We start from the raw sequence: 57,292 nt of genomic DNA on the forward strand, positions 1-57,292 counted from the left end.
GTGATGATGGTCGCCAGCTTCCACCACAGGGTGCCATCGCCGATGGCCGGGATGAGCAGGTACGACGCGGCGTAGGTGATGACCACCGAGACGATCGAGGTGAGCCACACCAGGCGCGTGAGGGGCGCCTCGAAGTTCATTTTGTGCGCTTCGGCGTACTGCGCCTTGGCGACGGCCTCATTGATGAAGTATGACAACCCCGACGCCACGATCATCATGACACGCATCATGAAGATCCAGACGAGGAGTTGCACCTGCACGGCCGGTTCGGTGACCGCCAGCAGGATGAACGAGATGAGGGCCACGCCGGTGACGCCGTAGGTCTCGAAGCCGTCGGCCGACGGTCCCACCGAGTCGCCGGCATTGTCACCCGTGCAGTCGGCGATCACGCCCGGGTTGCGAGCGTCGTCTTCCTTGATCTTGAAGACGATCTTCATCAGGTCCGAGCCGATGTCGGCGATCTTCGTGAAGATACCGCCGGCGATGCGGAGCACCGAGGCGCCCAGCGACTCGCCGATGGCGAAGCCGATGAAGCAGGGGCCGGCGAAGTCGGCGGGGACGAACAGGAGGATGATGAGCATCAGCAGGAGCTCGGTGGAGATGAGCACCATGCCGATGGACATACCGGCCTGCAGGGGGATGGCGTAGGTGGGGTAGGGCTTGCCGCGCAGCGACGCGAAGGCGGTGCGGCTGTTGGCGAAGGTGTTCACCCGGATGCCGAACCAGGCCACGCCGTAGCTGCCGGCGATGCCGATGAGGCTGAACACCAGGATGGCGGCGACCTTGACGAACTCCATGTGCCGCAGGAAGCCGAAGTACACCACCATCACGGCGCCGATGAGCACCTCGAGGATGAGGATGAACTTGCCCTGGGTGATGAGGTACGTCTTGCAGGTCTCGTAGATGAGCTCGGAGATCTCGAGCATCGACTTGTGGACCGGCAGGTTGCGCAGGGCCGTGTACTGCATGAAGCCGAAGGCGAGGCCGAAGATGGAGACGGCGATGCCGGCCATCAGCAGGGCGCGGCCGTTGAGCCCGCCGAGGAAGGAGACGCTGCTGAAGTCCGGGAGGACGAGGTCCGCCTCGCTGGCGCGGGCGGTGCCGGAGGCCAGCACGGCCAGCAGTCCGAGGACCCTGACGGCGGTGCCGGTGACGCTCGCGCGGAGAGCGTCCATCCGTGAAGTGGGATTCATGGGGTTCAACTCCTCAAAAGCTCATCATCTGTGGCGGGCGGCGCTCTCGGCCTCCGCTCGCCGGGAAGAAGAGGGGGTGTCGAGGGGTTGGCCGCCTGCGGGCGGGGGTCCGCACGCCGACGCTTCAGCACAGCCTCGCCCTTCAGGGCCGGAGAGCACGCCTGAAGGCGGCCCGCGTGTACCACGGCCCCGGTGGGGAAGTCGAATTCCCGTGAGAGTGATTGTCGCGGGAAGCCCCCCCTCCGGGAGCGGGACGGGGGGCGGGTATCGGGATCAACGGGGTTCAGCCCTCTCCCTCTGGGAGAGGGGAGGCGCCTTATCCCACAGGTAAGGTGGGCTTCTCGGGAAGACCCTCACCCCCACCCTCTCCCAGAGGGACAGGGAGTGCGGCTCAGAGCACCTTCACCTTGATGCTCTTGAGCTCCTGCTCGCCGCGCATGATGGTGACGGTCCAGTCACCGGCCTTGTTCAGGCGCACGCCGGTCCACTGGCGGGAGCGCCAGCCCTCGCCCTTGATCTTCACGTCCTTGGTCTCGCGGACCACGTTGCCCTGCTTCACCTGGACCATGAGGTCCTCGATGCTGTCGCCCTGGGGAACCAGGTAGGACTGCCACAGCATGACGTTGGTGCCGGCCTTGACGCCATCCGGGCTGGCCTCGACGGTGCACTCGAACTTGTTGGGGCCGTCCTTGGCCACCTCGGTGCAGAGCTTGGCGTCCACGAGCACGGGGCCCTGGCCCTGGCCCTTGTAGAAGTACTCCCAGGTGGTCTTCACCGCGTCGGCGGACGGGACCTTCACGGGCTCGTGGGCCGGGGCGCTCTCCACCGCGTCCTGGGCCATCGCCACGCCGCCAAACGCCACCACCGCGCACATCGCCAGCTTCTTCAGATTGCCTGCCATGGTGTCTCCCCCTCGATTCGGGCTGATGTGGGGCCAGCGCTCGCCGCCGGCCCGCTGGGGGCGAGTGTCTACCACAGGAAGAAGGCGAGGGTGACGAGCGGCAGGTACACGAAGAAGGCCACCAGCAGGAAGCCGAGGATGTCCTTGAAGTCGAGCCGCGCCACCGCCAGCAGGGGCAGGGCCCAGAAGGGCTGGATGAGGTCGGTGGCCATGTCTCCCCAGGCGTACGCGAGCACCACCTTCTCCGGCGCCACCCCGAGTGTCCGGGCCGCCTCCAGCAGGTAGGGCGCTTCAATGGCCCACTTGGAGCCGCCCGAGGGCACGAAGTAGTTCACCACGCCGCTGTACAGGTAGACGATGGCGGGGAACGTCTGCGGGGTGGAGAGCGAGACGAAGAGGTGGCCGATGCGCTCGGTGAGGCCGGTGGCCTTGAAGATGCCGTAGATGCCGGCGTAGAGCGGGAACTGCAGGACGATGCCGTGCAGCACGCTGGCGGCCTCCTCGCTGGCCTTGAGCAGCCGCGCGGGCGTGCCGTGCAGCAGCACCGCCAGCGTGAGGAAGAGGAAGTTCACCACGTTGAGGTTGATGGCCTTCCAGCCGCCGTTGAGCCACAGGTGGCGTCCGAACCAGAGCAGGCCCAGTGCGCCGAAGACGACGTTGAGCAGCGGGGAGAAGTCCATCCACACCGCGAGGCTCTTCTCGCGCGGGCGCACGGGCGGCTCGAAGTCCTCGAGCTGCTCCAGGATGGCCGGGTCCACGCGCACCGCCGCCCCGGGCCGCGGGTGCAGCGCCCAGGCCAGCAGCGTGAGGCCGCCCACCACCGCCACGGTGAGCCCGAGGTTGAAGGGGGAGAAGAGCGTGCGGTCGATGGGGATGAGGCCGAGCTGCTTCTCCAGGAAGTGGCCGGGGGTGGCCACCAGCAGCGGCGCCGAGGCGGACAGGCCCGCGTGCCAGGTGGCGCCCAGGCCGAAGTACGCGCAGGCCACCAGCAGCCGGTAGTCCACGTCCGGTTGCCGCCGCACCACGAAGCGCACCAGCATGGCGCTCGCCACCAGGGACAGGCCCCAGTTGATGTAGGCCAGCCCCATGGACACCGAGGCCATGAGCACCACCGCGCCCCGGGGGCTTCGCGCCAGCCCCGCCAGGTGCTCCAGCACCGCCCTCACCGGCCGCGTGAGCGCCAGCAGGTACCCGGTGAACATCACCAGCGCCATCTGCATGGAGAAGGTGAGCAGCTCCCAGAAGCCCCCTCCCCACGCGTCCACCACCTTCCCCGGCGGCGCGTCCGCCCACCCCATGGCCAGCCCCATGGTGAGCAGCGACAGCAGCACCGCGATGGCGAACGAGCTGGGCACGAAGCGCGCGGAGAAACGCCCGAGGGCCTCCGCGATGCGTACGAGTGTTTCCACGGCGCGCATCTGAACACGGAGCAGCACGCCTTCCGAGAAATCCGGCACGGGCTCGGGTTTCCACCGCGGCCTTCCGCGTGACCGGTGGCGCACACTTCGGGCGCTCCAGGTGTCGTGAATCCAGCGGAATGGACCCGTGGGACAGCCCCACGTGTCAGGGAATGCGCAGCCCCCCACTTGTCGGTCGCAAGTGCAATGGCCATCTGGCTCCCCATGGCCTACCGCGTCCATATCCCCGTGGAGCTGTGGAGCACCTTGAAAGCGCTTCCACCCGCACTCGTCGAACGGGTCCACCGCCGCATCGAGGACATCGCCCAGCTGGCCGAGGTGGCTCCTCCCCTCAACCCGCTCTGGTTCAAGCTCGGCGCCACGGACAGGCCCCTGCTGCGCTGCATCGTGGATGGCTACGCGCTCCTCTACGAGGTCGACGAGTCCTGCCGCACCGTCTCCGTGCTCGACGTCGAGCGCGAGGACACCGAGCTGGCTTCCCTCTCCTCGGACCTCCTGGCCGCCAACGGCCGTCACTGACGCGGCTTTCCCCCGTCGCCCGTTGCACCCTCGCCCCCACGGGAGAGGGGATGTGGATTCACCTGGTGCGCAGGACGCCGTACGCCGTCATCGCCCCCCTCGGCGATGATGCCCCGCACCCAGACGGCCCCCCCCGCCATCCCCAGTGCTCGCCGCGCGTCCCTCCCGGACGTAGCCACCGCTTCGCGCTCCTCGCGCCGGGGCGGGAGGACCCTCCGGTGCCGGGCTCGCGCAACGGGTCCGATTGTCGGACCAGTTGAGGACGTGCGCGTCCGGAGCGGGCCGCGCGCAGCGGCAGTGGATCATTCAGAGGTGGACTGGAAAGAGGCGGCGGAGCGGTAGAAGTTTCAGCCCGTCCGTGGTGCTTTTTACAGGCCTCCGAACGGTTGTCTGCACCTGGGAATGAGGGGATGCGCGCCGATAGTGTCCTACAGGCAGGGCACTTCAACCACTTCGCGACGTAGCAGGTGTGCGGACCCTGGTGGAAGGCGACGGCACGAAGCTGGCATGGCTTGGGGGGGCCGTGGAACCCGACTCCCGCCCGAACTGCGCCTGCCACCCTCCGCACCCGGAGCTGGCGGAGTGCCCCACCGTCGTGCGGCCTCCCGAGGCCCGCGTCTCGGCTCAGGTGACCCTGCCGCCCTCGGGCGAGCGGGGCGAGCGGTTCGTGGGCCAGCGCTTCGGCAGCTTCATGGCCCTGCGCGAGCTGGGCCGCGGGGGCATGGGCACGGTGCTGCTCGCCGAGCACGTCCTCATCCCCAAGCGCGTGGCGGTGAAGGTGCTCCACCGCCACCTCGCCGATGAGCCGGAGCTCGTCTCCCGCTTCCTCGCCGAGGCGCGGGCCATGAGCCTCGTGCAGCACGAGAACGTCGTCACCGTGTACGACCTCGACACGCGCGAGGGCCGCCCCTACTTCGTCATGGAGTACCTGGAGGGCCAGAGCCTCGCCGCCTTCGCGCGCGGGCCGCTCGAGCCGGCGCTGGCCGTGGAGCTGCTCGCCCAGGTGTGCGACGCGCTCGGGGCCGCCCATGCCCGCGGCATCGTCCACCGCGACCTCAAGCCCGCCAACGTCTTCCTCGTGCCGGGCCACCACGGGCGCCACCGGGTGAAGCTGCTCGACTTCGGCATCGCCAAGCGGCTCGTCCGGCTGGAGGGGGAGACGCCCACCCGCACCGGCGTGCTCATGGGCACGCCCGAGTTCATGGCCCCCGAGCAGTGTGGCGGCAATGACGTGGACGCGCGCACGGACCTCTACGCGGTGGGGGTGCTCGGCTACCTGCTGCTCACCGGCACCACGCCCTTCAGCGGCAGCAACGCCGCCGAGATTCTGGTGGCCCACCTGCAGCAGGCCCCGCGCCCGCCGCACGAGGTGCGCCCGGGGATTCCGCCCTCGCTGTCCGCGGTGCTGCTGCGCGCGCTGGCCAAGCGGCCCGAGGCGCGTTACGCCACCGCCGCCGAGCTGCGCTCCGCCCTGGAGGCCTCCATCACCCCGGCGCGCACGCCCGCGCCGCTGCCCGCGGCCGGCTTCTTCGCGCGCGTGCCGGTGCATGGCTCGCTGGGCATGCGCGAGTACCCGTGTGAGCGTGTGGGCCGCACCGGCCTCTTCGTGCGCACCGGAGACGAGCCACCTCCCGTCCTCTCGGACGTGTCGCTGTTGCTGCGGCTGCCCGGGGGCGAGCTGCCCTGCACCGGCAAGGTGGTGGGCCACGTGACGGCCGAGCAGGCCCGGGCGTGGAACATGGTGCCGGGCTTCGGCGTGGAGCTGCGCGACGCCACCGCCGCCTTCCAGCAGACCTTCGCCCGGCTGCTCGCGGGGGAGAAGACCCCGGAGCCCACGCCGCCCACCGCGCCCCAGGACGACGCCCGCGCCGAGCCCGTGCTGCGCGAGTTCCGCCAGCGCCTCGCCGGGGACCACTACTCGGTGCTGAACGTGCCCCGGACCGCCGATGCCGACAGCGTGCGCGCCAGCGCCCGTGACTCGCGCAACCGGTTGGAGCCCCTGCTTTCTCTTCCGCTCTCTCCCGGCCAGCGGGCCCTCGTCCAGCGGGCGCTCGGCAAGGTGGCCGAGGCGCTCCTCGTGCTCGGCCACCTGGAGCGGCGCGTGGAGTACGACGCGGAGCTGCGCAACCTGGAGGGGGTGGTGCGCTGCCTGGCCGCCGGCCTCACCGTCACCGCCCTGGAGGCGTGCCGCCGGCGCTTCCTCGCCCGCCACCCGCGGACCGAGGGCCACTCGGTGCTGCACCTGGCTTCCGGGGATGCCTTCCGCTCCGCTGGCCGCCTGCCCGAGGCCCTCGCCGCCTACGAGGCCGCCCTCCGGGTGGATCCGCTCCACCTGGAGGCCCTCAAACGCTGGCACGCCCTCCGGGTGAGGATGCGTGACCATGCGTCCTCCGCGCCCCCCCGTTAGTATGGGCGCGCCCATGGCCTCCGACCCCTCCGACTCCGATGACAAGCTTCCCCTGCAGGGGCGGTTCAACCGCTTCCGCAAGCTGGCCGGCCTCTCGGCGCAGATCAGCGCGGATGTGCTCAAGAATGGAGCGAAGCGGCTCGCGGGGCAGGATCCGGAGTTCCTGACCAAGGCGACGGCCGAGAAGCTCGTCTCCACCCTGGGAGAGCTCAAGGGCGCGGCCATGAAGCTGGGCCAGGCGGTGTCCATGGACACGGAGCTGCTCAGCCCCGAGGTGCGCCAGGTCATCGCCCGCCTGCAGAACGAGGCCCCGCCCATGCCGTGGGAGGTGGTGTCCCGTGTCCTCCGCGAGGAGCTCGGGGACGCCCCGGAGGCGCTCTTCCGCGAGTTCGAACAGAAGCCGCTCGCCGCCGCCTCGCTGGGCCAGGTGCACCGCGCGGTGCTGCACGATGGCCGCAAGGTGGCGGTGAAGGTGCAGTACCCCGGCATCGCCGAGACGCTCACCGGCGACATGGACAACCTGGGCCTGGTGGTGAAGACCGTGTCGAAGGCCTCGCGCCTCACGGACGGCACCGCCTACTTCCAGGAGCTGCGCGAGGAGATGTTGCTGGAGACGGACTACCTGCGCGAGGCCGAGCTGTGCACCGCTTTCGGCCGGGGCGCGGCGCGGCTGCCGGACCTGAAGGTGCCCGAGGTCATCCCCGAGCGCACCACCCGGCGCGTGCTCACGCTGGAGCTGCTCCAGGGCCGTCCGCTCAAGGACTGGGTGGTGTCCGGGCCGTCGGCCGAGGAGCGCTTCCGCGTGGCGCGCCAGCTCATCCTCGCCATCTACGGGCCTTTCTTCCTCAGTGGGGAGCTGCAGGCGGATCCACACCCGGGCAACTTCATGGTGCTGGAGGACGGGCGGCTGGGGGTGCTGGACTTCGGCTCCATCAAGCGCTTCACCCCGCGCTTCGTGGACGCCAACCGGCGCATGTTCCAGCACGCGGTGCGGCTCGAGTCCATGGACGTGATGGGGCTGAGCCGCGAGGTGGGCTTCACCTCGGAGCTGCCGGACGCGGAGGCGGCGCCGCTCATCCAGGAGGTGCTGCACATCGCCGGGCGGCCCATGCGCATCACGCCGTACGACTACGCCACGTGCCAGATTCCGCGGGACATGAAGCTGCACTTCGCACGCAACGCCCCGCGCTTCCTGAAGATCCGCCCGCCCGCCGAGGCGGTGATGTTCTTCCGTTCCACGGGGGGACTGGCGCAGAACCTGAAGCTCATCGGAGCACGGGGCGACTTCCGCGGCGTCTTCCTGGAGGTTGCCTCGTTGCTGTGAGCGGATGCCCCCTCTCCCTTTGGGAGAGGGTCGGGGTGAGGGTCTTCCCGCCCTGGAGTGACTTGACCTCCCCCATGACCGCCCTCTGAACTTCAGGGGGTCACCTGTCAGCCCATGCGGCTGGGGGAGGTGGGGCGTGTCCACGCGTCGTGTTGGTGCGTTCCCTCCGGGGGCGCGGCTGTTTCTGGCCCTGGTCCTGGCCGTGCTCCTCGGCGGGTGCGCCACGGGCCATCCGCGCGCGAGCCTGACGAGCGGCTTCGGGCTCCAATCGAGGCCCGCTTCGCGACTCGCTGTCACCGCCGTGCTTGGAGAGCTGGAGGGTGCCGCGGGCGGCTTCCCCGAGCAGACGGAGGACTTCTTCCAGGTGGTGCAGGAGGCCAGTGGCCTCGGGGAAGAGGCGCGTCACCCGGCGGGTGCGGCGCTCTACGTGGAGCAGGCGCGCCACCTGCTGAGGCAGCTGGCGAAGACGCCGGTGACACAGCGCAGCTTCGCTCCACGCCGGGCGCTGAGCTGGCTGCTGCGCGAGGTGCTCGAGGGGGGCGAGCGCGTGGAGTACGCGGACTTGAAGTGGCGCGCCGAGCGCTTCGTGTGGCTGGTGATGGTGCGTCCGGACGGCTACCTGGTGGCCGCGCTCGATGGCACGCCTCTTCAGCGCCGGGGACCCCTGAAACTGGTGGAAGGAGAGTGGACGGTGGGCCGCCTCGTGGTGGGTGGCTTCTACTTCTCACATGGGGGCGTCTTCTACCCGGTGACCGAGGCCCTGCGGCGCGAGGACAGCGAGCCCCTGGCCGAATTGGGCCTGGGGAGGGACCCGCTCAACGCCGCGCTGGATGGGGCCCAGGAGGCCCTGGCGGAGATGACGCTGGCGCTGGCGCACTCCGTCCTCAACCCCATCCGCACGCTGGAGGACCTGGGGCAGTTGCCCACGACGGTGGCGTACCTGATCGCCACCTCGCCCGAGTACTTCGCGCACTACGGGGCCATGTCGCGGGAAGACCAGATACGCGAGGCGGCGCGCCTGTCCACGCACCTGCTCCTGTTGCTCGGAGGCGCGAGGGCCATGGTGGGGCGCATGGGCGGGCTGGGGGCGGAAGTGTCAGGGTTGTCGCTCACGGCCAGGGGAGAGTTGGTGCTGGGGGAAGCCGTGGTGGCGGGCGCGGCGGGCACGGCGGGCGTGGACCTGAGTGCCTTCTCCATCCTCCACATGGCGGGGAAGGGCCGGGGCGGCAACACCGGGGGCGCGAGCGGCAAGGCGGGGAAGGCGTCCCAGACGGCTCCAGCGCGGAATCCCGGCAGGTGGACGTACAAGAAGCCCACCAATGAGTCCAAGCGCTCCCAGGACTACCAGGAGCAGGTGACGGGGCGGCCCGCGTGGTGGGTGTACATGATTGGGAAGGTGGAGTTCGACGGCATCAAGCTGGGAGAACTGCTGGAGGCCAAGGGCCCCGGCTACTGCTCCTTCTTCGAGGCGGATGGCTCGCCCAAGACCTGGTTCAGGAGGTCTGGCAAGTTCGATCAGATGATGGAGCAAGCCGAGAATCAGTCGAGGATGGCCCAACAGTTGGGAATGCCGCTGAGCTGGCATGTCGCCGATGCCAAGGTGGCGAAGTACCTTCGCAAGGTCTTCAAGGAAAACAACTGGACGAACATCACCGTCCACCACACGCGACCCGTGCAGTAGAAAGGGGCACGCATGCAAGAGGACTACTACGTCGGGGCGTACTGGGGACCGCGACAGGAGACGGCGCTGGAGTGTGCGCGGCGCGCGGAGCTCTTCTTCCACATGCTGGCGCGGTGTGACCCGGCGTTCGCTCAGTGGTACCGGGCGGGCCGTGGTTCACCGCGCGAGCTGCCAGGCTGGCCCGTCCGCCCGGAGATGAAGGAATTGGAGACCCTCCTCCTCAAGGGCAGGCTCCGCACGGACGTTGGCAGGGAGGTCATGGAGGACATGGGCTTTCGTCAGATGGCGTGGAACGCCAAGAAGGAGGCCATCATGCTCCGCTTTATTTGTGGCAAATACTCACCGTGGGGAGGGCCCAATTCGTGTGTGCTCAGCCCTCTTGGGAAGAGCGCCGTCTGGGAGCGATTGGTCCGCTCGCCCGTGCCGGCCGAGGTGCTCACCAGTGTGGCCACGGCGTGGGACCCCGACTACGCCATGGCCAGCTCCTCGCAGATGGTGGATCTCATCGAGAAGCGGAAAGGGGAGGTACGGGTGGGCTGGCTCACGTACCTGTCGCGCCGCCTGGGCCACCTGCCGCCGCTGCCCGCGCCCGTGCGCATCGAACCGGTGGGAACGCTGGGCTGGCTCCTCGTGCTCTCCCCCGAGCCCATGTCGGCGAGCAACCCCGAGCACGTGGCCTTCACCGCCCGCATCCGCGAGCTGCTCGACCGGGCGGGGCTCATCCAACGGCCCCAGCCCGGTCCGCCCGCCTAACGCGCTCCCGCCGCCGGCAGCCGGCTCTTCTTGTAGATGCTGATCAACTTCCTCGCCAACGCCTCGCCCTGGATGCTCTTGCTGATGTAGCCGTCCGCTCCCGAGGCCAGTGCCAGCGAGCGCAGCTTCGACTCGTCCGACGCCGAGTACAGGATGAAGCGCGTGGTGGCCGGCGCCTGGTTGCGCGCCAGTGCCAGCACCTTGTCCCCGCTCAGCGCCGGAATGTTCACATCCAGCAGCACCAGGTCCGGCATCGCGTGGCGCACCAGGTTGGACACCCCCAGCGAGGAACGGTGCGTCCGCACCTCGAAGCCGTAGGCGTGCAACGACCTCTCCAGCAACATCAGCTGATCCACATCATCGTCCACCACGAGGACACGAATCTTGTTCTCGCTCTCGGACATGGGCTCCCCTTGGAGGCTTGGCAAGATGATCTCCAGGATACCGCCTCGGGCTGCCCCTGGGAGGCCCACCCCCCCTCCCGGACGCCACCGAGGCCACAATTCCCCCCTCCTCAGCCCCGCGAGATGTGCAAAGCCGGTAAGTGTTCATGGACTCGAGTCCAGTGACCCGGGCAAAGCCCGGAAGACGGCTCACGCGCGCCGGGACGCCACCCGCGGCAGCCGGACGGTGAACACCGTGCCCTCCTCGCGCGTCGAGCGCACCTCGACGCCTCCCCCGTGCGCGGTGGCGATCTGCTGGACGATGTAGAGCCCCAGCCCCAGGCCCGCCGTGGAGCCGCCGCCGCGCGCCTGCCCCCGGCGGAACGGCTCGAAGAGGCCGGGCAGCACCTCCGCGGGAATGGGCTCGCCCTGGTTGCGCACCTCGAGCCGCACCCGCGCTCCCTCCCCGTGCAGGGCCAGCGTGATGGGCGTGCCCCCGGGGCTGTAGTCCACGGCGTTGCGCAGCAGGTTGCCGAGCAGCTGCGCCAGCCGGTCCTGATCCCACTCGCCCTGCAGGTCTCCCCGGGCCTCCAGCCGCAGCTCGCGCGCCGGGTGCGCCACCTCCAGCTCGCTCACCACCCGGCGGCCCAGCGTGCCCAGGTCGCACGGCGCCGGGGAGATGGGGATGCCGCCGCCCAGCCGCCCGCGCGTCAGGTCCAACAGGTCTCCTATCATCCGCGTCATCTGCTCGGCGTTGAGGGAGATGCGCTGGGCCAGCCGCAGCGCCCGCTCCGGCAGCGTCTCCTGGCGCAGCAGCAGCGTGGCCGACAGGGTGATGATGCTCAGCGGGTTGCGCAGATCATGGCTGACGATGCCGAGGAAGCGCTCGCGGAACTCGGCCGTCTGGCGCAGCTGCTCCTCGAAGCGCTTGATGTCGGTGATGTCCACCACCGCCGCGGCCACCATGCTGGGGGGGCCCTCCCTGTCCTTCACCGGGGCGTAGCTCACCAGGTAGTGGCGGGGGGCTCCTCCCGGGTGGGGGGAGGGAAGGGTGAGCTCCCCGTTGAGCTCCGGCTCGCCGGTCTCCAGGATTCGCCGGTAGATGGGCTCGATGTGGGGGGCGATGTGCGGGATGACCTCCCAGACGGTGCGCCCGAGCGTCTGTTCCACGGGGACGCCGTTGATGGCGGCCAGGGTGGGGTTGATGCGGACGTAACGCATGTCCCTGTCCAGGAAGGACAGGCCCACCGGCGCGGTGGCCAGCAGCGTGTCCAACAACGCCACGGCCTCCTCGCGCTCCTGCGCCAGGGCCCGGCGCAGCGCGATGTCCCGCGCGGAGAACACCGCTCCCGCTGGATTGCCATCGGGCCCACGCAGCGGCCGGGCCGTGACGGAGACGGGCAGCCGCGTGCCATCCGGCCGGTTCAGCCACAGCAGCTCGTCGCGCACCTGCTCGCCCTGGAGCGCGCGGTAGAGCGGCACCCGCTCCAGCGGCAGCGGGCGGCCCTCCTCGTCCGACAGCCCGTACGTCTCCACCCACTCCTCCGGGCCCACCTCCTTCAAGGGCACGCCGTGCTGGCGCTCGGCCTCCGCGTTGAAGAGGCGCAGCACGCCCTGGGCATCCGCCACGATGATGGCATCCCCACTCTGGGTGATGACGCCCTCCAGCAGGGCCCGCTGGCGCTCGGCCTCGGCGTGGGCGGCGCGCTCGCGCTCCAGCAGCGCCGTGCGCTCCTCCTCCGCCTCGCGGCGCTCCTCTTCCCGGCCGAGCTCGGAGTCGGCGACGGCATCCCCCATGGCGAGGTCCAGGCCGCGGTGCAGGACCCGCTGCTCGGAGAGGACGATCACCCCGCCGCTCTCCTCCAGCAACCCGAGGATGCAGTCGCGCACGATGCCGTACTCGCGGACGATCTGCGTGACGTCGTAGCCGAGCGCACGCCGCTGGGCCCGGTGCTCGCGTGCCGTCTGGCGCATCTGGTCGCGAATCGCGGACGGGGACTCGCCGCTGGCGAGGGCGCTCAGCAGCTCGCCCAGCTCGTCGAGCAGCTGCGGGAGTGTATCGCGGATGACGGAGCGCGGCTGATCGTCCACGGGGAAACGGGCGCGCACCTCGCGCTCGAACCGCTGGAGGATGTCCTCCCGCCGCTTGGCGAGGAGGTCGGCCAGTGCACCCATGGCCGTACAGCTAGACACGGTGGCGGCTCGCATGCCAGTGCGGCCACCGTCTTCCTGACGGGCATTGAGCAGGGGTCCGGGGCGCGCGGGGTTGGGCACATGGCGCACCTTCTCGAGGATGGCTTCGCGCTCGCTGTCCCGGGTCTGACGTGAGGCCATGACGTGTGGCGTAGCCCAGCCCAGGGGGGCGGGCAAGGACGCGAGGGGCCGGGACAAGCGCGGCCTCGTTCATGGGTACAATTCACTTTCCCCGCACTCCTGAGGACAGTGAATGGCAAATGTCCTTCTCCATTCACATCGACCAGCCCCTGGCTCCCCTGCTGGAGGAGTTGCCCCCGCCAGTCCGCGTCTCCCTCGAGGCCCACCTCCAGCGCATCGCCGAAACCGCTGAGTTCCTGCTTCCGGAGGACCCTCGCTGGGAAGACATGGTCCAGCCGGACGGAGACGGCCTGCGCACCTACGTGGCGGGCTGCTGCGTCCGCCTCCACCTGCTCCCGCGCCGCCGCGAGCTGGTGGTGGAGCAGATCGGCCGCGTCCGCATCCGCCTTCCCGACTCCCTGGCGCTCGCCCGGTAGGTCCACCTCCCCGCGAGCGGGCGGGTCGTATCCGGTTCCCTGCGCCCATCTGACGCCTGGAAGACAGAGTGGCGGGACAGGCTCACTCCAAAGCTGCACGCCCGGTCCTAGAATCCCCTGCGAGCGCAGCGGGTTCAGTAAGGGGTCGGGACGTGAGGAGTCACCTATGACTGGACGGATTCGAATCGGCATCCTGGAGGACCAGCAGGTCTTCCGCGAGAGTCTGATCGCGCTCTTCCAAGGCGCTGGCATGGACGTGGTGGCCCAGAGCCGGGAGGCCGAGGGCTTCCTCGCCCAGGTGCGGGAGGCGAAGCCGGACGTGGTGGTGGTGGACATCCGGCTCGAGCGCCCGGACAGCCATGAGGTCGGCGACGGCGTGAAGGTGGTGGAGGCGCTGCGCGAGCAGCTGCCGCGGACGCGCGCGCTGGTGCTGTCCTCCTACCGGGAGCTGCCGGTGATGGAGCGCTGCTTCCAGGCCGGGGCCGCCGGCTTCCTGTGCAAGCTCACCGTGACGAGCGCCGAGCTGGTGGCCGCCGTGGAGCAGGTCTCCCGGGGCGAGTGGGTGGTGCCCGCGGACTTCATGAGCCCGGTGCAGTCCGCCGCGAGCACCGAGCGCGCCGCCACGCCGTTGGACAGGCTCACGCTGCGGGAGCGCGAGGTGCTGAGCCTGGTGGCTTCCGGCGCGGACAACCTGCAGATCTCCGCCCGGCTGGGCATCACCGAGCGCACGGTGAAGGCGCACGTGTCCAACCTCTACCGAAAGTTGGGCGTGCAGAACCGGGTGGAGATGGCGATGATGGCCTACCAGACGGGCCTGTCCACGCCGGCGGACGCGCAGCACCACCCGTAGCGCGGCGGGACTCCCTGTACGCAAGTCCCCTGTACCGCGGCACACTTTCCGCCAGGGCCCCGCGGACGCATGCTCGAGGGTGGCACGGTACCTCCCTCTGTCCGTGCCACGGGTTGTCCAAGGTCCCCCAGGCCGGGGCAGGGCCGTCCCACTCTGCCCCGGCCGTTTTTTCTCAGGCGGGGACGGTCTGGTCCTTGTCGCGGAACGCGGTGAGCCGTTGGATGAGCTCCGCGCCCTGGACGCTCTTGGACAGGTAGCCATCCGCCCCGGAAGCGCGCGCGAGCGAGCGCAGCCTGGACTCGTCCGAAGCCGAGTAGAGGATGAACTTGGTGGTGCGGGGCGCGTAGCGGCGCGCCAGGCTCACCACCTGGTCGCCCTTGAGCGCGGGGAAGTTCACGTCCAGCAGCACCAGGTCCGGCTCGCTGTTGCGCACGAGGTTGGACACGCCCAGCGCCGAGTGGTGCGTCTGCACCTCGAAGTGCGGCGACAGGGTGCGGCGGACGAGCTCCAGCAGGTCCGGGTCATCGTCCACGACGAGGACGCGGACCTTGGGGGGGACGGCTCCATCAACCATGACTTCTCCCGAGATGCTTGCGAATGGTCTCGAGCAGCTGGTCGCGATCGAGAGGCTTGGTGAGGTACCCGTTGCAACCGGCGGCCGAGGCCTTCTCCTGGTACTCGCGCCCGGCGTGGGCGGTGACGGCGATGACGGGGATGGAGGCCACGTTGGGCAGCTGGCGCAGGCGGCGGGTGGCCTCCCACCCGTCCAGCCGGGGCAGGGACAGGTCCATGAGGACGAGGTCCGGCGTCTCCTTGGCGGCGCGCTCCACGCCCAGCTCCCCGTCCTCGGCCTCCAGCACCTCGAAGAGGCCGCCGAGGTAGCGCCGGACGATGTCGCGGTTCTGCGGGTTGTCCTCGACGTAGAGGATGCGCGGCAGGCGGCCGGCGCGCTGGGCGCTGTGCTTGAGGAGCAGGCCCTTGGCCTGGCCGATGACCTCCTCCAGCGCATGGCCGCCCTTCTGGACGAAGCCGGCGAAGCCGTCGCGCAGCACGGCCTGCTCCTCGCTGGAGAGCGTCTTGCCGGTGAGCACCACCACCGGGACGTGGAGCTTCTCGGCGCGCAGGCGGTGCAGCACCTCGAAGCCGTCCAGGTTGGGCATCATCAAGTCGAGCACCACCAGGGTGGGCGGGGAGACGCGGGCCTTGAGCAGGGCGTCCTCGCCGTTGTGGGCCTCGTTGGTGGAGAAGCCCGCGCGGCGCAGGGAGCGGCTGACGAGCTCACGGGTGGAGGCATCGTCGTCCACCACCAGCACCTCGCCCGCGCTGGTGGCCCCGCCGATGTTGCGGCGCACCACGTCCACCAGGTGCTCGGGCTCCACGGGCTTGATGAGGTACTCGCACGCGCCCAGGGAGAAGCCGCGCGCGCGCTGCTCCTCCACGGAGATGATGATGACGGGGATGCGCGCCAGGTCCTGCTCGCCCTTGAGGGTGGACAGCACGCTCCAGCCGTCCAGGCGCGGCAGGTAGATGTCCAGCACGATGGCGTGCGGGCGCAGCTCCCGCGCCTTCTTGAGCGCCTCCAGCCCGTCCGACGCCGTCACCACGGTGAAGCCCGCGGGCCCGAGCTGGCCGGCCACCAGGTGCTGCACGAGCGGATCATCATCCACCACCAGCACGGTGCCACCCTGCACCCGGTGCGCGTGCTCGCCCCCCACGTCCCGCGGGGCCACCGGCTTGTCCAGCTCGCGCGAGGTGCCCAGCGCATCCCCCTCGAGGATGCCGGTGAGCCGCACCGTGAAGGTGGTGCCGCGGCCCAGGGTGCTCGTCACCTCCACGCCGCCGCCGAGCACCTTGCTCAGCTCCTTGACGATGGCCAGCCCCAGCCCGGTGCCGCCCACCGTGCGCGTGGTGGAGCCGTCCACCTGGCGGAACTTCTCGAAGATGAAGGGCAGCTGGTCCCCGGGGATGCCGATGCCCGTGTCCTCGACGATGAAGACGGCCTCGTTGCCCTCCGCGCGCGCGGTGAGCGACACCTCGCCGGACTCGGTGAACTTGGCCGCGTTGGACAGCAGGTTGAGCAGGATTTGACGCAGCTTCAGCGCGTCCGTGCGCACGTACGCCACGCGCTCGTCGATGTCCGTGCGCAGCTCCACGTCCTTGCCCTTGAGGTACTCCTTCACCGTGGCCGTGCACTCCTCGGCCAGCTCCTGCATGTCCACCCGCTCCACCACGACTTCCACCCGGCCCGCCTCGATTTTCGACAGGTCGAGGATGTCGTTGATGAGCGCCAGCAGCGTCTGCGCGTTCTTCTTCACCACGTTGAGGTCGCGCCGGCCGTGGGGCGTGAGCCGGCTGCCCTCCTCGCGCATGAGCAGGTCGCAGTAGCCGATGATGCCGTTGAGCGGCGTGCGGATCTCGTGGCTGAAGTTGGCGAGGAACTCGCTCTTGAGGCGGGCGGCGGCCTCGGCCTCGCGGGCGCGCTCCTCCTCGTTGCGCTTGGCCAGGGACAGCTCCGTGGCCAGCCGGTCCAGGTCCTCGTTCTGCTGACGGATGATCTCCATCTGCAGGGCGCGCTGCTGGTAGCTGGCCAGCGTGCGCGCGGACACGGCGCGGCTCTTCTTGAGCTCCTCCAGGTTCTCCGCCAGGCGCTTGTTGGACTCCTCCAGCTCGGCCTTGGAGCGGCGCAGATCCTCCTCGGAGGCCTTGCGCTCGGTGACGTCCTCGGTGATGCCCAGCACGTAGCGGGCCTCGCCGTTGTCATCCAGCAGCGGCAGCTTGCGCGTGGCGTAGATGCGGTCCACCCCGTTGGTGCGCGCCACCTCCTCGAAGGCCTTGAGCCGCTTCGTCTCGAGGATTTCCGTGTCGATGGCCACGAAGGAGTCGGCCTGCTCCCGCGGGAAGTAGTCGTGGTCCAGCTTGCCGAGCAGCCACTGCTTGGTGACGCCGAAGGCATCGGCGAACGTCTTGTTGACCACCTGGAGCCGGCGCTCCTCGGCGTCCTTCACGAAGAGGACGAAGGGGAGGCTGTCCACAATCCGCTCCAGCAGCCAGCGCGAGCGCTCCTGCTTCGTCTCGGCCTCCTGGTGCTGGCGGCGCTCGACGGCGCGCCGGAGCTCGCGGCGGATGATGGGCACGAGCACCGCCATGTGCTCCGGGTCGATGTAGCTGCTGGCGCCGGCCGCCTCCATGGCCTCGCTCATCTCCGCGTCGTCCCACTTGGAGGGGATGACGAGGAAGGGCAGCTGGGGTGCCTTCTGGCGCAGCAGGGGCGCGGCCTCGCGGAAGTCCAGCCCCGGCAGCTCCGCGCCGCACACGGCCAGCTCCCAGGGCGAGTCCAGGGCCCTGGCCAGCTCCTCGCGCGAGGACACGCGCCGCGCGGTCACCTTCAGCTCCGCGCGCCGCAGCCGCTCCAGCACGCGGGCGCACTCCCCCTCACCGCCCACCAGGAGCAGCCGGGGCGTCTCACTTCCGGGCACCGCCGGAGCTGGAGCGCTCATGTGTCAGTTTCCCCCGAACGCCAGGACCGTCAGCGTCGTGTTGATGTGGAACCCCGAGTAGATCTCGAAGTGCACATTCATTCCAGCCGCCGCCGGTGCGTGGCGCAAGGTCTCGGCCAACTGGGGGACAGTGCCGGTCGCGCCAGCGTACCACATGCGCCCACTGCAATGGAAAAGCAGGGAGGCCTGGGGGTTGGAGACGCGGCGGGGGAGCTCCTCCTGGAAGAAGGCACGGGTGAGGCCGGCCATGTCTCCCATCTTCATCAGCTCCAGCTCGGTGCCCTCCTCCAGGAGGTTGGCGAAGAGGATGGAGCCGTCGGGCAGGGGCTTCCACGGGGAGCGGATGAAGTACTCGCGGCCCACCTTGAGGGCGGTGGGGTGGACGGCGAAGCCCCGGGGCTTGCCGAACTCCAGCTCGTCCACGGGGACACCCAGGAGGTCCGCGTAGCGCTCGGCCGCCGGCTTGCCGTCGATCTCCAGGGCGCGGGTGGCGCTGTCATCCACGCGGGTGATGGTGAGGCGCTCACCGGTGGGCAGGTACCAGTGCGAGCGCAGGGCGGCCCAGGGCGCGCTCGTCTTGAAGAGGGCCACTAGCACGGCGTCCGTGGCCACCTCGCCGTCCACGTGGAGCAGGGCGGACTGCTTCGTGGGGTCCTGCTCATGGTCCGCGGCGCCTCCACCCACCAGCACCAGCGTCTGGTTCTTCTCGAGGATGCCGAGCAGCAGCTCCTCTTTCTTGTAGCGGAAGCCGTCGTCGATCACGAGGCCCACGTACTGGCGCGGGTCGATGTCCTGCTGGCGCACGCCCAGGTCCTGCGCGGCGCGTTTGATGGCGGTGGCGCCCGCGCCCACGGCGTCCACGGACAGGCCGGTGCCCAGGCCCAGGCCCACCTCGAAGTCACCGGAGAGCGCGCCCAGCACCACGCTGCCCGAGTGGATGCCCTGGTTGTCCAGCTCGCCCGCGGTGGTGGCGCCCACCAGCCGCGTGCCCTGGGGCAGCCGCTCGCGCACGGCGCGGTTGAGGGCCAACTGGTCTCTCTCCCGCGAGGCGAACAGGGTGACGAGCTTCGGGGTGTCTCCCTGCAATTGCCTGAGCAGGTCCTCCGCGGCGGCGACGGGCTCGGACCGCGTGGTACGGGCCGTCTGCATCTTCACTCGAGCCAAGGAGGACCTCCGGAGGTGGGGGGGCCGCGGCGTTAGAAGCCGCTCCCCGGGTGGGTTTTATGGCAGGCGCCGGTGCACTGCTGGAAGGACTCGCGTCCGCCGCCGACGTACATGCTCTCGATGGGGCCGAACTTCTCCACGTGCGAGTCGGGGTAGCTCTTGTGGCACGAGAGGCAGGCGGCCTTGCTGGTGCGCTGCGTGCTCTCCGGCGTCAGGTGGCAGGTGGCGCACTGCTGCTTGGGTGCGTCGAAGCGGTCCGAGCGCGAGTGGAGGAAGTGGGTGCGCACCACGATGGGGCCCTCCAGCTCGAAGCCCAGCGGGGCGTGGCAGGCGGCGCACGCGGCGCGGTTCTCGTTGCCGTGCAGCACCTGGGAGAACTCACCGCCCTCGGCGTGGCACGTCTTGCAGGAGCCCGTGGTCAGCTTCGCCTGGGTGCGCTCGGGGCTGCCCACCTGGATTTCGATGGTGCGGCTGGCGGGCACGTCCTCGCCCAGGTAGACGCGGCGGCCCTTCACCGTCACCAGGTAGGTGCCGGGCTCGGCGTTGGCCGGAATCTGGTACGTCCACGAGGTGCTCACCGCCGCGTCCCAGCCGTGCGTCTCCGGGAAGAAGGCCCCGCCGAAGAGCTTGTTGGACGGCGGGAAGGTCTGGAACTGGGCGTAGACGCCGTCGCGCTCGAAGGTGGCGATGGTCTGCACGTCATCCGGGCCGAGGAACGCGTCCAGCTCCACGATGCTGCGGATGGGCTGGATGCGCTGGGCGGGCCCGATGATCTGCGTCATCAGCATGCGCTCCCGGTGCTTGCGGCGGTAGTACGTCGTGGAGGGATCGATGAAGGCGAAGGCCCGGTAGTACTGGATGCCCGGCTCATTCTGCCCGAAAGTCACCTCGTTGTAGGAGGGCAGGTGGCCCTCCGGGTGGAGGCGCTTGCCGGCGCCGTCGCGCAGCGCCAGCTGGAAGGTGATGGCCGAGCCGGGCGCATACGTGCCATCCGCGCGCGCCGGGGTGACGGCCTTCACGTCGATGGAGAAGCCATAGGAGTACGTGGGCTGGGCCACCTGCTCCACGGGGATGGTGTACGGGGAGCCGGGGCGCAGCGACCAGCCCAGCCGCAGGGCCCGGGTGTCCGGCGAGAGCGTGAAGGTGGCGGCGCCGCTGCGGGCGTTGCGCACCTCGACGAGCGCCTCCTCGGAGAAGCTCTTCGCGCCGGTGCAGTCCGTACCGGTGCGGCAGTCGTACGCCCACTGGATGGCGCGCAGCCGGCGGATGAAGAAGTCGTCGTTGCTCTTGAACCGGTCATCCTTGCCGATGTTCAGGCGGATGGCCTTGCCGGTGGGGCGGCCCGCCGCGTCCACGGGCTGCACGGTGAAGACGCTCGGCTGCTCCATCCACTGCGCGTCCCGATAGAAGCGGCGGCGGGTGAAGGTGCCGTCCGGGTTGGGCAGGGGGATGGGCTCCTCGTCCGCCAGCCGCACGCCCTGCCAGGGCAGCTGCGCGAAGTCCCCCGCGCGCCGCAGGCCGTCCACGCCCTCGTCCCGCGAGGCGGTGATGGCGGCGCGCAGATCGATCTGGTTGATGAAGAAGCTCTGCCCGGCCTTCACCTTGAGCGGGATGCCCGTGCCTCCATCCACCTCGAGCGCCAGTCCGACGGGCGCGGCGGCCGGAGCCGGGCGCGCCTCCGCGGCCTCGGTGAGCGCCTGGTTCAGGCTCATGGGCGCCGCCGTGGGGGTCTCCTGCTCCGCGCAGCCTCCGGCGAGCAGCGCGAGCGCCATGAACCACAGCCCCTTGCCACGGCCCTGACTGCGGACACACGACTGCGACGGCACGTAGAGTGCTCCCATTCCGCTCATGGCGGCCCCTCCTCTTGGCGCTTGGGCTTCGGGCGATGGCACACCCGGCCCGGGTTCTCGACACCGGCCTCCGCTCCCTACCTGTGAGGTGGGCGGCCGGTGCTGTCTCGGCTGCTCCCCGTTGGCCAGGGAACAACTCGATTTGAGCCTCGACAGAATAAAGTGATTCGGCCTGGAATTTCAACTTCTATGGGAATTATTCAGTTTCCCACGAAGTCCGTTTTTGGGGGTTTCTGTGAGGTGTTGTGGGTGACGTGTGTGGTTGGGTGAGAGGATGCGTCGCGTCACCCATGGCCATCAGGACGGGGAGTGGGAGGAGGGCAGCTCGACGGTGAAGGTGGCGCCGCTGCCCGGGAGGCTGGAGACGTGGATGGTGCCGCCGTGGGCCTCGACGAGCTGGTGGACGATGTAGAGGCCGAGTCCGGTGCCGGGCCGTCCGGTGGCGCCCAGGCGCTCGAAGCGGCCGAAGAGGCGGCCCTGGGCGTCCGCGGGCAGGCCCACGCCATGGTCCTTCACGGCGAGCCGGACGCGGTCTCCGTCGGCGCGCACGTGCACCTCGACGGGTTGGCCCTGGCCGAACTTGAGGGCGTTGCTGAGCAGGTTGGTGGCCACGCGGTCCAGGCGTTGGCGGTCCCACCGGCCTCGCACGGGGCCGGGCGCGTGCACCACCAGGGTGCTGCCCGCGGCGGTGGCCTGGTCGGAGAAACGCTCGGCCACCTCCCGGGCGAGGGCGGCCAGGTCCAGCTCCTCGAGCTCCAGGGTGAGCCGGCCGGCGGACAGGCGCGAGAGGTCCAGCAGATCATGCACCATCAGGCCCATGCGGCGCGCCTCGCGCTCGACGAGGGCGAGCCCCTCCTGGGCGCGGGGATTCTCGCGCGTCTGGGTGCGCAGCCGCTGCAGGCGCAGCTGGAGCGCGAGCAGGGGATTGCCCAGGTCATGCGCGGCCACGCCCACCAGCTCGAGCGCCGCCTGCACCTCGGCGCGCAGGCGCGCGTTCTCCCGGGCCAGCGCGTCCAACGCGGACTCCGGCCCGGAGGCGTCCGGTTCCTCGGGGTGGAACGTCTGGCGCAGCGTCCAGCCGAGGGCACACCCCACGGCCAGCCCCACGAAGCCCGTGGCCATCACCAGCACGCGCAGGCCGCCCGCCTCCCCGCCTCGGAGGGGCAGGGGCCCCGGGGCCAGGAGCAGGTAGCCCACCAGGAGCAGGGCGAAGGCGAACAGGTTCACGCCCGCGCGCAGCGCGGCCGTTGGATGATGCGGCGGCATGTGGCTCTCCCCCCCAGCGGCCCTGGACTCCAGGCGCGCAGGTCCGCGGCACCTTGCCTGGAGTGGGGGGGTGGAGGAATCGCCCGGATGGGCAGGGTGCTGTCGAATGGATGACAGCGGCATCGCCCCGGGGTACGAGGCCGGTCCTGAATTCGAGGGGTTCGCGGGATGGCCGAGGGGGCGGGCCGGGGTTATGAGCGAACCCCCTTTCCACGTTGAGGGTCCGTTTCCGACCATGTCCTTCGTTCCTGGCAACAAGGTCCGCTATCTCCCCCAGCCCGAGTGGGGCGTGGGGCATCTCCTGGAGCTTCAGGATGAGGGCGCCAAGGCGCTCGTCCTCTTTCCCGCCCGGACGGGGGAGCCGGTGCTGGTGTCCACCAAGGGCGGGGCGCTGGTGCACCACCCGCTGACGAAGGGCGAGCCCGTGCAGACGGCCAAGGGCCGGCGCGCCACGGTGCTGGGCGAGGAGGAGGGCGGACGGGGCCTGCGCCGGTACGTCCTGCGCTACACGGACACGGGCGAGGAGGACGAGCTGCCCGAGTCCGAGGTGCACGCGCTCGCGCCGCGCTCGGATCTGCTGTCCACGCTGCGCGAGGGGCGGGTGGGGGACTCGCGCGCCTTCACGCTGCGCAAGCAGGCGCTGGTGATGGATGACGAGCGGCGGTGTGACGCGCTGGGCGCGCTGCTGGCCAGCCGGGTGATGGTGAAGCCGCACCAGGTGGGCGTGGTGCAGCGCGTGCTGAGCGCACGCCGGCCGCGCTTCGTGCTCGCCGACGAGGTGGGCCTCGGCAAGACGATTGAAGCGGGCATGGTGTTCAGCGCGCTGCGGCTGTCGGGCCTGGCGCGTCGCGTGCTGGTGGTGGCGCCGAGCCACCTGACGGTGCAGTGGCTGGTGGAGCTCTTCCACAAGTTCAACCAGCTCTTCACGCTGATGGACTCGGAGCGCTACGCGCAGTCGCTGAAGGAGATGCCGGGGGTGTCGCCGTGGGCGCGCTTCCCGCTGGTGGTGACGAGCCTGGAGATGCTGGCGCGCGGCGAGGAGCACCGTCGGTCGGTGGCGGGCGAGGACGCCTTCTGGGACCTGGTCATCATCGACGAGGCGCACCACTTGAAGGGCGAGAAGGCCTTCGAGGCGGCCGAGGCGCTGGCGGGCAACAGCTGGGGCCTGCTGCTGCTGACGGCCACGCCCATGCAGTTGGACCCGGCCGAGTACCACGGGCTGCTGACGCTCATCGACGCGAGCACGGCGCCCACGGTGGAGGGCTTCGAGCAGCGGCTGGCGCGGCAGGAGGAGCTGAGCGCGGCGGTGCGCGGGCTGCTGGAGGGCAAGGACGCGGCGGGGGCGGTGAAGGCCCTGGCGGCGCGCTTCCCGGACGACGCGAAGCTGAAGTCGCTGAAGGAGCGGGACGCGCTCCTGCAGCACCTGGCGGAGACGTACAGCCTGTCGGACCGGCTGGTGCGCAACCGGCGCGCGGTGGTGGGCGGCTTCTCCACGCGGCGCCTGCACCGGCACCCGGTGAAGCTGTCGGCCGAGGAGCTGAAGACGCGGGACGCGGCGCTGGCGGCGCTGGCGGAGAGCAACCTGCGGGGGGCGCCGCTGGGCAACCTGCTGCGCCGGCTGGAGTCGAGCCCCGCTGCGTTCGGCGAGGCCCTGCGCACGAACAAGGCGCTGGCGGGCGTGGCGGGGAGCCTGAAGCTGCCCACGCGCGACGCGAAGTTCGGCGCCTTCCTGGAGGTGCTGCGCGGCCGCATCTGGGGCGCGGAGCCGAACGCGAAGGTACTGGTGTTCACGGAGAGCCGGGACACGCTGGAGGCGTTGCGCACGGAGCTGGGGCGCGAGGGCGTGGAGGCGCTGGCCTACCATGGAGACCTTCCCATGGTGGAGCGGGACCGGCAGGTGGCGCGCTTCCGCGACCCCGAGGGCCCCAAGGTGCTCTTGTGCACGGAGGTGGGCGGCGAGGGCCGCAACTTCCAGTTCGCGCACCACCTGGTGCACTACGATTTGCCGTGGAGCCCGTCCACGGTGGAGCAGCGCATTGGGCGCCTGGACCGTATCGGGCAGAACCACCCGGTGGAGATCCACGTGTTCGATCCGGCGGGGACGCTGGCGTCGGACGTGCTGATGCTGCTGGCGGACGCGGTGGGCGTGTTCGGCGAGACGGTGGGAGGCCTGGACGCGGTGCTGGAGGAGGTGGAGGAGCGGCTGACGGAGATGGCGCTGCTGCCGCGCGAGTCGCGGGTGGCGTACGCCTCGGAGCTGAAGGAGCGGGTGGAGAAGGCGCGGGCGCAGGTGAAGCGCGCGTATGACCCGCTGCTGGACATCCGCTCGTTCGACAAGGACGCGGTGGCGCGGCTGGTGACGCGGGCGCAGGAGCGCATCGGGGTGGAGGCCGACGAGGAGGAGGAGCAGAGCCTCGAGGAGGGCCTGTGGAGCGTGGCGAGAGACCTCGATGAGAAGCTCGAGGAGACGGTGACGGAGCTGGCGCGGCGGGTGGGCATTGGCGTGGACACGGACGAGCAGGTGGATGCGTTCCAGTGCGCGTTCCAGTTCGGCCATGCGCTGAAGGTGGAGGGCCTGCCGGGAATCGACATCAACGAGGACCGGACGGTGCTGGGCACCTTCTGGCGGGACACGGCGGTGGAGGCGGAGGAACTGGAGTACTTCGCGACGGGCCACTCGATCGTGGAGGCGCTGTTCGGCTTCCTGAGGGACGGGCCGTACGGGCGCAGCGGGGCGCGCTTCATCGAGAAGCGGGGGCCGCTGAAGGCGAAGGGGGTGGAGCTGCTCTACCACGTGCAGATGCCGGAGCCGGAGGACACGTCACCGGGAGCGCGGGTGCCGAGCCGGCAGATTGCCCGCTTCCTGGAGCGCACGCTGGTGCACGTGGCGGTAGTGGAGGGCCCCACGGGCCCGAAGGCGGACACGACGGTGCTGGCGGCGCTGGAGGCCGAGGGCAAGGGGCTGAAGGGCGACGAGTGGCTGCGCATCTTCCCGGGCTTCGGAGCGTTCGTGGAGCAGGGCATCCCGGTGGCGCAGAAGGCGGCCGAGGCGGAGATGGCGAAGCTTCAGACGCGGGCGCGCAAGGCGATCGAAGCCGAGCGGGACGGGGCGCTGGAGCGGATGAAGCTGTCGCTGACGCACCAGGGGCTGGAGGCCGAGGCGGTGGAGGCCCAGCTGTCGGCGGAGCGCACGCACTACGAGCGGTTGCTGACGGCCCTGGCGGGCGCGAAGGTGGTGCTCGACTCGGCCTGCGGCTTCGTCATCAACCGCTGAGCTCGAGGCAGGGGCGGAGGTCGTGCTCGCGCCTGTGCTCACGCACAGTTCGAGCAGGACTGCCGCCCCTGTTTGCGTCCGCCGCGCTTGCCCCCGCGGAGGCCCTTCACCAGCTTCATCAGCCCGTTCGCGACGTCGCTCATGGGCGGCATGGGAAAGCCGCCGATGAGCACGTTCGGCTGTCCCGTCACGAGGGCTCCGATGCCTGGGATGAGCCCCGGGTCCTTTCCAACCAGCATGGACATGGCCATGGCGGCGGCATCGGCGGCGAGCTGGGCCGCGGCCATTCCCGCCGCCAACGCCTGCCCGGACGCCGCGGCGGCGTTCGCGGCCGCGGCGTCAGCGGAATCCGAGGGCGCGGCACTCGAGGCCGCTGCATCCATGAGGTTGGTGGCCACACTCAACGCTCCCGCGGCCATTCCCGCTCCCACCATCACTTTCGCCAGCTTGGACATCGGGCCCGCCGAGGGCGTGCAATGCTTGGTGATGTCTCCCATGCGGGCGGCCCGCGACCCGCCGATGAACACCTTGCTCGAGCCGGTGTAGATCTCCAGCGGTGGAGTGAAGGTGCCGCAGGTGACGGAGATGCCTACGTCTCCAGCGCGCGCGGCTGGCAGGCCGTTGATGAGCACGGAGACACATCCGCTGAGCAGCACGGTACCAATGCTTGGCAGTGGAATGGGCGGGGCCGGAGGGATGAGGCTGGGGGGATGGGCGTGGGGGTGCGGCATCCCCACATGCAGGGCCGTGAGCGTGGCCGCGGGCAACGCGGGCAGCATGGCCGACACGGTGTTAGTGGCCAGCGCGAAGCCCGTGTTGAGCAACTCCACTGGGGCGCCAATGACTCCGAGCACGCCGGACAGCGCCTGGGAGATCTGCCCCACTGCGCCCTGATGAGCGGGGGGCGCGTTCTGGAAGGGCGCGGCCGTGCGATTGACCACCGCCGCGAACGAGTCGAGCACGACGTTCTCGCCCGTGGGCTGCAGCAGCGGCTTGGGCGCACTGGGGGGGTGCTGGGCCTGTCGCACCGCCTGGTGGGCCGTCGTCGAGCCTGGAGTCATCGTGCCTCCTCGCGTGAGGACAGGGTTCGCAGCTCCGTCAGACACTGCTGCCGCTCCTGCCGCATGCCTGCATTCTCGTAGAGCCGGGCCATGTGCTCCAGCACAGAACGCAGCCGCTCCGGATACCCGACGCTTCGACACAGCGTCGCCGTGTCCCTCCAGGCCCGCAGTGCTCCTCCCGTGTTCGTCCGGCCCTCCCGGGCGCGTCCCAGCTTCTCCAGCGCGTCCGCCTTGGCGTGGGCGTTGAGCGCCTTGGCGGCCACTTGGTCCGTGATGTCGAAGTAGCCCTCGGCGTCCGGGTACTGCTTCAACTCCAGGCAGACGTCACCCGCAGCCATGGCGAGATTGAGGAGCACGGGCAGCGCCTTCGTCTGGATGGCCAGCGCGAGCCCCTGCTGGTAGCGCTCCAGGGCCTTCTCGGGTTTGCCAAGCTGCCGCAGCACATCCCCCGCCCCCTGCAGGCAGAGCGCCTGCATCTCCTTGGCGCCATGCTCCGCGTAGTAGTCGTGCAGCAGGCCGTACTTCTCCAGGGCCTGCGGGTAGCGCCGGTGGGCGTAGTCCAGCGCCGCGAGCTGGACGAGCGCCTGCATCCGTTGCGCGACGGGCCTGCTCTCGTCCACGGCATCCTGGGCAAGTCCATCCGTGAGCGCTCCGGTGCTGAAGTCCACCTCGTAGAGGAGCACTCCCGGTGCCTTCAGCTTGTTCAATGTGGGCCCCAGGAAGGGCTCCGCCCGGTCATCCCGGACGATGATGCGCAGCGAGCGCATCCACGGCTCGTAGCCCTTGAGGGGCAGCAGCTGGCTGACGAGCTGCGCGAAGCCGGCGCGATCCTTCAGTTTCGGCGGCAGCAGGCACCAGACGAGCCGGTGGTCCTCCTCGGCTGGCATCAGCGAACGGATGTGGATCATCGCGGACCGGAGCCGCTCGGCGGGGGGAAGCCGCGTGTCCTGGCCTTGTGCTGGCAGAGGCGCCCAGCGAGGCTCTCCCTTCGCCTTGCGTGCGGTATTGGCTACTTCGATCTGGGCCGCGACGCCCGCATTCACCGCCGTCGCGTACTGTGCCACCGGACCTGCTTCCTGGTTGCACACCAGGAAGAGGTCCGCGTCCATCTCCTCGTCGAGTCCCTGGAGCGTCTTCAGCACCCAGGCCATCTCGTCATCGTGGGCGCTCACCACGAGGATGAGGAAGTCGCGCTGGTCAACGAAGTTGCGCAGGGTTTCCTGCAACTCTTGGAGTTTGCGTTGCATGATGGGAGCAATTGCGGAATGTAGTGTTGGCGGGGAAGGACGTCAAAAGCGGATGATCTACCTGGACCACGTTTCCGCAACACCTGTGAGGACTACCTGTGCTGCTCGCACGCGGCTCTCCGCTGGGCGCCGAGTGGCACGGTGGCGTTGGGTCACGCACTCCGCTTCGCGTTGTCGCACACGCGGGGCCCAAGCTTCTCCAGCCGCCTGGAGCACTCGGCCCTCCGGGGACCTGTCGAGGAGGTAGCCCGGCAGGGCTGCGAGGTGCGGTGGCTGCCGTTGCCGGCGGGAGAGCTAGAGGTGTCACGGGCGGTGGCGCTCCTTGAGGGAGCGGAGGTGGTGGCGCTCTCCGCGACGAATCACGAGCTGGGCACGGCGCCGGGCCTCGCGCCACTGCTGGCTTTCGTGCCCAGGGCTTGTTGGGTGATGGACGCGGTGCAGGCAATGGGCTTGCTCCGGTTACGTGAAGCTCAGCAAGAGACCCGTCCCCTCTTCTTTGGCGCTTGGTGCTAGCTTCCCGACGTCATGTTTTCTTCCAGCCCCAAGTTCCTGCATCAGTTCCGGGAGCAACCGGGAACATCCAACCGCGTCCTGCTGCGGAGCTTCGAGGGGCACACCGAGCGCGTGGAAGCACTCGCCGTGCACCCGGATGGCCGCCATGCCGTCTCCGCGAGCCTGGATGGGTCACTGCGTCTCTGGGAACTCGGGACGGGGCAGTGTCTGCGCGTATTCTCTGAGCACACACGCGGCGTGAAAGACGCCGCGCTGCTCACGGACGGGACGCGCATGGTGTCCGCCGGGCGCGATGGGGACCTCAGACTGTGGAGTCTTGAGACGGGTGCATGCCTCTGGGTGCTTGAGTCCAGCTGGCCTGAGTTGAGAGGCGTGCGACTCCATCCGGACGGGGAGCGCTTCCTGCTCTGGGGATACGACGAGCGGGTGGAGCTGGGCTCGCTCGAGACAGGCGCCACGCTCCAGACCTTCCGTCGCCAACAGGCCCCAGTCAGCGCGGCGGCGATTTCCCCCAACGGACAACACCTCATCACCTGGGGCTACGACGACACGGTCCAGGTGCTCTCACTCGAGCAGGGCGAGCTCCTGGCCACTTTCGATGGTCCGGGCTCCGAGGTCATCTCGGCCGTGCTCCACCCCCATGGGCATCAGGCGCTGGCCTCGTGTTCTGACGGCGCGCTGCGCATCCTTGATCTCCAGACCGGGACATGGCGTGTGCTGGGGCTTCATGCGTACCCCGCCCTCGCGGTAGCCATCTCGCCAGACGGCAGCAAAGTGGCCTCGGGAGGGCTGGACGATGCCGTCCGGCTGTGGGATCTGGCGTCCGGCACCGCCGAAGCCACCTACGCCAGCCGAGCCTCGGGAGAGGGGAGTCTCCCCGAGGCGCACCGTCTCGCCGTGTCCTGTGTGGCATTCCTGCCCGATGGGCAGCACCTGCTGTCGGGCAGCCATGATCGCACGCTCCGGCTGTGGAGCACGGTCTCACCGGTGCAGGAGGCACCTCCGCGCCACAAGCGGCCTGTCCGCCTGCTTGCGCTTTCCTCCGACGGAGAGCGGCTGCTCAGCGGGGAGGACGAGCGCTGGCGGCTGTGGACCATGGCCTCCGGCTCACCCATCAAGAAGTTCCGGCCCCCCCCTGGCTCCACCCAGGCCATTGCGCTCCTTCCCGATGAGCGCAGCGTCCTCGCCGGGAAGAACGACGGCCCTCTCGAGCTGTGGGGGCTGGAGCCCCCCGGAGTGCTCGCACGCCTCGAGGGGCACATGAGCGGGACGCTGGCCGTGACTCTGCTGGCTGGTGGACGTGAGGCCCTCACGGGTGGACGGGACAAGAGGGTCAGGCACTGGAGCCTGGAGCGGGGCACCTGCCTGCGTACATTCGAGGGGCACACGGGCGTGGTGATGGCGCTCGCCGCCCTTCCCGACGGCAAGCGCCTGGTGTCCGCGAGTGGCGACATGACGCTTCGGGTGTGGCGCGTGGACACGGGGGAATGTCTGCGTGTCATCGAGGGCCACACCGCGACCGTGACCTCCGTGGTGGCGCACCCGGATGGCCGCCGTATCCTCTCTGCCAGCAAGGACCAGGTGGTGGCCGTGTGGGACGTGGAGAGCGGAGACTGCCTCTTCAGCTTCGAGGGCCACACGGGACCGGTGCATGCGCTTGCCCTCTTCGCGGATGGGGAGGCGGCGCTCTCCGCGTCCGAGGATGGGACGGTTCGCCGGTGGGACCTCGTCCGTGGCACCGCGCACGGGCTCTGGAAGCCTGCCGCCAAGCCCAGAACCCTCGCCATCTCACCCAGGGACGTCATCGCCGTGGGGTTGGACTCCGGCGAGGTGCTCTTCCTCACCTGGCGTGACTGACCCCTACACGGTCTCGAAGGAATGGGGTGAGAAGGTAGCGGGTAGATGGGTTTGCATCCGCTCCAGCATACCGCCCAGCCCCGGCTCGAGCGTCTTCGCCAGGAACACGGCCAGGTTGGGCGCGGCCCGGTACACGCCACCCGCTCGCATCGAGACGAGATAGAGCCACAACTCCCCTCCGCCGCTGGGTGCCGCCGGGTCCCACGCCACCACGTCCCCGTTGACGCTCTCCCCGAAGGGAACGAGCCGGCGGACGAGTTCCTGTGTTCCATCCGGGTGGACATTCAAGGGTTGCGATGCATCCATCTCCGCCAGCTCACCGGACAGCTGTCGCGAGACCTCGAGGAGCCCCGCGCAGCCGGGGGTGGCACCTGCGGGCACCGGGACGTGGACCACGAACATGCCGCTGACCGCCCCGAAGCCGTAGCGTTTCGCGAACTCGCGGTACGAGGCGGGCAACCTCAGGCCGAGCGCCTCGCTCGCGGTGTCGAGCAGCGCGTCCGAGACGGTGAAGCGCTGGGCTCCGAGCACTTCGAGTTCGGGCAGCTGCGTGGGGCTCCTCATTCGTCTTCTCCTGGTTCCCGACCTGCGGTGCGGATACCGGCCAACGAGCACCCCCTTAATGGGTGCAGGCCCCTTTGTTGTAGCGCTTCTTGTGAATGCCGTTCTCGACGTTCGCTTCGACGACGACGGCCCCGGTGACAGCGTCCTGCGCCAGGTACGACAGGCGCGTGGGAATGTTGGACTCCCCGTCGTAGTGCGGCGTCACCAAGACGACCACGGGATTCTGCGTCGCCTTGATGTGGCGCACCACCGTCTCCTCGTGGCCATACATGACCGGGTGGTTGGAGCCCGCGGTCAGGATGCAGATGTTGCGCATGTCCCCTCCGTCCCCGCCCAGGTTGCGCCCGATCATGTGGGCTCGCTCGTGGTGGTCCGGATGCTTGGGGTTATAACCCCTCGGCACAGTGGAGGGGCCTGTCCCCGTGCCGATGTCCGAAGGGTAGATCTCCGCATAGACGGAACCGGGCCGGTCGAGCTCGGTGTTGTAGGGGTCGTATTCGACATTGATGAGTCCGAGCGGGTCGATCGCCCTGAGCGGGTTGGTCGAGTAGCCATAGGCCCCGTTCGGGTCATCGAAGAGCCGCAGCGGATCCGGCGACAGGTACTGCGACGTCCAGGGCGCGTAGTAGCGGTAGCGGTTGTAGGAGAGGCCGCTCTCCTCGTCCGCCCACTGTCCCGGATAGCGGAGCGCGCACCGGTCGAGCACTGCCACCTCCTGCCGCGGCTCACCGAAGGGCGCGAGCTGCACGGCCCACCCGACCATTCCCTCCCCGGTGACGAGCTCTCGCGGCGCGCCCAGGTGATCGGTCACCGCGAAGAGAGTGGGCCCCTTTCCCCGCTGGGCGACGAGCTCCTGCCGCTGCGGGAGGTGGTCCCACGTGGTGAGCCCGGAATGTTTCTGGGCGTGGACGAGCGCGTCACCATCCCAATGGAACACCGTGCGCCCCTCCGGGCCCTCCTTCGAGAGGCGGCGGTTGAAGGGGTCGTACGTGTAGCGCCAGACGGCTCCATCGGGCCGCGTCACCGACTCCAGCCGGCCGCGGGTGTCCCAGGCGTAGCGCCACACTCCAGCGGTCTTGGGGGAGCGCTGGTCCATCATCTGGGTGAGACGCCCCCAGGCGTCGTAAACGTAGGCACACCCCTCCTGGGCGAGCAGGCGCCCACCCGGGCCCAGGCGCCTCACATCCGCCCTGGTCACCGCGGGCTGCACGGTGCGTTGCAGCCAGGCCGCGTCATCCGACTCCACGCGCACGAGGTGCCCCGCGGCGTTGCGCACGTAGCGCTCGCGCCCCAACGCGTCGGTGCAAGACGTCAGCCAGCCCGCGGCATCGTACGTGTACTCGGACGCCTCCCAGCGCCGGTCGGCGACCAGGGTGAGCCGCCCCTGCGCGTCGTACCTGCACTGGCGGTCCACGGTGGACGTGGTCTGGCCGGGAATGCGGACCTCCGTGCTCGCGAGGCGGTGCAGTGCGTCGTATGACTTGAGAATCTGCGCACCACCGGGCAGCAGTCGGCGCGTTTCCCTGCCGAGCGCGTCCCGCTCGAACCTCAGCGCCTGCCCGCCCACCACCATGGAGACGAGCTTGCCGTCGCCGTCGTACGCGTACTGCGTTTCGTGACCAATGCCGGTCTTCCGGCGGACGACCCGGCCCATGGCGTCGAACTCACGCTCCACGATGAAATCATTTGAGCGTTCGACTACGGGATGGCCGCAAGCGTCGCGCACGTAGGTGAGCTCGACCTCTCCATCCACGACGCGTGTCAGCCGCCCCGCGGCGTCGTACGTGATGTCGACCCTGGAGCCGTCCGCATAGGTGACGCGCGTTGGCAGCCCGAGGGGGCCATAGCTATAGCTCACCGTCTCGTCGGCCTCGGTTCTCTGGACGAGGTTTCCTCCTGCGTCGTAGGCGTAGTGGATCTCCCTGGCGTCGGCAGTGGTCTCGCTGACGAGGAGGTTGTCCTCGTCGTACTCGAACCGATGGCGCTCGCCCGTCGCGCTCACCACCTCGGCGAGCAGAGAGGGCTCCTGGGTCCACTGGTAGCGGGAGACGTAAGCCCCCTCGCTGAACTGAGTGAGCCGCCCGCTGCACCCGGAGCGGCGGAAGACCAGGGTGGAACCATCCGGGCGGACGGAGCGCAGCAGGAGCCCACCGGCGTCGTACTCGAGCCTTGTACGCCCCCCATAGGGGCGCTCGATGCTGACGAGCAGGCCACGCGCGTCATACTCGCGCCGCGTGATGCCCCCGAGCGGATTCCTGGACTCGAGCAGCTCCCCCAGCGGGCCGTAGGTGTACGTCCACGTTCCACTGGTGGAGCTCGACTCGGAGTGGAGGTCTCCGTTGGCCGCGTGCATGAAGCGGCGCTGGCCGCCGTCCGGGTAGTCCAGGCGTGTGAGGTCCCCTCGCTCGTCCCACGTGAACGTCCAGCGGTGGCGCAGCGGGTTGATGATGGCGGTGAGCCTGGCCTCGGGGCTGTATTCGCGCTGCCACGTACTCCCCAGCGCGTCGGTGAAACGGATGAGCTGGTGGTGCGCGTTGAAGTCGTAGTGCGACGTGCCCTGCGGCGTCGTCATCGCCTTGTAGTGTCCGAGCTCGTCGTACTCGAAGGTGCGTGCAGTCCCGTTCGGGTCACAGGCCATCGCCGTGCGCCCCAAGTCATCGTACTGGACGAACCACACGCGGCCGAGCGGCGAGACCGTCCGCTCCACCTGACCTGCCGCGGAGTACTGATATGTCCAGGTGGAGTTGCGGCTGTCGGTGACGCGGGTGGTGCGACTGGCTGGTACATACTCGAGCGACTTCTCGTCGAACCCATCCTGTCCACGTGCGCGGGTGCAGCGGCCTTGAGAGTCGAACTCGAAGTTCCAGACCGCCCCGGTGCGCGTCACCTCGCGCACCATCCTGCCTGCGGAGTCATACGCGTATGCGCTGACATGGCCGGCTGCGTCCACGACCTCCGAGAGCCTGCCGGTATGGTCGTAGCGGTAGCGAACCAGCGGAGCCCTTGAACGGGCCGCGTCCGCATGGAGCGCGGCCAGTTGGCCAATCGCGTCGTAGGCCAGGAAGAAGGAGCGCCGGCTGCGCCGCTCCTGGAGCGCCACGATGCGCCCTCGCACATCGTGCACCACGTCCACGCCCTGACCCGCGACGTCCTGCACGCTCACCAGTGGGGACCACTGGCCATCCGTGACGTCGCGAAAGTGGTAGCTCACCACGCTGCGGCCGTCGGGCGTCCAGGAGGTAACCTGCAGATGCCCATTCTGGCGTCGCAACTCCATGTAGGCACCCAGGTTGCGCACGGCCTGGCCCCTGGAGAGCTGTTCCTGGGGGTCAGCGAAGGTGAACTCGGATTCACCGTCGCGGAACAGCATGCGGTAACCGTCGAGGTCGCGCCGGATCCGCATCTCATAGGGAGATGACCACCCCGGGCCAAACATGCCGCCCGCCGCGGGGCGCATGGCCGTGCTGTAACGCCGGCTGAAGGGGACCCGCACGCGGCCGACAAGGACGCGGTCGGTCATTTCATGGAAGAGGACTCCCGTGACAACGTCGATCGGGTGTCCGACTGAGATCCTCTGTGTCATCCCGCACCGTTTTTCTCTGAAGGAGATGTGTATGGCGCCTGGAGTCCGATACGATTCCGGACTCAGGGCCGTGGCTGCTGTCTCTCTCCGGCATGAACTACGCCAGTCGGAATCCGACCTGGTCTTGTTGCCTTCCACGCTCGATAAGCACGCGGCGTCTCTTCACCCTATGTCAGGGTGGGCCTTGCCTGGAAGCTGGAGTCTGCCGTGGGTCAATGAAGCGAATGGTTGGAGAAGAGCCGCCCAGGCGCGGCTGCATCGCTCGGGAGGAGATCTCGCGAGTGAAAAGTTCTCCGGTCCGCGTTGTAGCGGAAGGAATAGACAGCTCCGCTGCACCGTGCTTCCGAGACATTCGCCCACTGCTGTTGTACGCGAAGGTGGCCACCTCGCTCAGCCGGCGCGCAGCTCCAATTGGTTTTGAGGGGAGCGGATCAGGCCAGTGCGCGAGAACTGTCCATCGACCTTGAAGGCCCCCATTGCGTCAAGCATGCTTTTGCTGGTTTGGATGCGATACCTCCGTTTATCGTTGCCCGACCACGGCGGGGAGGAAGAGACCCATGTCGGACTGGAAGAAGCTGCTGACTGATGCCGGGCAGGCCGTCCAGACGGCCCAGAACGTAGCGGGAGCCGCGAGTGCCGTGACGGGCCATTCCGCCGGGCAGGCCCTCCAAACAGCCCAGAAGGTGGCGGGGGCGATGAGCGCCGTCACGGGCGTGGAGGAACTGGGCCTGTTGGGCCAGGCGGCGGGTCTGCTGTCGGATGCGCTCCGGCTGGAGAGTGTCCGCTTCGCCTTCGAGTCCGCAGGGGACCCGGCCCGCTCCTGGCGCGTACTCACCTTCCGCCTCAACGAGGGCCTCTCCGAGCCCTATTCGTGCGTGGTGGACCTGGCCAGCGAGCACCTGTTCGCCGATCCAGACGCGCTGCTCGGGCTCTCGTGTACCCTCTCCGTCTCGCGCGACTCCCGCACGCGCCTGGTCCACGGCATCGCCCACCGTGTGGAGCACCTGGGTCGCAAGGATGGCAACGCCCTGGCGCGCGTCCATGTCGTCCCGGCGCTCTGGGCCCTCTCCCAGCGTGTCGATTCCTACATCTTCCAGGAGATGACGGTGCCGGAGATCCTCTCCGAGGTGCTCAAGGAGAGCCTCAATCCCTTCAAGCGTGACGTCCGGCTCGAGCTCACCCAGCAGTACCCCAAGCGCGAGTATTGCGTGCAGTACCGCGAGAGCGACCTGGACTTCGTCCTGCGTCTCATGGAGGAGGAGGGCATCGCCTTCTACTTCGACCACTCGGGCGAGGCGGAGGATCTGGTGCTCATCGACGCCAACGAGTGCTGCCCCGCGCTGAAGACGATGGACGGGCTGCCGCTGGGCATCCATGGGCCAGAGGCGGACACCGCGGGCACGGAGTCCATCCGCTCCTTCGGCTTCACCCGGGAGCTCCAGCCCAACCGGGTGGTGATTCGCGATTTCGACTGGAGCCGCATTCCAGAGGACGCCGAGAAGCAGCCGCTCCACGAGGAGGAGAACGGAGAGAGCTCCAATCTCGTGGCCCTGGAGCGCTACGAGCACCAGTCTCCCATGACGCTGAGCGGCTATGACGCGGGAGCTGGCGCCTACACGGAAGCGGATGGCAAGCGTCAGAGCAAGCTGCGCCTCCAGGCACATGCGGCGCGTGAGCGCCAAGGGCAGGGACACGGCAACGTCATCGGCATGTGTCCGGGCCTGACCTTTGCCTTGTCGGGGCACGGCAGGTCGGAGCTGGACCAGCGGTATCTGCTCACCCGGGTCGAGCACTTCGGCCGGGCACCCGAGGAACTCACCAGCCATGTCCTGGAGGAGTCCGAGGTGCAGTCGCGCGCCGAGCGCTACCACAACCGCTTCGAGTGCCTGCCCGCCAGCATTGCCTTCCGTCCGGAGCGCCGCAGGTCCCGCCCGCGCATCTTCGGCGTCCAGACGGCCACCGTGGTGGGCCCGGCCGGCCAGGAAATCTTCACGGACACGCACGGGCGCATCAAGGTCCAGTTCCACTGGGATCGCGCTGGCAAGCGCGATGCCCGCAGCTCCTGCTTCCTGCGCGTGGTCCAGGGGTGGTCCGGCGGAATGTGGGGCACCTTCTTCCTGCCCCGCATCGGCATGGAGGTCCTGGTCGACTTCATCGAGGGCGACCCGGACCGGCCGCTGGTGGTGGGCTGCGTCTACAACGGGCAGAACCTGACGCCCTACGAACTGCCCAAATATCAGACGCGCAGCACCATCAAGACGCGCAGCTCGCCCCGGCCCAAGGATGACTCGAAGGAGCCTGGCTTCAACGAGCTGCGCTTCGAGGATCTCGCCAACGAGGAGGAGATCTTCTTGCACGCCCAGAAGGACTTCAACGAGGTGGTGCTCAACATGCACAACACCTCGGTGGGCGCGGACCAGACGAACTCGGTTACGGGCAACCAGACCGAGACCATCGACAAGGACCAAGCGCTCACCGTCCACGGCAACCGGACCCGCACCATCGACAAGAACGAGACCGTCACTGTTCACCAGAATCGCACCAAGACGGTGGACCAGGACGAGACCCGCACCATCCACGGCTCGCGCACCACCACCATCGACAAGAACGAGACCGTGACCATCTCCGGGGAGCGTAAGGAGACCGTCACTGGCAAGGAGACGATCACCCTCCAGAACGAGCGCGTGACGAGCATCACGCAGAACGATCAGCTCTCCGTCAACGCCGACAAGAGCACGCAGGTGACGGGCAGCTACACCATTGCTGTCGGACCCAACTACGTGGTCACCCAGGGTGGGACTACCCTGGCGCTGTCCGAAGGCCACGCCGACCTCCTGGCGGAGAAGAGCCTCCGGACACACAACCCCTCGGGGGCGCTGGAACTGGCGGAGAGTGGCGGCGTCGTCCGGCTCGTCGCCAATACCACGCTCGAGCTGGTGTGCGGCAATGCCAGCATCGTGCTCGATAAGAGTGGCACCATCACCATTTCGGGCACCAAGGAAGTGTCGTTGGGCGTCCAGCAGAGCACCGTCAAGCTCGAGCCCCCCGGAGTGACTGTGTCCGGTCCGCAGATCACCTCCTCTGCGATCGGCATCCACGAAATCACTGGCGCGCTCATCAAGATCAACTGACGAGCACGGGTTGGAGGCAAGGGCGCAATTGTCCGGCAGGTGAGAGGATCGCTCAAGCTTGGCTGCTCCCGCCCTTGAGGGTTGGAGCGGCCCTATGCCACGAGTCCGAAATGTCCGAGAAGGGGCACCACCGTGTCTACCACACAGGAGACACAGCGATTGCTTGGCTGCCCGCTTGGCCGCGAGTGCTCAGGAAGAGACGCGGGGAGGCGGGCGTATTTTGTTTGGGACATAAACGAGCATCAACAAGACAGGTTTACGCGAGCCCCGGCGCGGTACACCTCTCGAGAACCGCACCATGCACGGACACCCACTGCGCGACGACCGCTTCGAGCCCTGCCCCCGCCGGAGTGGCCGAGGCCTGCCGCGCACTTCTTCCCGCCCTGGCCCGAGTGCCAGGAGCTGAACGGGGAGACGACATGCTCGAACGGAACTCGCAGGTGGTCCTGGAGTTGGTGGACGCGCGGGACGATCAAGCCCAGCGGCTCATCGACAGCCTCCACGACTACGCCATCTTCATGCTCGATCTGTCGGGGCGGGTGAGGAGCTGGAACAGCGGCGCGGAGCGCATCAAGGGCTACACCCGGGAGGAGGTGCTCGGGAAGCACTTCTCCCTCTTCTACCCGCCCGAGGAGATCAACAGCGGCAAGTGCGAGCGCGAGCTGCGGATCGCCACGGCGGAGGGCCGCTTCGAGGAGGAGGGGTGGCGCGTCCGCAAGAGCGGGGAGCGCTTCTGGGCGAACGTGATCATCACGGCGATGCGGGACGCGAAGGGCCGGGTCATCGGGTTCGCGAAGGTGACGAGGGACCTGACCGAGCGCCGGAAGGCCGAGGAGCAGCTGAGGCACAGCGAGGAGCGCTTCCGGGTGCTGGTCACGAGCGTGAAGGACTACGCCATCTTCATGGTGGGGCCGGACGGGCACGTGGAGAGCTGGAACCTGGGGGCGCAGCGCATCAAGGGGTACACGGCGGAGGAGATCATCGGCCAGCCCATCACGCGCTTCTATCCGGAGGAGGCGGTGGCGCAGGGCAGGCCCTGGGCGCTGCTGCACGAGGCGGCGACGGTGGGGCACGTGGAGGACGAGGGGTGGCGTGTCCGCAAGAATGGGGAGCGCTTCTGGGCGGACGTGGTCATCACGGCCGTGCGCGACGAGAGCGGGCAGCTGCGGGGCTTCGCTAAGGTGACGAGGGACCTGACCGAGCGCAAGCGCGCGGAGGACGAGCGGCTGCGGCTCGCGCAGGCGCAGGAGGCGATCCGGTTGAGGGACGAGTTCCTCGCCATCGCCTCGCACGAGCTGAGGACGCCGCTCACGGCGCTGCAGCTGCAACTGCACAGTCTTCAGTTGCGCGGTGACTCGCTCGAGCCGGGGGTGGCCGCGAAGATCGACCGCGCGGTCCGAAGCACCGAGCGGCTGTCGGGCCTCATCGAGACCCTGCTGGACGTGTCCCGGCTGAGCACGGGCCAGCTGACGCTCAAGCCGGAGCGGATGGAGTTGCTGACCACGGTGAAGGACGTGGCGGAGCGGCTGCGTGAGGCGGCGGCGCAGGCGGACTGTGAGCTCCTGGTGCGCGAAGGGCCTCTTGTGGAGGGAACGTGGGATCGCCTGCGCATCGAGCAGGTCATCTCGAACCTGCTGTCCAACGCGTTCAAGTACGCGGCGGGGAGTCCGGTGGAGCTCTCGGTGACGCGGGAGGGCGCGGAGGCGGTGCTGGTGGTGCGGGACCGGGGGCCGGGCATCCCGGAGAAGGACATGGCGCGGCTGTTCCATCGGTTCGAGCGGGCCGCGCCGATGCGGCACTACGGTGGGCTGGGCCTGGGGCTGTACGTGGCCCGGGAGATCGTCGAGGCCCACGGCGGGCGCATCTCGGTGGAGAACCCGCCGGAGGGTGGGGCGCGCTTCTCGGTGCGCCTGCCTACGTGAAACTCAGACGCGCAGCTTCTCGCGCAGTGCCTTGGCCCGGCTCTGCATGTCCGGATCCAGGCTGGTGATCTCAATGCCTTTCAGGCGCTGATCCAGGCTCTTGGGCACCTTCGTCTTCACCAGCTTGCCCTCGGCCTCCAGCCCCTCCAGCTTGCCCAGTGCCTTGTCGACGATCCGCTCGCGCGGATGGCCCAGCAGGCTGTCCAGGAAGTACGGGTCCTCGGGCAGCTCGGGGTACTTCTCCAGGTAGTCCAGCACCCCCTGCGCCCACGCCCGCGGATCCTCGGCGGACTCCATCAGCTTCTGCATCGCCTGCTTCTGCGCCTTGCGCTTGCCCTCCGGGTCAAAGGTCTTCGCCAGGCCCTCGGGCAGCTCGCCGCCCGTGAAGAGCGCGTCCGCCGCCGCCTTGTACTTCTGGTAGGACGCACTGCGCTCGATGCGCTGCTGCGCCGGATCATCCTGCCGCGAGGTGTGCCCCCGCCCCTTGCCGCGCGAAGCGTCGATCTCCCGCCAGCTCTTCGTCCGTTTGCCGGAGAAGCCCCCACCATCCCGATCGTCCTTGTCACGTGCCATTCTTCACTTTCCCTTCCGAGCACTCCACAGCGCCGCCAGGCCGCGCTTCACCAGGGGGCGTGCTGTCGCCAGCTCCTCGGGTGACAGGGGGTGCTCCTCGTCCTGCTCCGCCTCGAACAGCGCCTCGTCCGCGTATGCGGTCAGGGCCGTGGGCACTGGCGAAGTCTCCATGCCCGGTGTCTCCAATGCCGCGGGAGCCACGCTCGCCAGTCCCTGCGGCCAGCCAAGCTCCAGCATGGCGTGCAGCTCGAAGAGCAGGTGACGGGCAACACCGTATCCTTCGTCCGACAGCCCCGCCGCGTCAAGCACACCCAGCAGCGCGTCCTGCTTGTTTTCGAACGCATCGTTCAGCCGGGTGCGCGCCTTCTCGTCGTCTTCCAGATAACGCCAGGCCCCCTCCACGAATGCCGTGTCCGGCTCGCCCGGCGCGAAGGGCCTCGGCGGCTCCGTCTTCTGCTTCTTCGGCCGGGGCGGGCGAGGGCCGTCCTCCAGCCGCACCTGCTTGCCTTCCTGCACCAGGTCCCACAGCCCCAGCAGGTTCTGGAAGAGGCGGCGCGCCAGCTCGGGGGACTCGAAGCGCGGCTCCTGCCCGAAGAGGCTGGGAATCACCTCCTGCGAGGGGCGTCCCTCGGCGTGGGCCTGACGCATGTGCGCCAGCACCGTGAGGCTGTCATGCGAAGTGCCCGCGAGCTCCAACAGCCCGTCGAGCACCTGTGCGCCCTCGAACTGGCGCACGAACTCCATCTTCTTGGTTCGGGAACGGCTCATGGGGTGCACACCGTAGCGCCCGGACGGCGGAGAGGCACGCGGCTCGGTATGGGGCTCAATGCGGAGTGGGCTCCCACTCGCCCATCAGGTCGTCCTGGTGCTGCTTGGGGTTGGTGGGCCATTCGTAGTCCTCGGGCATGTGGCCCCCGCCCTGCTGCGCCGTGCCAATCCAGCTCACGTCCGGGAAACGTGGATCGTAACCGGGGTAGCTCGGCTCCGGCTCGTCCGTCACCTCGGTGCGGTGGGGGGGCACCACGAAGGGGGCCTCGATGGGTTTGTCGGGGTAGATGATCGCCATGGGCGGGCTCCTCCACCCCAACCATGGGGATGACCCCTCCCGGAGGCCCGTCCCTTCCCGGGGAGACCGGCCAGGGAGCCAGCGGCATGCCCGACCCGTCCTGTTCTGGACGAGACCCGTTCCACCCCTTTGTGCCTTCCGTTTCCTCCCCTCCGACCCTAGTGTGACGCCCCGTCCATGAGTGATCCGTCCGCCGAGAGATTGAAGGCCGCGGTGCTGGCGCTGTACCAGGCGCGCCCGGTGGAAGGGCCTCCCGGTGATGACGGCCAGCGCTCCGTCTGGCACCTGTCCACCCAGGGGGCGGAGCTGCTGTCCTTCGTGGACCCCGAGGGCCGCGTGCAGCGCCAGGAGCTCACGTTGCTCGACGAGCACTGCGTGTGGTCCAGCGGCGTGGGCCTGCGCACCGGCCGGGTGGAGCAGGACGGCGCCGCCCGCGCCGAGACGAGCGTCGTCCACCCGGACGCCCAGCCCGTCCCCGCACGGCTGCTGCGCGCCGCGCTCGCCCTCGAGCACTACCAGGGCGACGACCGTTACATCCAACACATCCAGCGCGTGCTCGCGCTCGCGCGCCAGGGGCTCGTGCTCTCCGGGGGCTCCGGGGCCGTGCCCGCCGCGCCCACCGCTCCCGCGCCCGTGCCCTCCACGCCTCCGGCGTCCAACACCGCCGCGCCCGCGGCCACGCCTCAGGGGGCCTCGGCCGAGGCTCCGCCCCCGCGGCCCCTCCAGCTTCCCGCCGTGGACCCCGTCATGCTGCGCAGGCAGAAGACGGAGGGCCTGACCATGCTCATCGTCCTCGGGCTGGCGCTCCTGTTCAGCGTGTTCCTGCTGTACTGGCTCCTCTGAGGACAGCGGGGGGAAGACCCTCACCCCCCGCCCAGAGGGAGAGGGCGCATGCGCACCTCAAGCGGCGACGGCGCCCTCTCCGAGCAACTGGGCATAGCGTCCACCCCGGGCCGTCAGCTCCGCGTGGGTGCCCGCCTCCACCACCCGACCCGCCTCCAGCACGACGATGAGGTCCGCGTCCCGCACCGTGGACAGCCGGTGCGCGATGACCAGCACCGTGCGCCCCTTCATCAGCTCCGCCAGGCCCGCCCCCACCGCCGCCTCGCTCCGCGCGTCCAGCGCGCTCGTGGGCTCGTCCAGCAGCAGCACCGAGGGCCGGCGCAGGAAGGCCCTCGCCAGGGCCAGCCGCTGCCGCTGTCCTCCCGACAGCCGCGCGCCCCGCTCACCCACCGGCTCGTCCAGGCCGCCCGGCAGCGCGCCCACGAAGTCCTCCGCGTGCGCCAGCCGCAGCGCCTCCCAGAGCTCCGCATCCGTGGCCTCGGGCCGCCCCAGCAGCAGGTTGTGCCGCACGCTGCCCGAGAAGAGCACCGGCTCCTGCGGCACCCACGCCATCTGGGCCCGCACGCTCGAGGGCTTCAGCCGCGATAGCGGCGTCCCGTCCCACGTCACCGAGCCGCCGCTCGGGGGCACGAAGCCCAGCAGCACCGAGAAGAGCGTCGTCTTGCCCGCGCCCGAGGCCCCCACCAGCGCCACCCGCGCTCCCGCCGGCACCGTGAGGTCCACCCCGCGCAGCGCCTCGCGGCCGTCCGGGTAGGTGGCGCGCATGCCCTCGAGCGTCAGCGCCTGGGTGAGGGGCCCTGCCTCCGCTCCCTCGTCCGGCGGCACCGGCGCGTCCGCCACCGCGAAGAGGCGCTCGGCCGCCACCATTCCGATGATCACCTGCGACAGCGTGCCGCTGAGCGACTTCACCGGCTGGTAGAGCAGCAGCACCGCCGCGAGGAAGGACAGCAGCCGCCCGGAGAGCGACGGATCCGCGGAGATGGCCCGCGCGCCCCAGGCCACCGCCAGCGCCACGCCGACAATCCCCATCACCTCCACCGTGGGGCTGTACGCCCCGCGCAGGAAGAGCGAGCGGCGCATCTGCCCGAGGTAGCGCTCCGACTCGGCCTCGAAGGCCTCCAGCGCCCGGGGCGTGCCCCCATAGGCCTGCACCACCGGCAGGGCCTGCAACTGCTCCGCGGTGAGCGCGGTGAGCGCGCCCAGGCTCGTCTGCGAGCGGTTGGCCACCTTCTTCAGCGAGCGCGCGAAGCTGCGCACCGGCAGCACCGTGAGCGGCATCACCACGAAGGTGATGAGGAAGAGCTTCGCGTCGATGAGCAGGCACGTGACGAGCAGCGCCAGAATCTGCAGCCCGTCCCTCACGTACGAGGACAGCGCCTGCGTCACGGAGAACTCCACCAGCGGCACGTCCGCGGTGAAGCGGGTGAGGAGCTCGCCCGAGTGCTGCCGCTCGAAGAAGGCCGGCGGCTGGGAGAGCAGCCGGGCGTACAGGAAGGCGCGCAGGTCCGCCATCACCCGTTGCCCCAGCCGCTGCATCCACCCGCCCTGGAGGAATCCCGCCGTGGCCTTCACCGCGGCCATGGCCACGACGAGCAGGGGCAGCACACCGAGCAGTTGCCTGCCCGGCAGCGTGAATCCCGCCAGCACCACGGGTGTTCCCGTAAGGACAGCGTGTAGCAGCGGCCCCACCAGCCAGGCGTACCCCGAGGTCGCGGCGGCGGCGGCCAGCGAGGCGCTCACACCGCACACCAGCAGCCTCCGATACGGACGGAGGTATCCCAGGAGGCGGCGGTAGACGTGCGGAGAAGGACGGGGGGCCACGGCGGAGCGCGCACTCTCTCACTGAGAAGCCTCCCCGGCAAAGGCCCATGCCCGCCTGCTCGTCCCGCGGCCGGGTATCCGATCCATGTGGGAGCTTTCATTGCCCCTGCGGGAAGCGGCGGACAGGTTTCCGCTAGCCATGGACAACACCAACACTGGGAAAGAGGCGCTGTTCAGTCCGGGCTGTGAGCCCGTGGTCGATGATGAGGAGCGCCGTCGGCTCTTGTGGCTGATGGCGGAGTACTTCCGCACCATCGGCTGCACGGACCTCAAGGCCCGGCTGCCCGGCTTCATGCCACCGCCCATTCTTTCGGGCACCATCGAGGACCACCGGCCAGACTTCACCTGCCGACAGTCCGATTCGGCTCGCACCCCCATCATCCTGGAGATCGTCACCCCGGGCATGGTGGAGGACCCCACCACGGAGAATCGCTGGAGCCTCCTGTCCAGCGCCGCGAAGCTCTACAACGCGGAGCTCCACTTCGTGGTCCCCAAGTGGGCACCCAGGGGCGCGGTCGACCCGGTTCTCAAACGGCGGCTCGCTCGCATGGAGCTGACGGCCAACCGCGTCTGGACGGTCTGAGCCCCCCGTTTCGAGCGTTCCTTCCGAGGCGCCCGCCCCTCCCAAAGGGGGCGGGCGCGGATTGCCGGACCTCCTGCCTGCGTTATAGTGATTTCGAAGAGTACGCGGGCTTTGAAAGTCCAATAAATCCAGGGGTTTGAACGCGATGCCAGCGGCGGCGGGCCAGAAGCGCGACTACTACGAGGTACTGGGGGTCCAGAAGAACGTCTCGGGGCAGGAGCTCAAGAGCGCGTTCCGCAAGGTGGCGTTGCAGTACCACCCGGACCGGAACCCCGGAAACAAGGACGCCGAGGAGAAGTTCAAGGAGGCGTCGGAAGCCTATGAGGTGCTGAGCGACCCGGAGCGGCGGGCCCGGTACGACCGGTTCGGCCACGCGGGCGTGGGCGGCGCGGCCGGGGGAGACCCGTTCGGCGGCGGCTTCCAGGGCGTCAACATCAACGACATCTTCGGGGAGATTTTCGGAGACATCTTCGGGGGACGCGGTGGCCGCGGCCGGGTGAGCAACCGCGGCGCGGATCTGCGCTTCAACCTGGAGATCTCCTTCGAGGAGGCGGCGTTCGGCTGCCGTCCGAAGGTGCCGATTCCGCGCCCGAAGAAGTGCGACACGTGCAGTGGCTCGGGCAGCAAGAGCGGCGCGGCGCCCAAGCCGTGCGGCACGTGCGGAGGCTCGGGCGAGCTGCGCTTCACCCAGGGCTTCTTCGCGGTGAGCCGGCCGTGCACGGACTGCGGCGGCACGGGCGCGGTGGTGCCGGACCCGTGCGGCAAGTGCCGGGGCTCGGGCAAGGTGCCGTCCGAGGAGGTCATCGAGGTCAACATCCCCCCGGGCGTGGACAACGGCACGCGGGTGCGGCTCGGCGGCATGGGCGAGCCGGGGGACCGGGGCGGGCCTCCGGGAGACCTGTACGTGACGGTCATCGTGCGGGAGCACTCGCTCTTCCAGCGCGAGGACTACGACGTCTTCTGCGAGGTGCCCATCTCCTTCACGCAGGCGGCGCTGGGCGCGAAGATCGACGTGCCCACGCTGGACGGGAAGGTGAAGATGACCATTCCCGAGGGCACGCAGTCGGGCAAGGTGTTCCGGCTGAAGGGCAAGGGCATTCCGCACCTGCACAGCGGCCAGCGGGGAGATCAGCACGTGCGCGTGGTGGTGGAGACGCCCACGGGGCTGACGCAGAAGCAGCGCGAGCTGCTCGAGAAGTTCGCCGACTCCAGCGGGGAAGAGGTGCACCCGCAGTCGAAGAACTTCTTCGAGAAGGTGCGCGAGCTGTTCGGCTGAGCGGAAACACCGCTCGGTGGTGAGGGTGCCGCGGACCGCGAGTCCGGGCACCCTTTTCCTTTTGTGGAGGGCCCTACGGCACGGTGACGATCTCCGAGAGGGCCTGCGCACCCGTGATGGGGACGGGGACGCGGAACACCTGCCGGAGAAGGCCACTGCCCGGGGTGGTGTTCACGTCGAAGATGAAGACATACGCGTTGCCCGGGGACAGCAGTCCGGGAGGCAGCCGCACCCGGGTGTCCTTCGTCCGGAGGGAGCCCACGAAGCGGCTCACCGTCGCGGGGCTCTGCACCGTGAGCTGATGGATGAAGACGATGTAGTTGTAGCTCACGTCCTGCTCGGTGGAGGGCGCCGTCCAGCTCAGCTCGGGGGTGGTGGTGGTGAGGGTGACGGGTTGCCGCGCGTCCATGCCCTCGATGAGCGGCTGCCGCACCGGACCGAAGGGCGGGGCAATCGTCCTGGAGAGGAACGTGGAGAGCGTGTCCCTGTACGAAACGCTTCCGGAGAGCACGGCGGGCGTCGTCGTCCCGGGCAGCTGGTAGGGCACCTGGAAGCGGGACTCCGTGACGCCGATGGGGTTCCAGCTCGAGGGGTACGGGTTGGCGTAGACGAAGTCGGCGCGCATGTCGCCCGCGGTGGGCGGCTGGATGAACTCGACGAGCTGTGGCACCGCGCTGATGGCTCCGTAGTCGAGCGGCGTGGGCAGCACGTCGAAGACCATGATCTGCGAGAGCACGGTGGCGCGCGGGTTCACCGCGCTGGCCAGGTTCCTGTACGCGGCCAGGTCCCAGTGGATGGGGGCCGTGAGCGCGGGGGGCTCGCTCATGGTGCCGGAGATCGTCTGCGCCTCCCCGGGCCGCGTCTGGAACTCCGGTGCCTCGAAGGAGCGGCTGACGGAGCGGTACGTCACCGTCTCGCCACCGCCCTCGAGCGTGGTGGTGCGGGTGGTGAGCTGGGTGAGCAGGGCGCGATCTCCCCGGGCCGGGTCGATGAGCGGCTGCCCGGTCCGCACCGTATAGGTGAAGGTGCCCGAGGTGGCTCCGGCCGTGGCGGTGGGCGTGAGCCGGAAGCGCGCCACGTTGGCGTTGGCGGAGAAGAGGGTGATGCCGTCCGTGCTCTGGTACGGATGGAGATTGCCGAGCTCGAAGGCCACCGCCGCGCTGCCCGCGCCCATCGGCAGGAGCGCGACATCCGGCCGGCCCAAGGCCCCCGAGGTGAGATCCACCTCGCGCGCGTCCGTCACCACGAAGGTGGTGGGGTCCACACCCAGGTAGTACGTGCCGGCGGGGACGTTGGGGATGGTGAAGGTGCCGTCCGCCCTGCCCACGCCCTCGTGGGTGACGAAGGTGCCCCCCTCGAAGACGAGCGCCCTGGGGGCGGAGGCCGAGAGATCCACCGGGCGGCGGACCTCTCCGGACTGCGTCAGGGTGAGCACGGCCCGCTGTCCGGTGACGCCGGGCGGCACCCCCGCGTCCGTGCCCGCGTCGGGAGGGGACGGCTCCTGGGACGGGCATCCCACCGTCCCCAGGGAGAGTGCCAGGCATGACAGCAGGCAAACCAGGGTCCGGCTCGAGCGCATCGTCCACCTCCGTGGGTACACGAGCCCCCCGGGATGGGGGGCACTGCCTAAGAGGCCGCGCGCTGGGCGTCGGGGGCGGACTCCGGCGCCACCAGCCGGCCCGAGTCCAGCCGCACGAGCCGATCCGCCACGTGGAAGTAGCGATCGTCGTGGCTGATGACGAGCACGGCCTTGCCCGCGCGCTTCATCTCGGGGAGCAGCTCCTCGTAGAAGATCTGCTTGAAGACCGGATCCTGGTCCGCGGCCCACTCGTCGAAGACGTAGACGGGGCGATCCTCCAGCCACGAGGCGAGCAGCGCCAGGCGCTTGCGCTGGCCCAGCGACAGCTCGGTGGTGGAGAGCTTCCCGTCCGTGACGCGCACCTTCTGATCCAGGTTCAGCCGCTTCAGGTAGTGCGCCACCTTCTCGGACTGCTCGGGCGGGGCCAGGCCGAGCAGGCTCTCGAAGAGGTGGAAGTCCGAGAAGACGGTGGAGAAGAGCTGGCGGTAGGCGTCGCGCGTGGCCTCGGTGACGGGCTGGCCATCCAACCGCACCTCGCCGGCCTCGGGCGTGTAGAGGCCGGTGAAGATCTTCGCCAGGCTCGTCTTGCCGCTGCCGTTGCCGCCCACCAGGAAGAGCAGCTCGCCCGGCTCGATGCTCAGGTTGATGGGGCCGAGCGTGAAACGGCCATCGTCATTCTCGCGGTGGTACGTATGGGTGACGTCCACCAGCTCCAGCTTGCGGAAGGCGCGCGGCGCGGTGCTGGCGGGCAGGGTCTTGGCCGTCTCGGCGGTGGCCTCCAGGGACAGGCCCATCTCCTCCACCTTCTTCAACGCCACGTCCGCGCGCGCCAGGAAGGGCACGAACTCGGTGAGCGTCTGCAGCGGCTGCTGCAGGTAGAGCACCGTGAGCGAGTAGCCCGTCAGCTCGGCCAGGCTCAGCGTGCTGAAGGAGGGCATGGCGAAGATGAGCAGGCCGATGACGACGAAGAACAGGAACATGCCCCAGCTGCTGCTGGCCGAGTAGATGTTGAGGCTGCGCGTGTACAGGCGCCGCAGCGCCTCCGCCGTGCCCTCCAGCTGCTCGCCGAGGAAGACCTCGCGGCGGCCGCTGTTGAGCTTGAGCTCCTTGATGCCGTCGGTGAGCGAGCGGAAGTGCTTGAAGAGCACGTCCTGCGTCTTGCGGGCCTCGCCGAGCCCCTTCACGGCCAGGCTGCTGAAGAAGGAGAACGACAGCACGCCGAGCACCATGAAGACGATCATGCCCAGGAAGAGCTTCCAGGACAGCCACGCCATCCACACCAGACAGCCGAGGAGGATGGCGGCGTTGACGACGATCAGGGGCAGCAACATCAGCCCGCTGCTGACCGTGACGATGTCGTCGGTCAGCGTGGCGGTCATCCGGTGGGCCCCCAGCTCCTCGAAGCGGCGCAGGGGCGCCGAGACGATGCTGCGGCTGAGCCGCAGACGCATGCTGTAGAGCGCTTGCTGCTGCATGCCGTTGAGCAGCACCTGCGAGATGATGCGGGTCACCAGCGCCAGCAGCATCAGGCCGATGAAGCCACCCACCAGGGTGCGCTCCGGAATGTCGGTGCCGGTCAGCTTGCGGTTGATGAGCGCGATGAGCGCGGCGCTGCTGCCTCCGGAGATCAGCCCGCAGAGGGCCGACAGGAGGACGCTGCCCCGCGAGGCGCGTAGCAAGAGGGCCAGGAGTTTCATGGGGTCCTTTGGATCTCGGTGGCCTGCCGCTCGTGGGCGCGCTCCAGGTACTCGCGCAGCCGCTCGGCCACCGACTGTACATAGGGTTGCTTCAACAGCTCGAAGTGTGCTCCGGGTACCTCGTGGATGTCCAGCCTGCCCGAGGGAGGCACCAGGGCCGCCCAGCCCCGGTCTTCCGTCTGGCCCTCCGCCGCCTTGGCGGCGCGCAGCAGGGTGAACTGCTCCCCCACGTAGGTCGTGGGCTTGTAGTACCAGCTGGCACGCAGGTTGGCCTCGAAGACGTCCCGCAGGCCACGCACCTGCTCGATTCCCACGTCCGGCAGGGCGAGGTTGGTCTGGCGGGCCGTCTCCATGATGACCTGGAGCAGCTCCTCGCGGTCCAGCGACTTCACCAGCTCCTCGGGCACCTTGAAGCCATTGCCGACGAACTCCTCCACCAGGCCCACGAAGGCCTGCTTGAGGGCCTCTTCCTCGTTCGTCACGTGCGCGGGGCGCCCGTTGGGCACCTGCGAGTCGATGAGCATCAACACCTCCACCTGCTCGCCCTGGCGCAGCAGCTGCTGGGCCATCTCGTAGGCGATGACGCCGCCCATGGACCAGCCGCCGAGCAGGTAGGGCCCGGACGGCTGGAGGGTGCGGATGGCCTCCACGTAGAGGGCCGCCATCTCCTCGATCGTCTTGAGGGGAGGCAGCGAGCCGTCCATGCCTTGCGACTCGAGGGCGTAGACCGGCTGCTTCGGACCCAGCTGACGCGCCAGCTCGGAGTACCCGATGACGGTACCGCCCACCGGGTGGACGACGAAGAGCGGACGGCGGGGGTCATCCTTCTCCCGGGGCACGAGCGGCACCAGGGGCGTCCAGGCCCGCTGCTCCGAGCGCAGCAGCTGCGCGAGCTTCTCCACCGTGGGCGCCTGGAAGAGCGCGGCCAGGGGCAGGGTGCGGCCCGTCACCTCGCGCAGCCGGCCCATGAGGCGCACGGCGAGCAGCGAGTGGCCACCCAGGTCGAAGAAGTTGCTGTGCGCGCCCACCGGGTGCACGCCCAGCACGTCCTCCCAGATGCGCGCGATCTGCAGCTCCAGGGCATCGCGCGGCGGCACGAAGGCGCCCGCCACCTCGATGCGGCCCTGATCCGGCGCGGGCAGGGCCTTCCGGTCCACCTTGCCACTGGAGTTGAGCGGCAGCTTCTCCAGGGCCACGAAGGCGGAGGGCACCATGTACTCCGGCAGCTTCTTGCGCAGGGCGCCGCGCAGCTCGGTCAGGTCGAACGTCTGACCCTCGCGGGCCACGAGGTAGGCCACCAGCCGCTTGTCTCCGGGCGTGTCCTCGCGAGCCACGACGGTGGCCTGCTGCACGCTCGGGTGGCTGGAGAGCACCGCTTCGATCTCCTCCAGCTCGATGCGGAAGCCGCGCACCTTCACCTGGAAGTCCACGCGGCCCAGGTAGTCGATGCTCCCGTCCGGCAGGTAGCGCACCAGGTCCCCGGTCCGGTACAGGCGGGCGCCGGGCTGCTGGCTGAACGGATCCGCCACGAACTTCTGCGACGTCAGCTCGGGACGGCGCAGGTAGCCGCGGGCCACGCCAGCGCCGCCGACGTACAGCTCGCCGGGGACACCCACGGGCACGGGCTGCATGCGCGCATCCAGCACGTAGCCGCGCACGTTGGGCAGCACCCGTCCGAGCGTGGGCCTGGGCCAGTCCCGCACCTCGCACGCCGTGGTGTCCACCGTGCACTCGGTGGGGCCGTAGACGTTGAAGAAGCGGGTGCGCGGGTGCTGGGACAGCGTGGTCCACAGCGCCTCGTCCAGGGCCTCGCCACCCACCAGCACGCGCGTGGGCACGTTCTCGGTGCGGGTGGCCAGGCCCGCGCTCAGCAACAGCCGCAGGTGCGAGGGCGAGCAGTCCAGGACGTCCACCTGGTCGCGCGCCAGCAGCGCCAGCAGCGCGTCCACGTCGCCACGGGCCTGGTCGGGCACCATGCACAGCGCGTGGCCGTCCAGGATGCGCACGAGCTGCTTCACCGACGCATCGAAGGACAGCGGCGCGTTGAGCGACACCCGCTGCGGCGCCTGGACGTCGGCGTACACGGTGCAGGCCAGGGCGTGGCGCAGGTTGAGCACGGAGCCCTGCTGGATCATCACGCCCTTGGGCACGCCGGTGGAGCCCGAGGTGTAGATGACGTAGGCCAGGTCCTCGGGACCGTTGACGTGGGGCGGGTTCTCCACGCTCTCGCGGGCAATCTGCTCCGCGTCCGTGTCCAGGCAGATGACCTGGGCGGAGGGGGCCTGGAGCCGGGAGAGAAGATGCTGCTGGGTGAGCAGCACCGGCGCCCGCGAGTCCTCGAGCACGAGGGCCAGTCGCTCCTGCGGGTAGTTGGGATCCAACGGCACGTAGGCACCACCGGCCTTGAGGATGCCGAACACGGCCACCACCTGCTCCAGCGAGCGCTCCAGGCACATGGCCACCAGCACGTTGGGGCCGATGCCCCGCGCGCGCAGCAGGTGGGCGAGCTGGTTGGCGCGCTGGTTGAGCTCGCGGAAGGTGAGCCGCGAGCCCTCGAACAGGAGGGCCAGGGCGTCCGGCGTGCGCGCCACCTGGGCCTCGAACGCGGCGGTGAGCGACGGCTCGAAGGGGAAGTCGCGCCGGGTCTCGTTCCACTCCACGAGCATCTGCCGCCGCTCCGCGTCGGAGAGCAGGGACAGCAGGCCCAGGCTCCGCTCGGGGTCGGCGACGGCTCCCTCCAGCAGGACGCGCAGGTGTCCCACCAGCCGCGCGGCCGTCCGCGCCTCGTACAGGTCCGCGTTGTAGCGCAGCACACCGGCGAGGGCTCCGGCCTCCTCGGCGAAGGTGAGGCCCATCTCGAAGCGCGCCGTCTGCGTGTCCACCTCCAGCGGGCTCAGCTTCATCCCGGGAGACTCCAGCGCCTGCACGGGCGTGTTCTGGAAGGTGAGCATCACCTGGAAGAGCGGCGTGCGGCTCAAGTCACGCTCGGGGTGCAGCTCCTCCACGAGCTTCTCGAAGGGCAGCTCCTGGTGGGCGTAGGCGCCGAGCGTCGTCTCGCGCACCTGGGCCAGCAGGGCGCGGAAGCTCTGCTGGGGCGAGAGGCGCGAGCGCAGGACGAGCGTGTTGACGAAGAAGCCGATGAGGCTCTCCACCTCCGTCCGCGTGCGGCCGGCGATGGGCGAGCCCACGGAGATATCGTCCTGCCCCGAGTAGCGCGAGAGCAGCACCTGGAAGGCCGCCAGCAGCAGCATGAAGGGCGTGACACCCTCGCGCTTGCAGAGCTCGAGCAGGGCCCGCGACAGCTCCGCGGGGAACACCACGGGCTGGGCGGCGCCGCGCAGGGTCATCACGGGAGGCCGGGGCCTGTCCGTGGGCATCTCCAGCGCGCGAGGCGCCCCCTCGAGCTGCTGGCGCCACCAGCCGAGCTGCTTCTCGAGCACCTCGCCCTGGAGCCAGCCGCGCTGCCACGCCGCGTAGTCCGCGTACTGCACGGGCAGCTCCGGCAGCGGCGAGGGCTTGCCCTGGTTGAAGGCCTGGTAGAGCGCCGCCACCTCGCGCACCAGCACGCCCATGGACCAGCCATCCGAGATGATGTGGTGCAGGGTGACCACGAGCACGTGCTGTTGCTCGGACAGCCGCACCAGCAGGGCGCGCAGCAGCGGCCCCCGCTGGAGATCGAACGGCCGCATCGCGTGCTCGGTGGTGATTTTACGCACCTCGGCCTCGAGCTCCGCGGGAGGCAGCGGTTGCGCCTCCACCTTCTCCAGCGTCAGGGAGCTGTCGGGGGAGATGACCTGCACGGGCTCGTTCTGCTGGAACTGGAAGGTGGTGCGCAGCGACTCGTGGCGCCGCACCAGCTCGGTGAGGCTCTTCTCCAGCGCCACCACGTCCAGCTCGCCCTCCAACCGCACGGCGGTGGGTACGTTGTAGAAGGAGTTGCCCGGCTGGAGCTGGTCGAGGAACCACAGGCGCTGCTGGGCGAAGGACAGGGGCAGGGCGCCCTCGCGCGAGACGCGGACGAGGGGCGGCGTCTGGACACCCTGGCCGGAGCGGATGGCCGCGTCGAGCCTCCCCGCCAGCGTGGCGACGGTGGGGGCCTCGAACAGGTCTCGCAGCGGCAGCTCCACCTGGAAGGCGGTGCGGATGCGCGAGCGCAGCTGCGTGGCCAGCAGGGAGTGGCCACCCAGCTCGAAGAAGTTGTCGTGGGCGCCGATGCGCGGCGCCTTGAGCACCTCGGACCAGAGCTGGGCGAGCATCTGCTCGGTCTCGTTGCGAGGGGCCACGTACTCCTGGCTCGTCTGCAGCTGATCCGGCACGGGCAGGGCCTTGCGGTCCACCTTGCCGTTGGGGTTGAGCGGCAGCTTGTCGAGCACCATGAGCGCCGAGGGCACCATGTACTCGGGCAGGCTCTGCTTGAGGAAGGCGCGCAGCTCCATGGCCACGAGCGTGTGCCCGGGCTGGGCCACGAGGTACGCCACCAGGCGCTTGTCGCCCGGGGAGTCCTCGCGCGCCACCACCACGACGTCGCGCACGCCCGGGTGGGCCCGGAGCGCCGTTTCGATCTCCCCCAGCTCGATGCGGAAGCCGCGCACCTTCACCTGGTTGTCGATGCGGCCCAGGTACTCGAGCTGGCCGTCCGGCAGGTACCGGACCCGGTCGCCGGTGCGGTAGAGGCGCTCACCGGGCGTGGAGGAGAAGGGATTGGGGACGAAGCGCTCGGCGGCCAGCTCCGGACGGTACAGGTAGCCACGGGCCAGTCCCGCGCCGCCCAGGTAGAGCTCGCCCGGCACGCCCACCGGAACCAGCTGCATGCTGGCGTCCAGCACGTAGCCCTGGGTACCCGCCAGCGGCTTGCCGATGGTGGGCTCGCGCTGGGAGTCCCGGGGCACGCGCACGAAGGTGGAGTAGGTGGTGTCCTCCGTGGGGCCGTAGAGGTTGTAGAGGGCCTCCACGTGGGGCAGCTCGTGGATGAGCCGCGCGAGGGCGCCGGTGAGCGGCTCGCCCGCGAGGTTGACGGTGCGCACCGACGTGGGCACGCCCTGGCCCCGCACCAGCTCCGCCATGGCGGAAGGCACGGTGTTGACGAGGGTGACCTCGTCGCGCGCCTCGAGCGTGGGCAGCGCGAGCGCGTTCTCGGCCACGATGACCGCGCCGCCGCGGCTCAGGGGCGCGAAGAGCTCGAAGACGGAGAGGTCGAAGTTGAGCGAGGTGGCCGCGAGCACACCGGAGAGCTGCTCGCGCGAGAAGACGCCCAGCGCCCAGTGGATGAAGGCCACGGAGTTGCGGTGCTCGAGCGAGACACCCTTGGGCCGGCCGGTGGAGCCGGAGGTGTAGAGCACGTAGGCCAGGTTGCTGGGGTGCACCGGGGCCCGGCTCCGCCCGGCGGGCAGCGAGTCGAGCTGCGCCTGGGCCTCGTCCAGCATCAGCACGTGGGCCGGGTGCTCCGGCAGGGAGCCCGCGGCGCGCTGCTGGGTGAGCAGCACGGGCACGCCCGTGTGCTGGAGCATGTAGCCCAGACGGTCCGACGGGTAGGCGGGGTCGAGGGGCACGTAGGTGCCGCCGGCCTTGAGCACGCCCAGCACGGCGATCACCAGGAGCTCGGAGCGCTCCAGGCACACGCCGACCTTCACCTCGGGACCCACGCCGAGCTGGCGCAGGCGCGCGGCGAGCTGGTTGGAGCGGCGCTCCAGCTCCCGGTAGGTGAGGCGCCGGGTGCCGGAGATGACGGCGACGGCGTCCGGGGTCCGGTCCACCTGCGCCTCCACGAGGTGGTGGAGGCAGGTGTCACCCACGGGCTGGGGCAGCGGCTCGCTCCAGTCCACGAGGAGCTGGCGGCGCTCGGCCTCGCCCAGCAGGGACAGCTGCCAGAGCTCGAGCTCGGGCGTGGCGGCGATGCCCTCCAGCAGCACGTGCAGGTGCCCCAGCATGCGCTGGAGGGTGGGGGCCTCGTACAGGTCGGTGTTGTACTCCAGCTCTCCCGCGAAGCCCTGCTCCGTCTCCATGAAGCCCAGGGACAGGTCGAACTTGGCCGTGTCGCCGGGGAGCTCCATGGGACGCAGCGTCAGGCCGGGCAGGGACTGCTCCGGCATGGGCGCGTTCTGCACGGTGAACATGACCTGGAAGAGCGGCGAGCGGCTCAGGTCGCGCTCGGGCTGGAGCGCCTCCACCAGCTTCTCGAAGGGCATCTCCTGGTGGGCATAGGCGCCCAGGGTTGTCTCCCTCACGCTCGCGAGCAGCTCGCGGAAGCTCCGCTGGGGCGAGAGCTGGGAGCGCAGGATGAGCGTGTTGACGAAGAAGCCGATGAGGCCTTCCACGCCACCCCGGTTGCGGCCAGCGATGGGCGAGCCGACGGAGATGTCGTCCTGTCCCGAGTAGCGGGACATGAGCACCTGGAAGGCCGCGAGCAGCAGCATGAAGGGCGTGGCGCCTTCCTTCAGGGCCAGGCTCTTGAGGGCGCGGGAGAGCGGGAACGGCAGCTGCGTGCGCAGGGTCGCGCCGCGGTGGGTCTGCACGGGAGGCCGGGGCTTGTCCGTGGGCAGCTCCAGCGCGTGGGGCGCGCCCGCCAGCTGCTGGCGCCACCAGCCGAGCTGCTCCTCGAGCACCTCGCCCTGGAGCCAGCCACGCTGCCAGGCGGAGTAGTCGGCGTACTGCACGGGCAGCTCGGGCAGGGGCGAGGGCCGGCCCTGGGAGAAGGCCTCGTAGAGCGCACCCATCTCGCGCACCAGCACACCCATGGACCAGCCGTCCGAGATGATGTGGTGCATGGTCAGCAGCAGCACGTGGTTCTGAGCCTCCTGCCGCAGCAGCAGGGCGCGCAGCAGGGGCCCGCGGCTGAGGTCGAAGGGCTTCATCGCGTCCTCCGCCGCCAGCCGCCGCAGCTCGGCCTCACGCTCGGAGGGCGGCAGCGACTGGAGCTCCACCACCCGCAGGGGCATGACGCCCTGGGGCGCGATGAGCTGCACCGGCTGGCCGTCCGCGTCCTGGCCGAAGGTGGTGCGCAACGATTCGTGGCGCTGGAGCAGCTCCTCGAAGCTGCGCTCCAGGGCCGCCACGTCGAGCTGTCCCTCCAGCCGCACCAGCATGGGGATGTTGTAGAAGGCGCCGCTCGGCTGCAGCTGCTCCAGGAACCACAGACGCTGCTGGGAGAACGAGAGCGGCAGCGAGCCCTCGCGAGACACCCGCGTCAGTGCCGGAGCCCTGGACAGGGCCGTGCCGCGCGAGGCGTCGATGCGCATGGCCAGCCCGGCCAGCGTGGGCGCGTCGAACAGCTCGCGCAGGGGCAGCTCCACCTGGAAGGACTCGCGGATGCGCGCCACCACCTGCGTGGCGAGCAGCGAGTGGCCGCCCAGCTCGAAGAAGTTGTCGTGGATGCCCACGCGGGGCATGCGGAGCACCTCGGACCAGAGCGCGGCCAGCCGCTCCTCGGTCTCGTTGCGCGGGGCCACGTACTCCTGGCTGGCCGCCGGCTGCTCCGGCACGGGCAGCGCCTTGCGGTCCACCTTGCCGTTGGGCGAGAGCGGCAGCGTATCGAGCACCACGAATGCCGAGGGCACCATGTACTCGGGCAGGCGCTGCTTCATCCAGGCGCGCAGGTCGCTGGCCTCGGGAATGGCGTCGTTGGCGACGACGTAGGCCACCAGGCGCTTGTCGCCAGGGACGTCCTCGCGCACCACCACCACGGTCTCGCGCACCTGGGGGTTCTGGGCGAGCACGGACTCCACTTCACCCAGCTCGATGCGGAAGCCACGCACCTTCACCTGGTTGTCGATGCGGCCGAGGAACTCGATGCGGCCATCGGGCAGGTAACGGGCGAGGTCTCCGGTGCGGTAGAGGCGCCCACCGGGCTCGGAGCTGAAGGGGTTCGGGACGAACTTCTCGGCGGTGAGCTCGGGGCGATTGAGGTAGCCGGAGGCGAGGCCGTCACCACCGGTATAGAGTTCGCCAGCCACGCCGGCGGGCACCGGCTGCATCCACGCATCCAGCAGGTACACCTGGGTGTTGGAGATGGGCGTGCCGATGGACACGGTGTGGCCCACCTGCGACACCTCGCTCATGGGGTAGCAGCAGGTGAAGGTGGTGTTCTCGGTGGGACCGTAGCCGTTGACGAGCAGGCCACCGTGGGAGAGCCGCTCCTTCACGCGGCCCACGGGGAGAACGTCACCACCGGCCAGCAGCTGACGCACGCCGCGCAGGGCGTGGGGCTGGGTGGCCTGCATCTGCTCGAAGAGAGCGGCGGTGAGCCACAGGGTGGTGATGCCGGAGCGCACCAGCGCCGTGCCCAGCTCATCCAGCGATGGAGTGCCCGCCGGGTAGACGACGAGCTTCGCGCCATGGAGCAACGCGCCCCACAGCTCAAGGGTGGAGGCGTCGAAGGAGATGGGAGCCAGCTGGAGGAAGACCTCCTGGGGGCCCATGTCGATGAAGGTGCTGCCCTGGACCAGACGCACGACGCCACGGTGAGGCACGCACACGCCCTTGGGCCGGCCGGTGGAGCCGGAGGTGTACATGATGTAGGCGGTGTTGTCGGCGGAGGGGCCCGAGGAGGGATTGCTCTCCGGGTGTGCCCGCACCTGCTCCCAATCCGCATCGAGCCGGATGAAGAGCGCGTCCCGGGCGGGGAGGGCGTTGGCCAGGTGGGACTGGGTGAGGATGACCTTCACGCCGGTGTCCTGGAGCATGAAGGACAGGCGGTCGGCGGGGTAGGAGGGGTCGAAGGGGACGTAGGTACCGCCAGCCTTGAGGACGC

At 69.6% G+C, this 57,292-nt stretch carries 35 protein-coding genes and 1 pseudogene; 15 read left to right on the plus strand and 21 right to left on the minus strand.

The window, feature by feature from the left end; translation table 11 throughout:
- The 3 genes from AC16DP_RS49605 to AC16DP_RS49615 all read right to left on the minus strand — a co-directional run.
- On the minus strand, positions 1-1,193 hold a 1,193-nt coding region (locus AC16DP_RS49605), incomplete at its 3' end, for a sodium/proton-translocating pyrophosphatase (RefSeq protein WP_483957113.1).
- A 391-nt stretch (positions 1,194-1,584) separates the two neighbouring features.
- Positions 1,585-2,094, minus strand: coding sequence for a hypothetical protein (locus tag AC16DP_RS49610; protein ID WP_329729671.1), 510 nt, complete (start codon positions 2,092-2,094; stop codon positions 1,585-1,587).
- 68 nt (positions 2,095-2,162) lie between these two features.
- Positions 2,163-3,503, minus strand: coding sequence for a short-chain fatty acid transporter (locus AC16DP_RS49615; protein ID WP_329729670.1), 1,341 nt, complete (start codon positions 3,501-3,503; stop codon positions 2,163-2,165).
- 195 nt (positions 3,504-3,698) lie between these two features.
- On the opposite strand from AC16DP_RS49615, the gene AC16DP_RS49620 reads away from it, so the two are divergent.
- The 5 genes from AC16DP_RS49620 (at position 3,699) to AC16DP_RS49640 (ending at position 10,196) form a co-directional block, all read left to right on the plus strand.
- The gene (locus AC16DP_RS49620; RefSeq protein WP_329729669.1) at positions 3,699-4,031 is read left to right on the plus strand and encodes a type II toxin-antitoxin system RelE family toxin; all 333 of its coding nucleotides are present in this window, start codon (positions 3,699-3,701) and stop codon (positions 4,029-4,031) included.
- 523 nt (positions 4,032-4,554) lie between these two features.
- On the plus strand, positions 4,555-6,438 hold the full coding sequence (locus tag AC16DP_RS49625) for a protein kinase domain-containing protein (RefSeq protein ID WP_329729668.1): 1,884 nt from the start codon (positions 4,555-4,557) through the stop codon (positions 6,436-6,438).
- Between the two features lie 13 nt (positions 6,439-6,451).
- The gene (locus tag AC16DP_RS49630) at positions 6,452-7,762 is read left to right on the plus strand and encodes an ABC1 kinase family protein (RefSeq protein WP_329729730.1); all 1,311 of its coding nucleotides are present in this window, start codon (positions 6,452-6,454) and stop codon (positions 7,760-7,762) included.
- Between the two features lie 136 nt (positions 7,763-7,898).
- Entirely contained in the window at positions 7,899-9,443 is a 1,545-nt protein-coding gene (locus tag AC16DP_RS49635) for a Tox-REase-5 domain-containing protein (RefSeq protein ID WP_329729667.1), read from the plus strand.
- 12 nt (positions 9,444-9,455) lie between these two features.
- Positions 9,456-10,196, plus strand: a complete 741-nt coding sequence (locus tag AC16DP_RS49640) for an Imm52 family immunity protein (protein ID WP_329729666.1) — start codon at positions 9,456-9,458, stop codon at positions 10,194-10,196.
- On the opposite strand, the gene AC16DP_RS49645 is transcribed toward AC16DP_RS49640, so the two are convergent.
- Positions 10,193-10,600 (minus strand): response regulator, encoded by a 408-nt coding sequence (locus tag AC16DP_RS49645; protein WP_047854956.1) that lies wholly within the window; start codon positions 10,598-10,600, stop codon positions 10,193-10,195. The genes AC16DP_RS49640 and AC16DP_RS49645 overlap by 4 nt on opposite strands.
- 189 nt (positions 10,601-10,789) lie before the next feature.
- Entirely contained in the window at positions 10,790-12,913 is a 2,124-nt protein-coding gene (locus AC16DP_RS49650) for a PAS domain-containing protein (RefSeq protein ID WP_329729665.1), read from the minus strand.
- A gap of 119 nt (positions 12,914-13,032) precedes the next feature.
- Here AC16DP_RS49650 and AC16DP_RS49655 point away from each other — a divergent pair, with 119 nt between their 5' ends.
- A complete protein-coding gene (locus AC16DP_RS49655) occupies positions 13,033-13,329 on the plus strand; it encodes a hypothetical protein (RefSeq protein ID WP_329729664.1) in 297 nt (98 codons plus the stop codon).
- 166 nt (positions 13,330-13,495) lie between these two features.
- Entirely contained in the window at positions 13,496-14,179 is a 684-nt protein-coding gene (locus AC16DP_RS49660) for a response regulator transcription factor (protein WP_329729663.1), read from the plus strand.
- Between the two features lie 172 nt (positions 14,180-14,351).
- Here AC16DP_RS49660 and AC16DP_RS49665 read toward each other — a convergent pair whose 3' ends face one another.
- The 5 genes from AC16DP_RS49665 to AC16DP_RS49685 form a co-directional block, all read right to left on the minus strand.
- The gene (locus AC16DP_RS49665; protein WP_329729662.1) at positions 14,352-14,753 is read right to left on the minus strand and encodes a response regulator; all 402 of its coding nucleotides are present in this window, start codon (positions 14,751-14,753) and stop codon (positions 14,352-14,354) included.
- Positions 14,746-17,676, minus strand: coding sequence for a response regulator (locus tag AC16DP_RS49670; protein WP_329729661.1), 2,931 nt, complete (start codon positions 17,674-17,676; stop codon positions 14,746-14,748). Before AC16DP_RS49670 ends, AC16DP_RS49665 begins: the two co-directional genes overlap by 8 nt.
- A 3-nt stretch (positions 17,677-17,679) precedes the next feature.
- Positions 17,680-18,840 (minus strand): FIST signal transduction protein, encoded by a 1,161-nt coding sequence (locus tag AC16DP_RS49675; protein WP_329729660.1) that lies wholly within the window; start codon positions 18,838-18,840, stop codon positions 17,680-17,682.
- Positions 18,841-18,872: 32 nt separating this feature from the next.
- Positions 18,873-20,690 carry a cytochrome C gene (locus tag AC16DP_RS49680; RefSeq protein ID WP_329729659.1) on the minus strand — a complete coding sequence of 606 codons (1,818 nt, stop codon included), beginning with the start codon at positions 20,688-20,690 and terminating at the stop codon, positions 18,873-18,875.
- A gap of 297 nt (positions 20,691-20,987) precedes the next feature.
- Positions 20,988-21,956, minus strand: a complete 969-nt coding sequence (locus AC16DP_RS49685) for a sensor histidine kinase (protein ID WP_329729658.1) — start codon at positions 21,954-21,956, stop codon at positions 20,988-20,990.
- 235 nt (positions 21,957-22,191) lie between these two features.
- Between AC16DP_RS49685 and AC16DP_RS49690 the strand changes: the two genes are divergently transcribed.
- Complete coding sequence (locus AC16DP_RS49690; protein WP_329729657.1) at positions 22,192-25,230, plus strand: helicase-related protein; 3,039 nt, start codon at positions 22,192-22,194, stop codon at positions 25,228-25,230.
- 38 nt (positions 25,231-25,268) lie between these two features.
- Here the strand turns inward: AC16DP_RS49690 and AC16DP_RS49695 are convergent, their stop codons facing one another.
- Positions 25,269-26,291: a PAAR domain-containing protein gene (locus AC16DP_RS49695; protein ID WP_329729656.1), complete on the minus strand. Its 1,023-nt coding sequence runs from the start codon at positions 26,289-26,291 to the stop codon at positions 25,269-25,271.
- A complete protein-coding gene (locus AC16DP_RS49700) occupies positions 26,288-27,538 on the minus strand; it encodes a tetratricopeptide repeat protein (protein WP_329729655.1) in 1,251 nt (416 codons plus the stop codon). The genes AC16DP_RS49695 and AC16DP_RS49700 overlap by 4 nt, the downstream gene beginning before the upstream one ends.
- Before the next feature lie 525 nt (positions 27,539-28,063).
- Between AC16DP_RS49700 and AC16DP_RS49705 the strand changes: the two are divergent.
- Together AC16DP_RS49705 and AC16DP_RS49710 are read left to right on the plus strand one after the other, a co-directional pair.
- Positions 28,064-28,354: pseudogene (locus AC16DP_RS49705) on the plus strand (WD40 repeat domain-containing protein); the annotation flags it as partial.
- A 69-nt stretch (positions 28,355-28,423) separates the two neighbouring features.
- Entirely contained in the window at positions 28,424-29,908 is a 1,485-nt protein-coding gene (locus AC16DP_RS49710) for a WD40 repeat domain-containing protein (protein WP_329729654.1), read from the plus strand.
- A gap of 3 nt (positions 29,909-29,911) precedes the next feature.
- Here AC16DP_RS49710 and AC16DP_RS49715 read toward each other — a convergent pair whose 3' ends face one another.
- Together AC16DP_RS49715 and AC16DP_RS49720 are read right to left on the minus strand one after the other, a co-directional pair.
- A complete protein-coding gene (locus AC16DP_RS49715) occupies positions 29,912-30,472 on the minus strand; it encodes an SMI1/KNR4 family protein (protein WP_329729653.1) in 561 nt (186 codons plus the stop codon).
- Positions 30,473-30,527: 55 nt separating this feature from the next.
- The gene (locus AC16DP_RS49720; RefSeq protein ID WP_329729652.1) at positions 30,528-34,055 is read right to left on the minus strand and encodes an RHS repeat-associated core domain-containing protein; all 3,528 of its coding nucleotides are present in this window, start codon (positions 34,053-34,055) and stop codon (positions 30,528-30,530) included.
- 557 nt (positions 34,056-34,612) lie between these two features.
- Here AC16DP_RS49720 and AC16DP_RS49725 point away from each other — a divergent pair.
- Together AC16DP_RS49725 and AC16DP_RS49730 are read left to right on the plus strand one after the other, a co-directional pair.
- Complete coding sequence (locus tag AC16DP_RS49725; RefSeq protein WP_329729651.1) at positions 34,613-37,186, plus strand: type VI secretion system Vgr family protein; 2,574 nt, start codon at positions 34,613-34,615, stop codon at positions 37,184-37,186.
- A 419-nt stretch (positions 37,187-37,605) separates the two neighbouring features.
- On the plus strand, positions 37,606-39,108 hold the full coding sequence (locus AC16DP_RS49730) for a sensor histidine kinase (protein ID WP_329729650.1): 1,503 nt from the start codon (positions 37,606-37,608) through the stop codon (positions 39,106-39,108).
- 3 nt (positions 39,109-39,111) lie between these two features.
- On the opposite strand, the gene AC16DP_RS49735 is transcribed toward AC16DP_RS49730, so the two are convergent.
- The 3 genes from AC16DP_RS49735 to AC16DP_RS49745 are packed head-to-tail and all read right to left on the minus strand — an operon-like array spanning position 39,112 to position 40,747.
- Positions 39,112-39,681, minus strand: a complete 570-nt coding sequence (locus tag AC16DP_RS49735) for a hypothetical protein (RefSeq protein ID WP_329729649.1) — start codon at positions 39,679-39,681, stop codon at positions 39,112-39,114.
- A 3-nt stretch (positions 39,682-39,684) separates the two neighbouring features.
- Positions 39,685-40,449 carry a hypothetical protein gene (locus AC16DP_RS49740; RefSeq protein WP_329729648.1) on the minus strand — a complete coding sequence of 255 codons (765 nt, stop codon included), beginning with the start codon at positions 40,447-40,449 and terminating at the stop codon, positions 39,685-39,687.
- A 55-nt stretch (positions 40,450-40,504) separates the two neighbouring features.
- Positions 40,505-40,747, minus strand: a complete 243-nt coding sequence (locus tag AC16DP_RS49745; RefSeq protein ID WP_329729647.1) for a hypothetical protein — start codon at positions 40,745-40,747, stop codon at positions 40,505-40,507.
- 177 nt (positions 40,748-40,924) lie between these two features.
- On the opposite strand from AC16DP_RS49745, the gene AC16DP_RS49750 reads away from it, so the two are divergent.
- Positions 40,925-41,590 (plus strand): hypothetical protein, encoded by a 666-nt coding sequence (locus tag AC16DP_RS49750; protein ID WP_329729646.1) that lies wholly within the window; start codon positions 40,925-40,927, stop codon positions 41,588-41,590.
- Between the two features lie 57 nt (positions 41,591-41,647).
- Here AC16DP_RS49750 and AC16DP_RS49755 read toward each other — a convergent pair whose 3' ends face one another.
- Positions 41,648-43,411 carry an ABC transporter ATP-binding protein gene (locus tag AC16DP_RS49755; protein ID WP_414640729.1) on the minus strand — a complete coding sequence of 588 codons (1,764 nt, stop codon included), beginning with the start codon at positions 43,409-43,411 and terminating at the stop codon, positions 41,648-41,650.
- A 139-nt stretch (positions 43,412-43,550) separates the two neighbouring features.
- Here AC16DP_RS49755 and AC16DP_RS49760 point away from each other — a divergent pair, with 139 nt between their 5' ends.
- On the plus strand, positions 43,551-43,994 hold the full coding sequence (locus AC16DP_RS49760; protein ID WP_329729644.1) for a hypothetical protein: 444 nt from the start codon (positions 43,551-43,553) through the stop codon (positions 43,992-43,994).
- Positions 43,995-44,139: 145 nt separating this feature from the next.
- On the plus strand, positions 44,140-45,270 hold the full coding sequence (gene dnaJ, locus AC16DP_RS49765) for a molecular chaperone DnaJ (RefSeq protein ID WP_329729729.1): 1,131 nt from the start codon (positions 44,140-44,142) through the stop codon (positions 45,268-45,270).
- Between the two features lie 73 nt (positions 45,271-45,343).
- Here dnaJ and AC16DP_RS49770 read toward each other — a convergent pair whose 3' ends face one another.
- From AC16DP_RS49770 to AC16DP_RS49780, 3 genes are all read right to left on the minus strand, one after another.
- Positions 45,344-46,849: a hypothetical protein gene (locus AC16DP_RS49770; RefSeq protein WP_329729643.1), complete on the minus strand. Its 1,506-nt coding sequence runs from the start codon at positions 46,847-46,849 to the stop codon at positions 45,344-45,346.
- 47 nt (positions 46,850-46,896) lie between these two features.
- Positions 46,897-48,546 carry a cyclic peptide export ABC transporter gene (locus tag AC16DP_RS49775; protein ID WP_329729642.1) on the minus strand — a complete coding sequence of 550 codons (1,650 nt, stop codon included), beginning with the start codon at positions 48,544-48,546 and terminating at the stop codon, positions 46,897-46,899.
- The coding region (locus AC16DP_RS49780; RefSeq protein ID WP_483957114.1) for a non-ribosomal peptide synthetase at positions 48,543-57,292 on the minus strand (8,750 nt) is incomplete at its 5' end. The genes AC16DP_RS49780 and AC16DP_RS49775, both read right to left, overlap by 4 nt.

It is taken from the genome of Archangium sp., assembly GCF_057119385.1.

Coding starts and splice junctions, on each gene's coding strand:
- AC16DP_RS49610 (WP_329729671.1), bottom strand. CDS start 2,094: ATGGCAGGCAATCTGAAGAAGCTGGCGATGTGCGCGGTGGTGGCGTTT.
- AC16DP_RS49620 (WP_329729669.1), top strand. CDS start 3,699: ATGGCCATCTGGCTCCCCATGGCCTACCGCGTCCATATCCCCGTGGAG.
- AC16DP_RS49630 (WP_329729730.1), top strand. CDS start 6,452: ATGGCCTCCGACCCCTCCGACTCCGATGACAAGCTTCCCCTGCAGGGG.
- AC16DP_RS49640 (WP_329729666.1), top strand. CDS start 9,456: ATGCAAGAGGACTACTACGTCGGGGCGTACTGGGGACCGCGACAGGAG.
- AC16DP_RS49645 (WP_047854956.1), bottom strand. CDS start 10,600: ATGTCCGAGAGCGAGAACAAGATTCGTGTCCTCGTGGTGGACGATGAT.
- AC16DP_RS49650 (WP_329729665.1), bottom strand. CDS start 12,913: ATGGCCTCACGTCAGACCCGGGACAGCGAGCGCGAAGCCATCCTCGAG.
- AC16DP_RS49655 (WP_329729664.1), top strand. CDS start 13,033: ATGTCCTTCTCCATTCACATCGACCAGCCCCTGGCTCCCCTGCTGGAG.
- AC16DP_RS49660 (WP_329729663.1), top strand. CDS start 13,496: ATGACTGGACGGATTCGAATCGGCATCCTGGAGGACCAGCAGGTCTTC.
- AC16DP_RS49665 (WP_329729662.1), bottom strand. CDS start 14,753: ATGGTTGATGGAGCCGTCCCCCCCAAGGTCCGCGTCCTCGTCGTGGAC.
- AC16DP_RS49670 (WP_329729661.1), bottom strand. CDS start 17,676: ATGAGCGCTCCAGCTCCGGCGGTGCCCGGAAGTGAGACGCCCCGGCTG.
- AC16DP_RS49680 (WP_329729659.1), bottom strand. CDS start 20,690: ATGAGCGGAATGGGAGCACTCTACGTGCCGTCGCAGTCGTGTGTCCGC.
- AC16DP_RS49685 (WP_329729658.1), bottom strand. CDS start 21,956: ATGCCGCCGCATCATCCAACGGCCGCGCTGCGCGCGGGCGTGAACCTG.
- AC16DP_RS49690 (WP_329729657.1), top strand. CDS start 22,192: ATGTCCTTCGTTCCTGGCAACAAGGTCCGCTATCTCCCCCAGCCCGAG.
- AC16DP_RS49695 (WP_329729656.1), bottom strand. CDS start 26,291: ATGACTCCAGGCTCGACGACGGCCCACCAGGCGGTGCGACAGGCCCAG.
- AC16DP_RS49700 (WP_329729655.1), bottom strand. CDS start 27,538: ATGCAACGCAAACTCCAAGAGTTGCAGGAAACCCTGCGCAACTTCGTT.
- AC16DP_RS49715 (WP_329729653.1), bottom strand. CDS start 30,472: ATGAGGAGCCCCACGCAGCTGCCCGAACTCGAAGTGCTCGGAGCCCAG.
- AC16DP_RS49720 (WP_329729652.1), bottom strand. CDS start 34,055: ATGACACAGAGGATCTCAGTCGGACACCCGATCGACGTTGTCACGGGA.
- AC16DP_RS49725 (WP_329729651.1), top strand. CDS start 34,613: ATGTCGGACTGGAAGAAGCTGCTGACTGATGCCGGGCAGGCCGTCCAG.
- AC16DP_RS49730 (WP_329729650.1), top strand. CDS start 37,606: ATGCTCGAACGGAACTCGCAGGTGGTCCTGGAGTTGGTGGACGCGCGG.
- AC16DP_RS49735 (WP_329729649.1), bottom strand. CDS start 39,681: ATGGCACGTGACAAGGACGATCGGGATGGTGGGGGCTTCTCCGGCAAA.
- AC16DP_RS49740 (WP_329729648.1), bottom strand. CDS start 40,449: ATGAGCCGTTCCCGAACCAAGAAGATGGAGTTCGTGCGCCAGTTCGAG.
- AC16DP_RS49745 (WP_329729647.1), bottom strand. CDS start 40,747: ATGGCGATCATCTACCCCGACAAACCCATCGAGGCCCCCTTCGTGGTG.
- AC16DP_RS49750 (WP_329729646.1), top strand. CDS start 40,925: ATGAGTGATCCGTCCGCCGAGAGATTGAAGGCCGCGGTGCTGGCGCTG.
- AC16DP_RS49760 (WP_329729644.1), top strand. CDS start 43,551: ATGGACAACACCAACACTGGGAAAGAGGCGCTGTTCAGTCCGGGCTGT.
- dnaJ (WP_329729729.1), top strand. CDS start 44,140: ATGCCAGCGGCGGCGGGCCAGAAGCGCGACTACTACGAGGTACTGGGG.
- AC16DP_RS49770 (WP_329729643.1), bottom strand. CDS start 46,849: ATGCGCTCGAGCCGGACCCTGGTTTGCCTGCTGTCATGCCTGGCACTC.
- AC16DP_RS49775 (WP_329729642.1), bottom strand. CDS start 48,546: ATGAAACTCCTGGCCCTCTTGCTACGCGCCTCGCGGGGCAGCGTCCTC.